The organism is Maricaulis sp. ABE4_448 (assembly GCF_056160825.1).
Window position 1 is genome coordinate 1 of sequence record NZ_JBSWXX010000001.1, and the last position, 55340, is coordinate 55340.

58 protein-coding genes (1 of these 58 running past the window's edge) are annotated in these 55340 nt (G+C 65.0%); 20 read left to right on the forward strand and 38 right to left on the reverse strand.

Annotated features, from left to right (window positions below; all coding sequences use genetic code 11):
* The first annotated feature begins 536 nt into the window (after positions 1–536).
* Together ACXAJV_RS00005 and ACXAJV_RS00010 are read left to right on the forward strand one after the other, a co-directional pair.
* Positions 537–1151 (forward strand): hypothetical protein, encoded by a 615-nt coding sequence (locus ACXAJV_RS00005; protein ID WP_475080476.1) that lies wholly within the window; start codon positions 537–539, stop codon positions 1149–1151.
* A complete protein-coding gene (locus ACXAJV_RS00010) occupies positions 1152–1463 on the forward strand; it encodes a winged helix-turn-helix domain-containing protein (protein ID WP_475080478.1) in 312 nt (103 codons plus the stop codon).
* 6 nt (positions 1464–1469) lie between these two features.
* Here the strand turns inward: ACXAJV_RS00010 and ACXAJV_RS00015 are convergent, their stop codons facing one another.
* The 5 genes from ACXAJV_RS00015 to ACXAJV_RS00035 all read right to left on the reverse strand — a co-directional run bounded on the left by ACXAJV_RS00015 (position 1470) and on the right by ACXAJV_RS00035 (position 8859).
* On the reverse strand, positions 1470–2015 hold the full coding sequence (locus tag ACXAJV_RS00015; protein WP_475080480.1) for a GNAT family N-acetyltransferase: 546 nt from the start codon (positions 2013–2015) through the stop codon (positions 1470–1472).
* A gap of 212 nt (positions 2016–2227) precedes the next feature.
* Positions 2228–3631 carry a dihydrolipoyl dehydrogenase gene (gene lpdA / locus ACXAJV_RS00020; RefSeq protein ID WP_475080482.1) on the reverse strand — a complete coding sequence of 468 codons (1404 nt, stop codon included), beginning with the start codon at positions 3629–3631 and terminating at the stop codon, positions 2228–2230.
* A gap of 124 nt (positions 3632–3755) precedes the next feature.
* Positions 3756–4190: a hypothetical protein gene (locus ACXAJV_RS00025; protein ID WP_475080484.1), complete on the reverse strand. Its 435-nt coding sequence runs from the start codon at positions 4188–4190 to the stop codon at positions 3756–3758.
* A gap of 83 nt (positions 4191–4273) precedes the next feature.
* Positions 4274–5839: a 2-oxoglutarate dehydrogenase complex dihydrolipoyllysine-residue succinyltransferase gene (odhB, locus tag ACXAJV_RS00030; protein ID WP_475080486.1), complete on the reverse strand. Its 1566-nt coding sequence runs from the start codon at positions 5837–5839 to the stop codon at positions 4274–4276.
* A 38-nt stretch (positions 5840–5877) separates the two neighbouring features.
* The gene (locus ACXAJV_RS00035; RefSeq protein WP_475080488.1) at positions 5878–8859 is read right to left on the reverse strand and encodes a 2-oxoglutarate dehydrogenase E1 component; all 2982 of its coding nucleotides are present in this window, start codon (positions 8857–8859) and stop codon (positions 5878–5880) included.
* 271 nt (positions 8860–9130) lie between these two features.
* Here ACXAJV_RS00035 and ACXAJV_RS00040 point away from each other — a divergent pair, with 271 nt between their 5' ends.
* Both ACXAJV_RS00040 and ACXAJV_RS00045 read left to right on the forward strand, forming a co-directional pair.
* Positions 9131–9316: a hypothetical protein gene (locus tag ACXAJV_RS00040; RefSeq protein WP_475080491.1), complete on the forward strand. Its 186-nt coding sequence runs from the start codon at positions 9131–9133 to the stop codon at positions 9314–9316.
* Positions 9306–9623, forward strand: coding sequence for a type II toxin-antitoxin system RelE/ParE family toxin (locus ACXAJV_RS00045; protein WP_475080493.1), 318 nt, complete (start codon positions 9306–9308; stop codon positions 9621–9623). Before ACXAJV_RS00040 ends, ACXAJV_RS00045 begins: the two co-directional genes overlap by 11 nt.
* Positions 9624–9713: 90 nt before the next feature.
* On the opposite strand, the gene sucD is transcribed toward ACXAJV_RS00045, so the two are convergent.
* The 9 genes from sucD to ACXAJV_RS00090 form a co-directional block, all read right to left on the reverse strand.
* Positions 9714–10622, reverse strand: a complete 909-nt coding sequence (gene sucD / locus ACXAJV_RS00050) for a succinate--CoA ligase subunit alpha (RefSeq protein ID WP_475080495.1) — start codon at positions 10620–10622, stop codon at positions 9714–9716.
* Positions 10622–11821, reverse strand: coding sequence for an ADP-forming succinate--CoA ligase subunit beta (gene sucC, locus ACXAJV_RS00055; protein WP_475080497.1), 1200 nt, complete (start codon positions 11819–11821; stop codon positions 10622–10624). Before sucC ends, sucD begins: the two co-directional genes overlap by 1 nt.
* A 105-nt stretch (positions 11822–11926) precedes the next feature.
* Positions 11927–13228, reverse strand: a complete 1302-nt coding sequence (locus ACXAJV_RS00060) for a hypothetical protein (protein ID WP_475080500.1) — start codon at positions 13226–13228, stop codon at positions 11927–11929.
* Between the two features lie 85 nt (positions 13229–13313).
* Entirely contained in the window at positions 13314–14738 is a 1425-nt protein-coding gene (locus ACXAJV_RS00065) for a hypothetical protein (RefSeq protein WP_475080502.1), read from the reverse strand.
* Positions 14739–14998: 260 nt separating this feature from the next.
* Entirely contained in the window at positions 14999–15427 is a 429-nt protein-coding gene (locus ACXAJV_RS00070) for a TQO small subunit DoxD (protein ID WP_475080504.1), read from the reverse strand.
* A 90-nt stretch (positions 15428–15517) separates the two neighbouring features.
* A complete protein-coding gene (locus ACXAJV_RS00075) occupies positions 15518–16381 on the reverse strand; it encodes a hypothetical protein (RefSeq protein ID WP_475080506.1) in 864 nt (287 codons plus the stop codon).
* 57 nt (positions 16382–16438) lie between these two features.
* A complete protein-coding gene (locus tag ACXAJV_RS00080; protein ID WP_475080508.1) occupies positions 16439–16846 on the reverse strand; it encodes a DUF2306 domain-containing protein in 408 nt (135 codons plus the stop codon).
* A 6-nt stretch (positions 16847–16852) separates the two neighbouring features.
* Complete coding sequence (locus tag ACXAJV_RS00085; RefSeq protein WP_475080510.1) at positions 16853–18367, reverse strand: carotenoid oxygenase family protein; 1515 nt, start codon at positions 18365–18367, stop codon at positions 16853–16855.
* Between the two features lie 10 nt (positions 18368–18377).
* Positions 18378–18800 (reverse strand): DUF2141 domain-containing protein, encoded by a 423-nt coding sequence (locus ACXAJV_RS00090; protein ID WP_475080512.1) that lies wholly within the window; start codon positions 18798–18800, stop codon positions 18378–18380.
* Positions 18801–18948: 148 nt separating this feature from the next.
* Here ACXAJV_RS00090 and ACXAJV_RS00095 point away from each other — a divergent pair, with 148 nt between their 5' ends.
* The gene (locus tag ACXAJV_RS00095; protein WP_475080514.1) at positions 18949–19698 is read left to right on the forward strand and encodes a LytTR family DNA-binding domain-containing protein; all 750 of its coding nucleotides are present in this window, start codon (positions 18949–18951) and stop codon (positions 19696–19698) included.
* A gap of 5 nt (positions 19699–19703) precedes the next feature.
* Here ACXAJV_RS00095 and ACXAJV_RS00100 read toward each other — a convergent pair whose 3' ends face one another.
* Complete coding sequence (locus tag ACXAJV_RS00100) at positions 19704–20543, reverse strand: universal stress protein (protein WP_475080517.1); 840 nt, start codon at positions 20541–20543, stop codon at positions 19704–19706.
* Between the two features lie 19 nt (positions 20544–20562).
* A complete protein-coding gene (locus ACXAJV_RS00105; protein ID WP_475080519.1) occupies positions 20563–21102 on the reverse strand; it encodes a GNAT family N-acetyltransferase in 540 nt (179 codons plus the stop codon).
* Positions 21103–21302: 200 nt separating this feature from the next.
* On the opposite strand from ACXAJV_RS00105, the gene ACXAJV_RS00110 reads away from it, so the two are divergent.
* Positions 21303–21818, forward strand: coding sequence for a TspO/MBR family protein (locus ACXAJV_RS00110; protein WP_475080522.1), 516 nt, complete (start codon positions 21303–21305; stop codon positions 21816–21818).
* 77 nt (positions 21819–21895) lie between these two features.
* On the opposite strand, the gene mdh is transcribed toward ACXAJV_RS00110, so the two are convergent.
* The 8 genes from mdh to ACXAJV_RS00150 all read right to left on the reverse strand — a co-directional run bounded on the left by mdh (position 21896) and on the right by ACXAJV_RS00150 (position 28639).
* Positions 21896–22858, reverse strand: coding sequence for a malate dehydrogenase (mdh, locus tag ACXAJV_RS00115; RefSeq protein WP_475080524.1), 963 nt, complete (start codon positions 22856–22858; stop codon positions 21896–21898).
* A gap of 103 nt (positions 22859–22961) precedes the next feature.
* Complete coding sequence (locus ACXAJV_RS00120; protein ID WP_475080526.1) at positions 22962–23183, reverse strand: helix-turn-helix transcriptional regulator; 222 nt, start codon at positions 23181–23183, stop codon at positions 22962–22964.
* Positions 23180–23629 carry a hypothetical protein gene (locus ACXAJV_RS00125; protein ID WP_475080529.1) on the reverse strand — a complete coding sequence of 150 codons (450 nt, stop codon included), beginning with the start codon at positions 23627–23629 and terminating at the stop codon, positions 23180–23182. The genes ACXAJV_RS00120 and ACXAJV_RS00125 overlap by 4 nt, the downstream gene beginning before the upstream one ends.
* Positions 23626–24996 (reverse strand): alpha/beta fold hydrolase, encoded by a 1371-nt coding sequence (locus tag ACXAJV_RS00130; RefSeq protein ID WP_475080531.1) that lies wholly within the window; start codon positions 24994–24996, stop codon positions 23626–23628. Before ACXAJV_RS00130 ends, ACXAJV_RS00125 begins: the two co-directional genes overlap by 4 nt.
* A gap of 99 nt (positions 24997–25095) precedes the next feature.
* Positions 25096–25773: an O-methyltransferase gene (locus ACXAJV_RS00135; protein WP_475080533.1), complete on the reverse strand. Its 678-nt coding sequence runs from the start codon at positions 25771–25773 to the stop codon at positions 25096–25098.
* 24 nt (positions 25774–25797) lie between these two features.
* The gene (gene zapE, locus ACXAJV_RS00140; RefSeq protein ID WP_475080536.1) at positions 25798–26934 is read right to left on the reverse strand and encodes a cell division protein ZapE; all 1137 of its coding nucleotides are present in this window, start codon (positions 26932–26934) and stop codon (positions 25798–25800) included.
* A 137-nt stretch (positions 26935–27071) separates the two neighbouring features.
* Positions 27072–27500, reverse strand: coding sequence for an acyl-CoA thioesterase (locus tag ACXAJV_RS00145; protein ID WP_475080538.1), 429 nt, complete (start codon positions 27498–27500; stop codon positions 27072–27074).
* The gene (locus tag ACXAJV_RS00150; RefSeq protein WP_475080540.1) at positions 27497–28639 is read right to left on the reverse strand and encodes an iron-containing alcohol dehydrogenase; all 1143 of its coding nucleotides are present in this window, start codon (positions 28637–28639) and stop codon (positions 27497–27499) included. Before ACXAJV_RS00150 ends, ACXAJV_RS00145 begins: the two co-directional genes overlap by 4 nt.
* A 259-nt stretch (positions 28640–28898) precedes the next feature.
* Here ACXAJV_RS00150 and ACXAJV_RS00155 point away from each other — a divergent pair, with 259 nt between their 5' ends.
* Entirely contained in the window at positions 28899–29285 is a 387-nt protein-coding gene (locus ACXAJV_RS00155) for a hypothetical protein (protein WP_475080543.1), read from the forward strand.
* 19 nt (positions 29286–29304) lie between these two features.
* On the opposite strand, the gene ACXAJV_RS00160 is transcribed toward ACXAJV_RS00155, so the two are convergent.
* Positions 29305–30804 (reverse strand): CoA-acylating methylmalonate-semialdehyde dehydrogenase, encoded by a 1500-nt coding sequence (locus ACXAJV_RS00160; protein ID WP_475080546.1) that lies wholly within the window; start codon positions 30802–30804, stop codon positions 29305–29307.
* Positions 30805–31004: 200 nt separating this feature from the next.
* On the opposite strand from ACXAJV_RS00160, the gene ACXAJV_RS00165 reads away from it, so the two are divergent.
* Positions 31005–34436 carry an autotransporter family protein gene (locus ACXAJV_RS00165; protein WP_475080549.1) on the forward strand — a complete coding sequence of 1144 codons (3432 nt, stop codon included), beginning with the start codon at positions 31005–31007 and terminating at the stop codon, positions 34434–34436.
* 135 nt (positions 34437–34571) lie between these two features.
* Entirely contained in the window at positions 34572–35303 is a 732-nt protein-coding gene (locus ACXAJV_RS00170) for a hypothetical protein (protein ID WP_475080552.1), read from the forward strand.
* Positions 35304–35420: 117 nt separating this feature from the next.
* Here ACXAJV_RS00170 and ACXAJV_RS00175 read toward each other — a convergent pair whose 3' ends face one another.
* Together ACXAJV_RS00175 and ACXAJV_RS00180 are read right to left on the reverse strand one after the other, a co-directional pair.
* The gene (locus ACXAJV_RS00175; protein WP_475080555.1) at positions 35421–35768 is read right to left on the reverse strand and encodes an ArsR/SmtB family transcription factor; all 348 of its coding nucleotides are present in this window, start codon (positions 35766–35768) and stop codon (positions 35421–35423) included.
* 110 nt (positions 35769–35878) lie between these two features.
* Complete coding sequence (locus tag ACXAJV_RS00180; RefSeq protein WP_475080558.1) at positions 35879–36532, reverse strand: hypothetical protein; 654 nt, start codon at positions 36530–36532, stop codon at positions 35879–35881.
* A 145-nt stretch (positions 36533–36677) separates the two neighbouring features.
* Between ACXAJV_RS00180 and ACXAJV_RS00185 the strand changes: the two genes are divergently transcribed.
* On the forward strand, positions 36678–37526 hold the full coding sequence (locus tag ACXAJV_RS00185; protein WP_475080561.1) for a 1-acyl-sn-glycerol-3-phosphate acyltransferase: 849 nt from the start codon (positions 36678–36680) through the stop codon (positions 37524–37526).
* A 312-nt stretch (positions 37527–37838) separates the two neighbouring features.
* Here the strand turns inward: ACXAJV_RS00185 and ACXAJV_RS00190 are convergent, their stop codons facing one another.
* Genes ACXAJV_RS00190 through sdhC form a run of 4 tightly spaced genes read right to left on the reverse strand, consistent with a single transcriptional unit; the run spans position 37839 to position 41206 of the window.
* Positions 37839–38618, reverse strand: coding sequence for a succinate dehydrogenase iron-sulfur subunit (locus ACXAJV_RS00190; protein ID WP_475080564.1), 780 nt, complete (start codon positions 38616–38618; stop codon positions 37839–37841).
* Positions 38619–38630: 12 nt separating this feature from the next.
* Positions 38631–40418: a succinate dehydrogenase flavoprotein subunit gene (sdhA, locus tag ACXAJV_RS00195; protein WP_475080566.1), complete on the reverse strand. Its 1788-nt coding sequence runs from the start codon at positions 40416–40418 to the stop codon at positions 38631–38633.
* 15 nt (positions 40419–40433) lie between these two features.
* Positions 40434–40811 carry a succinate dehydrogenase, hydrophobic membrane anchor protein gene (sdhD, locus tag ACXAJV_RS00200; protein ID WP_475080568.1) on the reverse strand — a complete coding sequence of 126 codons (378 nt, stop codon included), beginning with the start codon at positions 40809–40811 and terminating at the stop codon, positions 40434–40436.
* A 2-nt stretch (positions 40812–40813) separates the two neighbouring features.
* Complete coding sequence (sdhC, locus tag ACXAJV_RS00205) at positions 40814–41206, reverse strand: succinate dehydrogenase, cytochrome b556 subunit (RefSeq protein ID WP_475080570.1); 393 nt, start codon at positions 41204–41206, stop codon at positions 40814–40816.
* A 288-nt stretch (positions 41207–41494) separates the two neighbouring features.
* Here sdhC and ACXAJV_RS00210 point away from each other — a divergent pair, with 288 nt between their 5' ends.
* From ACXAJV_RS00210 to ACXAJV_RS00250, 9 genes are all read left to right on the forward strand, one after another.
* Positions 41495–42364: an SDR family oxidoreductase gene (locus ACXAJV_RS00210; RefSeq protein ID WP_475080572.1), complete on the forward strand. Its 870-nt coding sequence runs from the start codon at positions 41495–41497 to the stop codon at positions 42362–42364.
* A gap of 88 nt (positions 42365–42452) precedes the next feature.
* Entirely contained in the window at positions 42453–44312 is a 1860-nt protein-coding gene (locus ACXAJV_RS00215; protein WP_475080575.1) for a DUF885 domain-containing protein, read from the forward strand.
* Between the two features lie 188 nt (positions 44313–44500).
* Positions 44501–45127, forward strand: coding sequence for a hypothetical protein (locus ACXAJV_RS00220; protein ID WP_475080578.1), 627 nt, complete (start codon positions 44501–44503; stop codon positions 45125–45127).
* Positions 45128–45232: 105 nt separating this feature from the next.
* Positions 45233–46567 (forward strand): tRNA (N(6)-L-threonylcarbamoyladenosine(37)-C(2))-methylthiotransferase MtaB, encoded by a 1335-nt coding sequence (gene mtaB / locus ACXAJV_RS00225; RefSeq protein ID WP_475083259.1) that lies wholly within the window; start codon positions 45233–45235, stop codon positions 46565–46567.
* Positions 46564–47493, forward strand: coding sequence for a signal recognition particle-docking protein FtsY (gene ftsY / locus ACXAJV_RS00230; RefSeq protein ID WP_475080580.1), 930 nt, complete (start codon positions 46564–46566; stop codon positions 47491–47493). The genes mtaB and ftsY overlap by 4 nt, the downstream gene beginning before the upstream one ends.
* Positions 47494–47496: 3 nt before the next feature.
* Positions 47497–48345 (forward strand): EamA family transporter, encoded by an 849-nt coding sequence (locus ACXAJV_RS00235; RefSeq protein WP_475080582.1) that lies wholly within the window; start codon positions 47497–47499, stop codon positions 48343–48345.
* 23 nt (positions 48346–48368) lie between these two features.
* The gene (locus ACXAJV_RS00240) at positions 48369–49016 is read left to right on the forward strand and encodes an inner membrane-spanning protein YciB (RefSeq protein ID WP_475080584.1); all 648 of its coding nucleotides are present in this window, start codon (positions 48369–48371) and stop codon (positions 49014–49016) included.
* Between the two features lie 83 nt (positions 49017–49099).
* Positions 49100–49705 (forward strand): MarR family winged helix-turn-helix transcriptional regulator, encoded by a 606-nt coding sequence (locus ACXAJV_RS00245; protein ID WP_475080587.1) that lies wholly within the window; start codon positions 49100–49102, stop codon positions 49703–49705.
* Positions 49706–49811: 106 nt separating this feature from the next.
* Positions 49812–50213 carry an MAPEG family protein gene (locus ACXAJV_RS00250; protein ID WP_475080589.1) on the forward strand — a complete coding sequence of 134 codons (402 nt, stop codon included), beginning with the start codon at positions 49812–49814 and terminating at the stop codon, positions 50211–50213.
* A 3-nt stretch (positions 50214–50216) separates the two neighbouring features.
* On the opposite strand, the gene ACXAJV_RS00255 is transcribed toward ACXAJV_RS00250, so the two are convergent.
* The 7 genes from ACXAJV_RS00255 to ccmA all read right to left on the reverse strand — a co-directional run bounded on the left by ACXAJV_RS00255 (position 50217) and on the right by ccmA (position 54469).
* Complete coding sequence (locus ACXAJV_RS00255) at positions 50217–50726, reverse strand: redoxin family protein (protein WP_475080592.1); 510 nt, start codon at positions 50724–50726, stop codon at positions 50217–50219.
* A complete protein-coding gene (ccmD, locus tag ACXAJV_RS00260) occupies positions 50723–50878 on the reverse strand; it encodes a heme exporter protein CcmD (protein WP_475080593.1) in 156 nt (51 codons plus the stop codon). The genes ACXAJV_RS00255 and ccmD overlap by 4 nt, the downstream gene beginning before the upstream one ends.
* Positions 50875–51633, reverse strand: a complete 759-nt coding sequence (gene ccmC, locus ACXAJV_RS00265; RefSeq protein WP_475080596.1) for a heme ABC transporter permease CcmC — start codon at positions 51631–51633, stop codon at positions 50875–50877. Before ccmC ends, ccmD begins: the two co-directional genes overlap by 4 nt.
* Positions 51634–51756: 123 nt before the next feature.
* Positions 51757–52314: a superoxide dismutase family protein gene (locus ACXAJV_RS00270; protein WP_475080599.1), complete on the reverse strand. Its 558-nt coding sequence runs from the start codon at positions 52312–52314 to the stop codon at positions 51757–51759.
* Complete coding sequence (locus tag ACXAJV_RS00275; protein WP_475080602.1) at positions 52314–53027, reverse strand: hypothetical protein; 714 nt, start codon at positions 53025–53027, stop codon at positions 52314–52316. Before ACXAJV_RS00275 ends, ACXAJV_RS00270 begins: the two co-directional genes overlap by 1 nt.
* A 123-nt stretch (positions 53028–53150) precedes the next feature.
* Positions 53151–53819, reverse strand: coding sequence for a heme exporter protein CcmB (locus ACXAJV_RS00280; protein WP_475080604.1), 669 nt, complete (start codon positions 53817–53819; stop codon positions 53151–53153).
* On the reverse strand, positions 53816–54469 hold the full coding sequence (gene ccmA, locus ACXAJV_RS00285) for a heme ABC exporter ATP-binding protein CcmA (RefSeq protein WP_475080607.1): 654 nt from the start codon (positions 54467–54469) through the stop codon (positions 53816–53818). Before ccmA ends, ACXAJV_RS00280 begins: the two co-directional genes overlap by 4 nt.
* Before the next feature lie 167 nt (positions 54470–54636).
* Here ccmA and acnA point away from each other — a divergent pair, with 167 nt between their 5' ends.
* Positions 54637–55340 carry the beginning of an aconitate hydratase AcnA gene (gene acnA, locus ACXAJV_RS00290; protein ID WP_475080609.1) on the forward strand. The gene runs 1972 nt beyond the window's last position, so only the first 704 of its 2676 coding nucleotides appear in the window; its start codon is at positions 54637–54639; the stop codon falls past the right edge of the window.

Genomic DNA, 55340 nt, shown 5'->3' on the forward strand with positions numbered 1-55340 from the left:
CCGGGTAAATCTCCGCGTGCGGGATGCCTCGGGCATCACCACCAAACCTTCAAATCGGACACGATGTCCGCCGTGCATCCCGCACCCCTCTCATCGCTCCAGGGCGCAAGCCCGTGGAGGATTTCGTGCTGACAGGCCTTTCCTCCCCATTCCATAGGGAGGTGGATCGCCGCCAGGCGGCGAGACGGAGGGGCGCCGCGTCAGCGGCGATGTGTCAGCGACAAGCTCCACCGCTTCCCGGCGCTCGCGCGCCGGCCCCTTCGACCCCTCCTTCGCCAAGGCGATGGAGGGCCCACTTCCCCACCAAGTGGGGAAGAAAGCGGCGTTTCAGGCTCGGGCTCAACCGGGCCCCGGCATGAGGCCGGGGGAAGTGGAGCGGGCCGGGGAAGAAGGGAATCCGGGACTGCCCCGCGGAAACGCCGGGCAGATGCTGGACCTCAGTCTCCCCGTTCGCGCCCTGCCAGCTTGCCCCTTCACCCCCCTTGCACTTCTCCGGAAACCCTGTACTTTGTTTTTTAAAGTTCTTGGAGGATGCCATGTCGAACGATGCCGATCTTGCCTATCTGCGCTCTGTGGCCGAGGCCGGCCAGCAGGCACCGTCCCTCGCCGGACGCTTCTTTATCTGGTGGGGCGGGCTCGCCGCGCCGGCGCTTCTGGCGCACTGGTTCATCATCACCGGCCAGGCCGGGATCGCGCCGGGCCTGGTGGGCTTCGTCTGGATGGCTTACGGGCTGATCGGCATGACGGGCACGATTTTTCTCGGCCGCAGCCTGCGCAACAAGCCCGGTACGGGCGCGGTGAACAATCGCGGCGAGAGCGCCGTGTGGAACGGGGTGATGTGGCTGGTCGCGGCCTATGCCATCGGCGCCGTTATCGCACTGGTCCTGGGACGGGGCGACATGATCCTGTTCGACACGATCCCGCTGGTTGCCTTCGGCGGCTATGGCGTCTCCTTCTGGGTTTCCGCCAGCCTGGGCGGACCGCGCTGGATGCGGCCGATGTCGATCATCGCCTGGCTGGCCTGCGGCGGCGGGATGAGCCTGGCCGGTACGCCGGAACTCTACCTGTTCAGCGCCGCCGCGGTGGCAATCCTGGCCGTCGTGCCCGGCGTAATCCTGCTGCGCGGGGAACCGGCCGGCGAGGCGGCATAGATGGGCGCCGACTTCGACGCCTCCCGGATCGACGAGACGATCCATGGCCGCCTGCGCCTGGGCATCATGGCGCTGCTTTCGGCGGCCAGCAGCGCCACTTTCGCCGAGATCAAGCAGAAGACCGGTGCCAGTGACGGCAATCTCTCGGTCCATCTGAGAAAGCTGGAAGATGCGGGCTATGTGTCGGTCGAGAAAAGCTTTGTCGACCGCAAACCCCAGACCCGCGCGGCTTTGACAGAGGCAGGCCGGCAAGCCTGGCTGGCCTATCTTGACCAGCTGCGGACACTCCTCGGCGACGCGCCTGGAAACTGAGACGGATCAGGCCGCCAGACGGCTGCGCTCATGGGTCCAGGCGATCACATCGCCCTCATGGCCCGCCTGCACGAAGCCGGCCTTTTCCAGCACCCGGTGGGCGGCGTCGCGGTCATCCGGCGTGCGGGCCACAACCTGTTTCACCGTGTCGTGGGAATAGGCCCATTGCAGGAGCGTGTTGACCGCCTCGGTCGCCAGGCCCTGTTCGCGCCAGGAGGTCAGCATGGAATAGCCGATCTCCACCACACCATCGGCGTCCGGCGCACCCATGAAGCCGCCGCTGCCGAGCAGGCGGTGCATGACGGGCGAGATGAAAACCCAGGCCCGCCAGCCGGTTTGCTCGGGGTGAGCATCCAGCGTCTCGCACAACCGGTGCATAGCTGTTTCATCGGTCAATTCCGGTGGCCAGGAGGGTTCAGGCTCCACCCCGAGCGCATCGAAAAACGCCGGCCGGTCATTGAGTTGCAGGGCGGCCAGGCGCCGGTCCAGCGCGACCAGCCGCAGGCGCGGCGAAGCGATTTCGATCTGTGTCGTCATCAGCGCTTGGTCCATGTCCCGGCCTTCGCGTCCGGCCAACCGCAGCTGCCGCCCGGAACGTCCATCCTGATTGTGCCCGAAACGGGCCCGCTTGTCCGCCGGAAATCCGGCCGCTGCCCGTATCACAGCTGTATCGTAGCCCGCCGCCTGCGGCGCAGGCGAATCATGCAGATTCTAGGCGGGCTTCACGTCGCCTTTGCGACAGTATCCGGGGCTTTGCGACGGAGTCAGGCCTGCATGGTCCAGCCTTCCACACCCATCGCCGCCTGGCGAACCGCCTCGGTCAGGGTGGGGTGGGGATGGCATGTGCGGGCGATGTCCTCGGACGCCGCCTGGAATTCCATGGCCAGGCAGATCTCGGCAATCATCTCGCCGACATTGGCCCCGATCATGTGGGCCCCCAGGATTTCGTCGGTCTCGGCATCGGCCAGGATCTTCACAAAGCCTTCGGTCTGGTGATTGGTGCGCGCCCGGGAATTGGCCTGGAAGGGGAATTTGCCCTTCTTGTACTTGCGGCCTTCCGCCTTGAGCTCCTCCTCGGTCTTGCCAACCGCGGCGATTTCCGGCGCAGTGTAAACGACGCCCGGGATCACGCCATAATTCACGTGACCGGCCTTTCCGGCGATGCGTTCCGCGCAGGCCGTGCCTTCATCCTCGGCCTTGTGGGCCAGCATCGGACCGCTGGTGCAGTCGCCGATCACCCACACATTTTCCGCAGAGGTGCGGAAGTGGTCATTGGCGATCACACCGCGCTTGTCGGTCTCGATGCCGACATTTTCCAGCCCCAGACCTTCGGTGTAGGGGCGGCGGCCGATGCAGACCAGAACCGTATCGGCTTCCAGCGTCTTGCCCTCGCCGCCCTCGGCCGGCTCGATCGTCACTTTCAGCGTGTCTGCATCCGAGGCGTCGACGCCAGTGACCTTGGTGGAAAGATGGAATTCCATGCCCTGCTTGGCGAAGGTGCGCTGGGCGTTCTTGGCCAGCTCGCCATCCATGCCGGGCAGGATGCGGTCGAGATATTCGACCACCGTCACCTCCGCGCCCAGGCGGCGCCAGACCGAGCCCAGCTCCAGGCCGATCACGCCGGCACCGATCAGCACCAGCTTGCCGGGGACTTTCTCCAGCGACAGCGCACCGGTGGACGACACGACCCGTTTCTCGTCGATGTCGACACCCGGCAGCGGCGTCACTTCCGAGCCGGTCGCGATCACGATGTGCTTGGTGTCGAGGGTCTGCTTGCCGTCATCGCTCTCCACCTCGACCTTGCCCGCACCGGCGATGCGGCCCTTGCCGACGAGATAGTCGACCTTGTTCTTTTTCATCAGGAACTCGATGCCCTTGGTCAGGCCATCGACAGCCTCGTCCTTCTGCTTGAGCATTTGCGGAAGATCGAGCTCCAGACCGCCGGTCTTGATGCCCAGGCCGGCAAATTCCCTGTCCGCCGTCTCATAGAGTTCGGATGCGTGCAGCAGGGCTTTCGAGGGTATGCAGCCGACATTCAGGCAGGTGCCGCCGAGGCGCCCGCGCTTTTCCACGATGGCTACTTTGAGGCCCAGCTGGCCGGCACGGATGGCACAATTATAGCCACCGGGGCCGCCCCCGATGATCACGACGTCGTAGGGTTCGGACATGGTCGCCTCGCAAAAGCTGGAATGATCGGTCAGACTTTCAGCCTATATGCCCATGATCGTGCGCAAAAGTAAGGCCCGATCTGTCCCGATTGGCAGCTTCGCGCGCAAGGCAGGCATGCATGGATCAGCCGGGGTCGCGCGTGAAGGCGGATCCGGCGAGAACCAGAATGGCGATGATGGTCAGGTCGAAGGCGTTGAGCCCCCATTCCACCAGATTGGCGCTGCCGGAATAGGCATGGTCCATTCCGGGCTGCTGGAACCAGTAGAGCGACAGCAGGAAGTCGACGGTGAAAGCCGCCGCATACAGCGGCAGGGCCAGCCAGGACCGCAGCAGCAGCAGCACAGCCGCCAGTACATAGCCGCCGACAAACCCGCCCCATACCAGGAAATACCAGAGCGGAAAGCTGCGCAGCATCGCCCCGACATGCTCGTCGATGTGGAACGGCGCATCCCCACTTAGACGGTAGGCCATCGTGCCGCTGAAAAGCAGCACCGCATAACTGACCCGAAGAACGACCAGCCCCTTGAAGACGGCCGAGAACGCAGTGGCTGCACGCATGAAAACCCCCGCCGGAAGGCTTAACCCAATCCGGCGGGAGCTCGCGGAATAAAGAAATTTCGGACTGTCAGAACCTAGCAGAGCTAGAGGTCGAACAGCATGCGCTGCGGATCTTCCAGGTTTTCCTTCACGCGGACGAGGAAGGTCACGGCTTCCTTGCCGTCGACAATGCGGTGGTCATAGCTCAGCGCCAGATACATCATCGGCTTGATCACGACCTGTCCGTTCTCGGCGACCGGGCGCTCCTGGATCTTGTGCATGCCCAGAATGCCCGATTGCGGCGCATTGAGGATCGGCATCGACATGAGCGAGCCGTACACCCCGCCATTGGAGAGGGTGAAGGTGGCGCCCTGCATCTCCTCGATCGACAGCTTGCCGTCGCGGGCGCGCTTGCCGAGGCGGATGATTTCCTTCTCGATCTCGGCCAGCGACATCTGGTCGGCATCGCGCACGACCGGAACCACCAGGCCGCGATCGGTACCGACCGCCACGCCCATGTCGTAATAATTCTTGTAGATGATGTCGGTGCCGTCGATCTCGGCATTGACCGCCGGGATTTCCTTCAGCGCCGAAACGCAGGCCTTGATGAAGAAGCTCATGAAGCCGAGCTTGACGTCGTGCTTGGCGACAAAGGCTTCCTGGTGCGTCTTGCGGGCCGCCATGATGGCCGACATGTCGGCCTCGTTATAGGTCGTCAGGATCGCCGCATTATTCTGGGCGTCCTTGAGGCGTTTCGCGATGGTCTGGCGCAGGCGCGTCATGCGGACGCGTTCCTCGCGCGGCCCGGTTTCGCGCGGCGCGGAGGGGGCCGCCGGAGCGGACGGGGCCGGAGCGGATGAGGCGGGAGCCGGGGCGGTGGTCGAGGCCTTGCTGGCGGCTTCTGCGGCCTTCAGCGCATCGCCCTTGGTGATGCGGCCATCCTTGCCGGAGCCTTCGATGGAATCGGCGTCCAGCTTGTTCTCCTCGATCACGCGCGAGGCCGACGGCATGGCCTTCTTGTCACCGCCCGAAGCGGTTTCAGCCTTGCTGTCGTCCTGGCTGTCCGAAGAGGCCGATGCCGAGCCGCCGGCACCTTCGGCGATCTTCGCGACGGCATCGCCCGGAGACACGGTGTCTCCCTCGCCGACCAGGAGTTCGGCGACCTTGCCGGCCACCGGAGACGGCACCTCGACGGCGACCTTGTCGGTCTCGATCTCGACCAGCGCCTGGTCGATCTCGACCGTATCGCCAACCTTCACCAGCCAGGAGCCGATCGTGCCCTCGGTGACGCTTTCGCCCATTTGCGGCACGGTCGCCTCGACCGTCTCGCCGCCCTTGCCGCCCTCGGCCGGCTTGTCGTCAGACTTCGCCTTGGCGGCTTTCTTGCCATCATCGGCCTTGGCCGGCTTGTCTTCAGACTTGCTGGAGCCCTTGCCGCCAGCATCGAGCACGCCCAGCTTGGCGCCGATCTCGACCGTGTCGCCTTCCTGGGCGGCGATTTCACCCATCACGCCGTCTTCTTCGGCGCGGACCTCGACGGCGACCTTGTCGGTTTCCAGCTCGACCAGGACATCGTCCTTGGAGACGGCATCGCCGGTCTTCACCTGCCAGCTGCCCACCGTGGCTTCGGTGACACTCTCGCCGAGCTGCGGAACGGTGATATCGGTCATGTCGGTTCTTCCTCTGTCAAAGAGAATGATCGCGCGCCCTAGGAGAGGGCTTCGTCGACCAGGGCTTCCTGTTGCTGCTTGTGCTTGGCGGCAATGCCGGTCGCCGTCGAGGCGGTCGGAACACGGCCGACATAGCGCGGCCGCTCTGCCTTGCCCTCGATCTTGCCGAGGACGTATTCGATATTGGGCTCGACGAATGTCCAGTAGCCCATATTACGCGGCTCTTCCTGGCACCAGACGACTTCAGCGTTCGGGAAACGTGCCAGCTCGGCCATCGCCGCCTTGTACGGGAAGGGGTAAAGCTGCTCCACCCGCATCAGATAGATGTCGTCGATGCCGCGATCCTCACGGGTTTCCATAAGGTCGTAATAGACCTTGCCCGTGCACATCACGACGCGGCGGATCTTCTCGTCGGCCTGCAGCTTGATCGAGGTCTGGCGGAATTCGCCTTCCGGCCGCTTCTCGTCGGCATCGTCCCACAGAACGCGGTGGAAAGAGGAGCCCGGCCCCATCGCGGCGAGCGTCGAGACGCAGCGCTTGTGACGCAGGAGGCTTTTCGGCGTCATGATCACCAGCGGCGAGCGAAAATTGCGGTGGATCTGCCGGCGCAGGATGTGGAAATAATTGGCCGGCGTCGAGCAGTTGGCGACCTGCATATTGTCTTCCGCGCACAGCTGCAGGAAACGCTCGGGCCGCGCCGAAGAGTGCTCGGGGCCCTGGCCCTCATAGCCGTGCGGCAGCAGCATCACCAGGCCGGACATGCGCAGCCATTTGCGCTCGCCGGACGAAATGAACTGGTCGATGATCACCTGGGCGCCGTTTACGAAATCGCCGAACTGGGCTTCCCACATCACCAGCGTGTTCGGGGCCGAGAGCGAATAGCCGTATTCGAAGCCCAGCACCGCTTCTTCCGACAGCATGCTGTCGATGACTTCATACTTCTTCTGATCGGAAGCCAGGTTGTTGAGCGGCGTATAGCGCTCGGCCGTCTCCTGGTCGATCATATGGGAATGGCGCTGCGAGAAGGTGCCGCGGCCGCAATCCTGGCCAGACAGGCGCACCGGAAAGCCTTCGGTCAGAAGCGTGCCGAAGGCGAGGTGCTCGGCCGTCGCCCAGTCGATGCCCTCACCCTGCTCGATCGCCTCGCGCCGGCCATTGATGACCCGCTTCAGCGTGCGGTGGATGTTGATATCGTTCGGGATACGGGTCATCGCCTCGCCGACCGCCTTCAGGCGCTCGATCGTGGCCGAGGTCTCGCCACGGCGCTCGTCATCCTCGGGCAGGCCCAGGCCCGACCAGCGGCCGTCCAGCCAGTCTGCCTTCTTCGGCTCGAATTCCTTGCCGGCGTTGAATTCGTTTTCCAGGAAGGTGTCGAACTCGTTCTCGATCGCCTCGGCCTCGGCCGCGGTGAGAACGCCCTCTTCCATCAGCCGGTCCTGGTACTTCTTCCGCACCGGCGGCATGTCCTTGATGATGCGGTACATGATCGGCTGGGTGAAAGTCGGATCGTCGCCCTCATTATGGCCGTAGCGGCGGTAGCAGATCATGTCGATCACCACGTCCTTGCCGAACAGCTGGCGGTATTCCGTCGCGATCTTGGTGGCGTGGGTGACGGCTTCCGGATCGTCGCCATTCACGTGGAAGATCGGCGCCTGGACCATCAACGCCACGTCGGACGGGTAAGGGCTCGACCGGCTGTCCTTCGGGTCGGTCGTGAAACCGATCTGGTTGTTGACGATGAAGTGGATCGCGCCGCCCGTGCGGTGGCCACGCAGGCCGGAGAGGCCGAAGCACTCGGCCACCATGCCCTGGCCGGCAAAGGCCGCATCACCATGCAGCAGCAGCGGCAGAACCGAGGAACGCGGCGTTCCCGCCGCCTTGCGGCAGTTTTCTTCCTGCTTGGCCCGCGCCTTGCCCAGCACGACCGGATCGACCGCCTCGAGGTGAGACGGGTTGGCGGTGAGCGACAGGTGCACCTTGTTGCCGTCAAACTCGCGGTCCGAGGAGGCGCCGAGATGGTATTTCACGTCGCCGGAGCCGAACTCCTCCTCGCCCTGGGTGTTGCCACCCTGGAATTCGTGGAAGATCTGGTGATAGGGCTTGCCCATGACGGCAGCCAGGATGTTCAGCCGGCCGCGGTGCGGCATGCCGATGATGATATCCTCGACACCCATCGCGCCGCCGCGCTTGATGATCTGCTCCAGCGCCGGAACCATCGCCTCGCCACCATCGGCACCGAAACGCTTGGTGCCCGGATAGCGCTTGTGCAGGAATTGCTCGAAACGCTCGGTCTCGATCAGCTTGGACAGGATCGCCACCTTGCCCTCGGGCGTGAAGGTGATGTCCTTGTCCGGCCCTTCGAAACGGGCCTGCAGCCAGGCTTTCTCTTCCGGGTCGGAGATGTGCATGAACTCGACGCCGATCGGGCCGCAATAGGTGCGCTTGAGGATGTCCAGCATCTGGCGCGGTGTCGCGGTCTCGAGACCGAGATAACCGTCGATGAAGACGTCCTCGTCCAGCGCCGCCCCGGTAAAGCCGTAGGTCGCCGGGTCCAGCTCGGCCTGGTAGCCGAAATCGGTCAACCCCAGAGGGTCGAGGTCCGCTGCCAGATGGCCGCGCATGCGATAGGCGCGGATCATCATGATCGCACGGATGGAATTCTGGGTCGCACGGCGCACTTCCGCGGGATCGGCGCCCGGGCTGGCCGTAGCAACATGCTCGGCGACGCGATCAACCATCGCCGCCTCGTCGGTACCGATATCGCCCAGCGCCGAGACCATGTCGCCATTGGCCGCCTTCGGCCAGCCGGGCCGCTTCCATGCCGGACCACGCGCCGCATGGCTCACATCGGCCGGGGCATCGCCCATGGCATCAAAGAAGGCTTTCCAGCTCGGCGGCACCGAGCTTGGATCCTTGGCATAGGCGGCGGCCATCTGTTCGAGATAGACGGCGTTGGCACCCTGCAGGAAGGAGGTGTCCAGGAAGGACTGGTTTTCGGGGGATCGGCTTTGGTCAGACATTGGGGGATGGGCCTGAGTCAGGAGTGTGTCTGTATGCGTCGCTACACAGGGACGGTTAAGCAATCATCTAGAACGGATGTCCAACGAACAGTACCGTTTTCCCCCGGTCTGCTGACAAGTTGGTGACAGAGACGGGCGTGGCCTGCATGACCCGCACCCCTATCCGGGGCGAGAAAGGAATCGCGATGCCGGACTTTGCACGGGGGGATTATTGCCCCCGCGCGAAACGGGGCGTAGCCTTACAGCCGCTGCAGGACACAAGGATTGCCACGTGGGAAACGCCAAGGAAGAGGCCAAGCGGCTGATCGATCGCCTTCCCGATCAGGCGACGCTCTCGGACATCATGTACGAGCTCTACGTCCGGCAGAAGATCGGCGCGGGCCTGAAGGCAGCCGAGCGCGGCCGCACCTATTCACACGACGAGGTCAGACAGCGGCTCTCGAAGCGTGCGGATTGACTGGTCGGAACCCGCCTTTGACGATCTGTTGGCCTTGCGCGACTACATCGCGCGAGATGCGCCTCACTATGCCGAACAATTTATCGACAGGTTGATGACTGCAGCCAGCCGGCTAACGGAATTTCCGGATATCGGGCGCGCCGTCCCGGAGGCCGATGGCAATTCCTCGCTTCGCGAGATCATCTTCCACAGCTACCGGCTGATCTATCAGGTCGACCGGGCCAAGGACCGCATTCTGATCGTGACCCTCGTTCACGGAAGCCGGGACATTGCGGGCCAGGAGCCGAAGCGTTGGGACATAGCCTAGGCATCCCGCCAAAACATACTGCCCCGGCACAAAAAACCGCGCCCCGGATCCCGGAGCGCGGCTTTTCATTTGTGTCGTTGCCGAGAGAGCCTAGCCCTTCAGCAGTTCCGCCAGCGTGGTGCCGAGACGAGCCGGGCTGGGCGAGACCTTGATGCCGGCCGCTTCCATGGCCGCGATCTTGTCTTCCGCACCGCCCTTGCCGCCGGAGACGATGGCGCCGGCATGGCCCATCGTGCGGCCCGGAGGCGCCGTACGGCCGGCGATGAAGCCGACGGTCGGCTTCTTGCGGCCCTTCTTGGCTTCGTCGGCCAGGAATTGCGCAGCGTCTTCCTCTGCAGAACCACCGATCTCGCCGATCATGATGATCGACTGGGTCTCGTCGTCGGCGAGGAACTTCTCCAGCACGTCGATGAATTCGGTACCCTTCACCGGGTCGCCGCCAATGCCCACGGCCGTGGTCTGGCCGAGGCCGACCTGGGAGGTCTGGAACACGGCTTCATAGGTCAGCGTGCCCGAACGCGAGACGACGCCCACCGAGCCCTTCTTGAAGATCTGGCCCGGCATGATGCCGATCTTGCACTCTTCCGGCGTCAGGATGCCCGGACAATTCGGGCCCAGCAGCATCGACTTGGACTTGTCCAGCTTGGCCTTGACCTTGACCATATCCATCACCGGAATGCCTTCGGTGATGCAGACGATGAACGGGATTTCCGCATCGATTGCCTCGATGATCGCGGCACCGGCACCGGCCGGCGGCACATAGATCACGGACGCATCAGCCCCGGTACGCTCCTTGGCCTCGGCCACGGATGCGAAGATCGGCAGCTCGGCCGCGCTTTCCAGGCCGGAAGACCAGGTCTCGCCGCCCTTCTTCGGGTGCACGCCGGCAACCATCTGGGTGCCGTAATATTCCAGCGCCTGTTCGGTGTGGAAGGTGCCCGTCTTGCCCGTCAGGCCCTGGACGATGACCTTGGTATTCTTATCGACGATGATCGACATTATTCGGCCTCCTTCACGGCGGCGACAATCTTCTGGGCGGCATCATCGAGATCGTCGGCTGCGATAACGTTCAGCCCGCTCTCATTGATGATCTGCTTGCCCTTTTCGACATTCGTGCCTTCCAGGCGCACGACCAGCGGCACCTGAAGGCCCACGTCCTTGACGGCCGCAACCACGCCTTCCGCGATCACGTCGCAGCGCATGATGCCACCAAAGATGTTGACCAGGATGCCCTTCACATTCTTGTCGGCGGTGATGATCTTGAAGGCCGCGGTGACCTTCTCCTTGGACGCGCCGCCGCCGACATCGAGGAAGTTCGCCGGCTCGGCGCCGTAGAGCTTGATGATGTCCATCGTCGCCATGGCCAGGCCCGCGCCGTTGACCATGCAGCCGATATTGCCGTCCAGCGCCACATAGGCGAGATCGTATTTGGAAGCCTCGATTTCCTTGGCGTCCTCTTCGGTGGTGTCGCGCAGCTCCATGATGTCGTCATGGCGGAACAGCGCATTGCCGTCGAAGGAGACCTTGGCGTCGAGCACGCGCAGGTGATGGTTTTCCATCACGATCAGCGGATTGATCTCCAGCAGGCTCATATCCTTCTCGGTGAAGGCCTTGTAGAGCGTCGGAGCCAGCTCCATCATGTCGTCGCGGGCAACGTCATGCAGGTCCAGCGCCTCGGCGATCTTCACCGCATCGCCCTGGGTGACGCCATATTCCGGATCGATGTCGATCGTGTGGATTTTTTCCGGCGTGTCGTGCGCGACCTGTTCGATATCCATGCCGCCTTCGGTGGACACCACGAAAGCAACCTTGCCGGTCTCGCGGTTCACCAGCAGCGAGCAGTACAGCTCGCGAGAGATGTCGGCACCGTCCTCGATATAGAGGCGGTTGACCTGCTTGCCCTCGGGGCCCGTCTGGTGCGTCACCAGCGTGCTGCCGAGCATTTCCTTGGCGTGGGCGATCACCTCGTCCTTGGAAAAGGCCAGGCGCACACCGCCTTTGGCGTCGGGACCAAGTTCCTTGAACTTGCCCTTGCCGCGACCGCCGGCATGGATCTGCGACTTCACCACCCAGAGCGGTCCGGGCAGCTTGTCGGCCGCAGCGGCGGCCTCGTCGGCGGAGAAGATGGCAACGCCCTCGGCAACCGGTGCACCGAAGGTCTTCAGGACGGCTTTCGCCTGATGTTCATGAATATTCATAGATGGGGCCTCGCGGGAGGATAAAAGCGAAGAAATGGCCAGACAGGAACCGCCTTATAACACTGGCCCGGCCAAGCGCAACGCATTCGCCTGCGCCGCGCCGGACTAGGCCGGACGGCGGTCCGCGCCGTCGGTGTTTTCGACGATCCGGGTCAGCGGCAAAGCCATGGGCGAGCGGGGCAATTCCGTATCCGGAGCGATCGCGGCGCCGGAGAAATACCGCACACCGGCGGCAATCGCGACCTGCAGAAAGCCACTATTCCCGACCTCGGCCAGCGCCGTTTCCGCCTTCATGACCTGGGCCGAAGCGGTCCAGTCGGTCAGCGCCGCCACCTGCGCGTCATCGGGCCCGCCCTCATTGATGCGCGACGGCGTATCCGCGTCGAACATACCGACCCCGCACCCCTCGAAACGCTGCAGATCGATATCGCCGAAGGGCAGTTTGACCATCAGTTCGGCGGCCAGCGGTTTCAGCGAGCGGAAGGTTTCCTGGGTACGGCCGATCGGCGCGCCGGACGGCACCCCCTCGATCCGCAGCCTGAAAAAACGGCGCATCGGTTCGGGAACCGATTGCAGCACGCCGATATAATCCAGACGCCGCGACACCGTCACCAGCGTCGCATGATGCACCGGGATCACCACGGCGCAGGGACCGCCGGCCGCGCGGGCCTTCTGGAAACCGCGCTGGGCGGCGCGGGCAACGGCCATGTCCAGCATGTGGTGCAATTCCGGCTCGTCGCGGCCCATCAGCGTGTCGCGCCCGTGTACGGCGAAGCCGTTCACCACCCGGCGGGCGATACAGACATTGTGGATCAGCGCCCCGCGCCTGGCATCCCAGACCGGCCGGAAGACGATACTGTCCCAGGGCAGGCTGCCGGCAGCAGAGGCCGCAGGCCGGACGACACTGCCGGTGGATTTTTTAGGGCCCGTCTCCACAGCCTGCCAGCGCGGCGCTGTCTCTCGCGCTGCCTCGGTCTGTTCGCCCGGCGCCGGCTCGGCAGCCGCACGGGTTTCTTCCTGCGCCTGGGCGACAATTTCCAGCAGTTCGGCCGTCGTCACGCTGCGCGCATCGGCGACCAGTTCCATCATCTCCAGCCGCCGGTCGCCCAGAAAAAAGCGCTCCAGTTCGGCGGCGATACCGCCGACCTTGGCTTCGGCCGCGTCCGGATCGAGGGCCGCGAACACGATCATGAAACCGCCGCGGCAGCGGATCATCACATCGGCCGGATCGATACGCTTCTCGATAAAGTGGGCGGCGACCTCGTAGATCTTGTCGCGCAGGCGGGGCCAGTCCTCGCCCGCCTCCTCGCGCACCCGGTCCAGATTGAGGAACTGGAATTGCCCCATATCCACGGAGGCCCGCCCCGCGAGCACGGTTTTCAGCTTGTTCTTGAGTTCCGGCGACATGGCGGCGCTTCCCCGGGGACCAGATCCCGTGCCGGAAGGCTAGCCCGCAAGGTCTTTCCAATCGGTAAGCCGGACATGACCTGCGTCAGGCCGCGTCGCTGGCCCTGTCGCGCAGATCGTCGAGCAGGCAGGGCTGCAGCGGCACCGGCAAGGCCGAGGCCTCACCGACCGCATCGCCAATGAACACCTGGAAGCCGGCATTCAGGCCGGCATCGAGCTGTTCGAACGTCGCCACATTGGTCAGGCAGCCGCCAGCGCCGGAGCGCTGGATCGACATCGCCTCGGCCGTCAGCTGCTTGAGCACGCCTTCCTTGATATGACCCGTCGCATCGGGCGCCGGCAGCTCAGTGGAGAACAGGGTTATGCCGCAATTCTCGAACCGGCTGAGCTGGATGGTCCCGACGGGGATCTTGGCGAGGATGTTCGAGCCGAAGCAGCGCATGGCGCGGAACAATTCCTCCATCTGCCCCTGGGGCGCACCGTCGGGAATATTGTCCACCCGCAGGTGGAAATACTTGCGCACCTTCTGGGGCATGCATTGCAGGATGGAGAAGTAGCGCACCCGGTCGGCCGGGCTGATGATCGTGTCGTAATTGACCGGGATCGCGATGGCGCACTTCACGCCCTCGGCATAGCGGCGCATGAAACCGCGCTGGGCAGCGATTGCGACCGAGTGGTCGAGTAGCCGGTGCAGGTCCGGAGATGCATTGCCCAGCAGAGTGTCGCGCCCGAACAGCATGCGGCCGTGATACCTGCGGCGCGCCAGACAGAAATTCGCCGTAATGAAACCAAATCGCACATCCCAGGACGGCATGAAGACGATATCATCCCAGGTCTTGTCGAGATCTGAGAAGAGATCAGCGGTCGAATGAGACCATCGCTCAGCAGCGACATCTAGGTCAGCGGGATCGGCTCCGGGCAGGGCCAGAACGGAATCTTCCGCAGCATCGCTGTCGAGCCCGGCCAGATCGCCGCGCCATCGCCCGGTCGATGACGTCACTGCGGTCCCGGCAGATTTGTCGTGTTTGAGCGCCTGCCAGTGGCCGACACTCTTGGACGTCTTGGCATCTTTGCTGACCGGCTTGCGGCGAGCGCCGACGGCCGACTTGTCACCCTCGGCCGCACCCGACGCAACCATGTCTGCCAGCTCGGCCATCGAGACTGTCCGGCTTTTCGACGAAATTTCCAGGCGCTGCAGGATGCGGTCGCCCAGGAAGAAGCAGTTCAGCTCCTGCGAAATCGCTTCCGTGTGAGCAACCGCATCGGCACCGGTATAGTCGGCAAAGATGAGAATGAAGCCGCCCTTGCAGCGCACTATTACATCGTTCGGGCCCAGGCGCTTCTCAATGAAATGCGTCGCGGCACCATAGATCTTGTCGCGCAGGCTGTCCCATTGTTCGGCGGCTTCAGCGCGAACCATATCGAGATTGATCCACTGGAAATGACCGATATCGACCGAAGCACGCCCGGCGAGCGCATTCTTCAGGCGTTTCATCGTTTCGACATCCATGGCGGCGACCTGTCCTGCGGTTCTCCCAAGGCTCGAAAGAGCGGTACGGAAACATCCCGATGCTAGCCAGGATGCTTCACGAAACACCGAAAGACTTCCGGGGCCTTTGATTCAAATGCAAAACAAGCCCTAGCGAGGGCTGGGTTAGCCGGTACTTACCGCACGCCGCGCACGCATAAGTTATGAGCCCGCGCCGCTTCAGCAGAAGCGGGACGCGGTCTGCTGTTGGAAAACGCGGCCCCGTTTCCGGCGTCCCGGCTCTAGCGTGTCGTCGCCACGATAGCCCCGTCCACCGACAGGGCGCCACCGCCCCGGGCAAAGAGGTAAAACGCGGCCGCGGCGAACACGATTGTCGCGGGCCAGGCATCCGGGGCAATCCAGGCCGCATAGACACCGGCAGCGGCCAGCAGAACCAGTCCCACCAGGCGTGTCAGGAAGCCGACCAGCAGCAGGCCGGCGCAGATCTGCGCGCCCCAGACGGCGATCTGGGCGAGGTGTGCGGGGGAGATCATCGGGACCGACCAGATTTCGGCGGCATGGATCAGGGCCGGATCGACCCCTGGCCAGGCGGCGGCATGCGCCCGCCCCCAGAGCCACAGACCCGGCATCAGGGCCAACCGCAGGAGACCGCCGACCAACCAGTCGGGCATGAAGCGTTCCGCATTGGCGGCTGCGCCGGCGCTATCCATCTTTCCCCCCGGAAATCCTGTCAGAGGGACCATGCCCAAGCAGGGCGCGCCCCGCAAGCGACTACGCCCGAGGCGCGAATACCGGCCCGATCAGCGGCCGATATAGGCGGTATAGCGTGCCGTACGCTCTCCGAAACCGTGCAGGCGATACCCGACCGGTGCCTCGCCACCGGCGCACTGGTCCGAGGTCATGCGCGCAATGCCGTCATCAGGAAGCGGCAGGCAGAACTGCCCCTCCTGGCGTTCATGAAAGACACCGATTTCAGCGACCATCAGCGTGTCGGTTTGCGGAAAGCCGCGATAGACATCCGCGCATCCTTCCGCCGGCAGGGTGTGCAGGCCGTCCAGTGCGAAATTCCCGTCCGGCATCGCCTCCAGAACCGCAATCTCGATATCGCGGCTGACAAGATTGCATACTTCCAGCGTCCTGACCGGCCGCGCCAGACCCTGTGCACCCACCGGCGCGCCGGGACACAGGGCCGCATCGTCAACGGCCAGCCCGTCACAGGCGATCCGCCATTGCACGCGCCCGACATTGCGGCCACCGGGGCCGCGCTGGCCGGTTATCTCGATCGGGGTCGAGCGGAAGGCGCGCGGCACGCGTCCGGCCCTACAGGGCTCTGCCGTCGCGAGCGATGTAGATGACGATGCAGGAACGCACCACACGGCATCGCCTTCGCCGTGCGGCCAGAACCACTCGCCCGACATGACATGCAGATCCACGCTGTCGCCCATCACACCGTTGAGACCGCCGTCCAGGCATTCGCCCGGATCGATCAGAAACCAGGTCTGCAGCGTCCGGTCCGGCGAAGGTCCGGTCCGGTAGGCCGCGGCCGTGGCCACGCGAAAACCGGTCTCGTTGCACACCTCGACCATCACGGTGCGCTGGGCGAGGGCGGGCGTGGACACAGCGCTCAGGACGAGTACGACAAGACAGGACAGGACGCGTTTCATGGAAGGCTCCGCTGACTGCACGCGAAGGTGGCAAGCCTGCCGCGCCACGTCAATCACTCACCCGGCCGGACCGGCCAGAAACATGTCATGCATCAACCGGCCGGGCAGAAACGTGAACAGGCCGGGAATGATCAGCGCACCGAAATAAAGGCTCATCACGATGGTCCTGTGCCGGCGCCATTGGCGCGTCTGGATCGAGCGCGCCAGCCCGACCAGGCCGAACAGGGTGAGCGGGATAAAGAGGTGAATGGGCGAGAACCCGCCCTCATTGACCTTGTGAATGAAAAGAGCCGATAGCGCGGTGACCGCCATCAACCCGGCCCAGACCATTCCCAGCGTCCGGTGCGGTAGCGTGCCCTTGGGGCCGGCCAGCTGCACCGCCCCGAGCACAAGCGCACCGGTGGCGCAAATCGCATGCAGCTGGATCACCGCCGGTGCGGCGGCAAAGGCTCCGATATCCATCATCGCCTCCTAGAGCGAACGCCAGCAGCCGTGGAAGCCGTACGGATTGGCATAGGGCAGACGCCAGCTGCCCACCGGCCCGTCATCGACACGCCGGGCATCGAAGACATGCAGCTCGCTCGCCCGGGCCCGCTTGTTCAGCGCGGTATGGACCAGCCAGCCCTCACCTTCCTGTGCCCGATCGCTCGCCGGAATGAAGAGCGGCTCCTCGACGACGATGTCACTGCCGAAATCGAAGCGGCGGGTCTCGCCGGACGCCAGGTCGCGGCGCACCAGTTGCGAGGCCCCCTGCAGCTGATTGTCCGACCAGCCGACATGCCAGGTGAAACGGCGCTCAAGACCGGTAAAACGCGGATCGATCTGCGGGAACTCGGCAAAGCTGTCGGCGAATTCGGCCTGCTCGAACCGGCCGCCGGGCCGCAGCGTCACCAACCGCATCCGGCTGGTGCTGTCGGTTTCCGGGCGAACATGGCCGCGCATGGCATCGCGGGCACCCTCGGTGGCAAAGCGGGCATTATCGGACAGGGCCGCGTCGACACGGATCGTGCCATCGGCCTCTTCCCAGGCACCACCGATGTGGAACAGGAAGCCCGGCGGCAGATCCCATACGCGGCGCTGCGACCAATTGGCCTTGTCGATGGCCACAACGCGCATCGCCCGGCTGTCATCCCAGACGAAACTGTCCAGATAGGGCAGCCGCGCCCGGTCCCATATCAGATTGCCCACCAGGAAGACCAGCGAACGGTCGGTGACGGCGAAGTCGTGGATCATGCCGCCCGGCACATCGCCGACCATGTCGGCGCGGCGCAATTGCCCGTCGGCACCGATATGCCAGAGCACCAGCGCGTCCTGCATCGGCGCCTGGCCGAAATTCCAGACCGTCCCGTCCGGATCGACCTTCGGATGGGCCGAGAATGGCAGCCCCGACAGGCCCTCGCCCCAGATTTTGGCACCGCGGGATTCCAACGTGTCCGGATCCAGCTCCCAGGCCGAACCGCCTTCCCACAACGCCATCAGCGCCCCGTCGATCATCATTACCGACGTGTTCGCCGCATTCATGTCGTCCGGACCGCGCATGCCCTGGCTGTTCGGCGGTACCGACCCGAAAGTCGGCATCAGGAAGCGGCCGGCATCCTCTTCGGCCAGCCATTTGCGTGTTTCCACGAAGCGGGCCTGGTGGGTCACCGGTTCGCCCGGTGTCAGCCGCCAGGCATGGACCATGCCGTCACCGTCGAACCAGTGGCGATAGCGCCAGTCATTGCGGGTGAAGCGCGCCGGGCCGTTGCGGTGCAACACGCCGGACAGGCCGGAGGGAAGCCGGCCCTGCAGACGCTCGGCGACCGCTTCACGGCCTTCGGACGGAGCGTCGGCCATGCCCAGCGTCCACGGGTCGCGGGCCCGGCTCGCCTCGAAGGCGGCCAGCACCGGGTCCGTCGACAGGAGACCGAAAGCCGGCCCCGGCAGGCCTGCTGCGCCACCCGCGGCGGCCAGCATGGACAGCATTTCCCTGCGGCTTGTCTGCATTGTGGCCTCCCTAGCGCAGATCCAGAGCGTGAGCGTTGCTGCCCGGCTCGATGGTGAAGACGGCATCATCCCAGCTGGCCGGACCGAACCGGCCGCGGGCATTGTTGGAGAAGCCGAAGGGTTCGGTCGGGATGCCCATCAGATTGGTATCCAGGTCACCGTCACCGTCTACATCGTGGTAGAGCTTGATGCCGTAGGTTCCGGCCGGCACATCGTCAAAAGTGAAGGTCACACTGTCGCCCTCGACCGGAACGAACCGGCCTGCGGCCGACCGGCCGGCGTCCCAGTCCTCACCGGAGGCATAGAGCCCGACAACAAGCTGACCGCCGGCCTGCTGGATGCCGGTTACGGAAACCGTCAGTTCGGCCTCGCCATCCTGGGCTGCCAGAAATGCCGTCGCGGCGGCCAATGCGAGCATCGAGATCGTGATCATGTCTGTCTCCCTGTTGGTCCGGCTCCATGCCGGTGTCGCAAACAGGGATGGCGCGCCGCCCGACGCCGCGAAACACGGAGTGCGCAAACAGGCTGCCGGGCTGCGCGAATTGCGCTAGGTGTTCATTCGCGCTTCGTGAATGACCGGCATGATTTCAACCGAACAGATCCGCAAGACCCTGCCGACCATCGGCGCCATCCTCGCCGTCGGTACGCTGATGTCGATCCTGGGCCCGTATGACAGCCACAATCTCGGCGTCCCGGGGGTCTGGCTTTACTGGACCGGCCTGATGGCGGTTGGCTGGATCAGCGGACGGGTTTTCACCGCCTGGCTTGAACGGGTTTACCCAGATCTGAAACCGCTTCTGCTGAGTCTGGTTCTCGCCACGCTCGTCGCCATCCCGGTCAGCGCCGCCGTCATCATCCTGCAGGCAGTTATGGGCCCGGCCTTCCGCGTCATCCAGCTTCCGGTGGTCTATTTCATGGTCTGGGTGGTCTCGGTGGCCGTCACCCTGGTCTCGGTCCATCTGGACCGCGCGCGCGAAGGCCAGGGCGAAAGTGCGGACACGGGCACCGCCACACCCGGGCCGGCCCTCACCGAGAAACTGCCGCCGCATCTGCGCCGGTCGCGCCTTCTGGCGCTTCAGGCCGAGGATCATTATCTGCGTGTGCACACAGAGGCGGGCGACGGTCTGATCCTGATGCGGCTGGGCGATGCCATTGCCGCCGTCGACACACTGGACGGCGCCCGTACACACCGCTCCTGGTGGGTGGCTCGGGACGCGGTCGAACGCGTCAGCCGCGGCGACGGCCGGGCGACACTGACACTGGCCAATGGCGTCGATGCCCCGGTCAGCCGCACCTATTCCCCGAAACTGCGCGAGGCCGGCTGGTACTGATCCGCTCAGTGCACCAGGAGAATGGCAAAGCCCGTGCCCTTCAGAAGCGCCGTCGTTTCATCGCGCCCCAGCGCATACTGCCAGCCCGGCGCCCCGAAACCGCCCATGACCAGGAAATCGATACTTGCGGCGCTGGCGGCCTCGATCAGCGTGCGCGCCGTCGAGCGATGATCCAGCGCCAGCGTTTCGGTTGAAGCGGTGACACCGTGCCGGTCGAGATAATTGGCCAGACGCGACAGCTGGGCTGCGTCCTCGTGATCGGTGCCGGCATGAACCGCCTTCACCGAAGCGGCGATTTCGAGCAGGGGCAACGAGCCCGTCACCGCGCGCGACGCTTCCAGCGATCCGTCCCAGGCGATCATCGCCTTGTCCAGCGGCGCGTCCGGCGCCCGGCCGGCAGGCAGCAACAACAGCGGACGGCCGCTCTCACAGGCCGCAATCTTGATCGCGCTCAGTTGATGGCGCGCGCTGTCGCCCTCCGGCAGCGCCATGACCACAAGATCGCTGAGCCGGCCTTCCTGTGCCAACGCGGCTTCAGGCAGGCCGACAAACTCGGCAAGACGCCCCGACCTGTTGGCCGGCGCATCGTCGGCAACCCGCTCGAACGCTTCATGCGCCCGAACGCTGGCTTCCGCCGCCGCATCGTCGAGCGCCTCCAGCACGGTCTCCATGCCGTAGGTGGAGAAGGTATCACCGAGGAAGTCGCCGCCGGACGCCGCATTGCGCCGCACGAACAGCGCATCCAGCCGCGCATCATGGCGGATAGCCAGAGCCAGCGCCTGACGCAGCAGCGGCTCATCCTGCTCGCTGCCTTCGATCACGGTGAGAATGCGCTTGATTTCCATGTCTTGCTCCGTCGTCAGGTCATGCGCGGGGACGCGCCCGCCAGTCGTCCGCGTCCTGGCCCCAGAGGTCGACTTCCATGCCCGGAAAGCCGGCCACCTCGACCCGCCGACCCAGATTGCGCGACCCCAGCCGTTCGGCCACGCGCTGGCTGGGCGTGTTGTCGCTGTCGATCAGGTGCACAACATCGCGCCAGCCCAGCGCGTCGAACACGAAGTCCATGCAGGCGGCACCGGCTTCGGACGCATAGCCACGCCCCCAGCTGTGCCGGTTCAGCGACCAGCCGATCTCCGGCTGCGGCCAGCCATGCGGATACCAGGGACCGACCCGGCCGAGCCAGGTTCCGGTCTCCTTCTCGATCACGCTGAAGAAGCCATAGCCGCGCAATTCCCAGTGCCCGACAATGCCGCACAGGGATCGCCAGACCTGCGCCGGATCCTGCACACCGCCGATAAAGCGGGTCACGGTCGCATCCCCCATCAGCTCGCACAGGGGTTCGAAATCCGACAGATCGGGCTGTCGCAGAATGAGACGGTCGGTTTCGAGAACGGTCTGCGTCATGGGCAAAATCGACGGGTTCGGGGCAATCCGGTCAACCGGAAATCCTTCAGATGAATACACGCATTCTTTATGACAGCCCAGAGCGCCACAATGTCACGGGGCGGGGCTAGGGTGCCACGTGAACGGGGCCGGAATGTCCAGGGAACTGGCGTGCCGTTTGCAGGTTATGTCCGGTGAGTAGTTTGTTCGAGTTTGGGGCTATGGACGGTAAGCGCAGTCCGGGCATTGTGACACTGCTGGTCTACCTGATTGCCGTGTCCAGCCTGGCCGGCGGCTTGTCGGGCTGGATCCATGCGACCGGCGCCTTCACCTGGCTGACCGGCCTGAACGCCCCGCACTGGACCCCCAGCTATACGCTTCTCAACCTGATCGGCCTCTTCATCCCCGCTTTTGTGGTCATCGCGCTATGGATCAATCAGCGGGCCGGCGCCGGGCTGTTGCACTGGCTCGCGAGCGGCCTGATTACCCTCTTCCTGATCGGCCTTCCGGCCCAGATCTGGCTGTTCTTCTCGACACGTGACGTTTCGCTGGGCTTTGTCGCGGCCTTGGGCATGTGGGTGTTCACCGTGTTTGCGGTCTGGGCAGCCGGACGCAGCTCCCGGCCCGCCGGCGTACTGATGTGGATACCCTTTGCCTGGCAGAACCTTCTTCTCATTCTCGGCTTCGAGCTGATGCGGTTGAACACCGGCGGGCCGCTGACCGCAGGCGCTCTGTAACCCTGAAGCGCAAAGCATGAAAAAGCCGCCGGCCAAACGACCGGCGGCTCTGTCATGTCAGTCTGTCGCGGACGCGATCAGCCCAGCGACGGCTCCAAGCCCTTGCAGGCCTCGACGAGACCCTTCACGGCGTCGACGGAGTTGTCGAACATCGCCTGCTCATCTTCATTGAGCGAAATCTCGACGATCTTCTCGACACCGCCGGCGCCGATCACGACCGGCACGCCAACATAGAGATCGTTCTGGCCGAACTGGCCGGTCAGGTGTGCGGCGCAGGGCAGGATGCGCTTCTTGTCGCGCAGATAGGAGACCGCCATGTCGATGGCGCTTTCCGCCGGCGCGTAGAAGGCCGAGCCCGTGCCCAGCAGCGCGACGATCTCGCCGCCGCCCTTTCGGGTGCGGTCGACGATGGCGTCCATCTTCTCCTGCGTCGACCAGCCCATCTCGATCATGTCCGGAACCGGGATGCCGGCGATCGTGGAATAGCGCAGCAGCGGCACCATCGTGTCGCCATGGCCGCCCATCACGAAGGCGGTGACGTCTTCGACGGACACGGCGAATTCGTCGGCCAGGAAGTGGCGGAAGCGGGCCGAGTCCAGAACGCCGGCCATGCCGACGACCTTGTTGTGCGGCAGGCCGGAGAATTCGCGCAGTGCCCAGACCATCGCGTCGAGCGGGTTGGTGATGCAGATCACGAAAGCATCCGGCGCGTGTTTGGCGATGCCCTCGCCGACCGCCTTCATGACTTTCAGATTGATGCCCAGAAGGTCATCGCGGCTCATGCCCGGCTTGCGCGGCACGCCGGCGGTAACGATGCAGACATCGGCGCCCGCGATCGCGGCATAATCGTCCGAACCGGCCAGCTTGCTGTCCTTGCCAAAGACGGGGCTCGCCTCGGCAATATCCAGCGCCTTGCCCTTGGCAACGCCTTCAGCAATGTCGAACAGGACGACATCGCCCAGTTCCTCGCGCGCAGCGATATGGGCGAGCGTGCCGCCGATCATGCCGGATCCGATCAGCGCAATCTTGTTTCGGGCCATGGGGAGAGCTCCTCTTTCGGGATGTTCCAGTGCTGGCCAGCGGTCTAGCGCTGCACGGCGCCTTGGGCAAGGCGGCGAAAACGTCACACCTGTCCGGCGGGCCTCATTCTTCGAGCGCGAATATCTCCTCGACCGTCACCTGCAGCGCGGCTGCGAGTTTCAGGGCGAGGATGGTGGAGGGCACGAAGACCCGGTTCTCCACCGTGTTGATCGTCTTGCGCGTCACCCCCACACGCTCGGCCAGTTGCGCCTGGGTGAGATTGTGCCGGGCGCGCAATTCGCGAAGACGGTTGGCGAGTTGCGGCCCGTTGGCCGGCGGCGTCATTCGGCGCCCCCCTCATCCCGGTCGAGCCAGAGAAAGGCCAGAAGCGGCGTCAGCACGCCGATCAGGATGAGGGTGCGCAGATAGATGGCGGGATCGATATCGAAAAACCCCTCCAGACCCAGCATCGCCGCCAGACTGCCCGCCAAGCACCAATAACCGATCAGGAAGGCACGGTCCTGACGGTGGCGCGCCAGCTCGTCATCCAGTTCCGCTTCGGCGCCGGCCTGGCGGACGCTGCGGTAGTACAGCATCAGTCCAGCCGTGGCCGCGACCCAGGCCAGGAAGCCAAGCACGGTGAGGATGACGGCCCCGGTCATTGCCGGTCCTGCCGGCACCAGATCGGTGAGCAGCCAGCCACCCTGCCAGACCAGGAAACCGCCGGCCGAGGCAATGATGATGATATCGCGCCGGCGCAGGAGCCGCTCGATGTCCGCATCCCGGCTCATTGGTCCGCGCCTTCAGCCACCAGGCGGCGGGCGGTTTCGCCGATCGTCTCCAGTGCCGCGGGGGCCACGGCATGGGGCGCCGTCTGGTATTCCTCCAGCCGGCCGGTCCGGCTGGCCTGGAAGAGGTGGTTCACGCCCGGCACGATGGCGATTTGCGCTCGGGGGTTGTCGGCCAGCGCGGCAGCCGCCACGGCCGATTGGGTCTCCGCGAGCACTTGCAGGTCGCGTTCGGCATACAGGGCCGCGACCGGTCCCTGATAGGCGTCTATCAGCGCCGGCGTGTCGATCTCCAGCAGGGCCGGGAACCAGGGCCGGCCCCAGGTCTGCGTGTTCGCCCGCACCATCGCCGCGGCCTGCCCCCGCGCCCGCATCGCCGCCTCGATGGCGGCCGGCAACGCGTCCACCGGCACGGTGCGTGCCAGCTCGATGATTTCCTCCTGCACGGCGCGTGTCTCGGCCACCGCCATATCGTCACCGCCGGCGGCCCGCACAATCGCCTCGCCCTGTTCGAACAGGACCTGCTCCAGGCCGCTGGTCATGCCGGCGAGGGTGAGGATGAAGTCCGGATCGCCGTCCGCGGCCGCCAGGAAGGCGGTCACGGCGCCCTCGGAATGACCGAGAAAGCCGACACGGTCCGCATCGATCCCGGGGCGTGCCCGCAGCGCCGCCAGCGCCGCCAGCGCATCGGCCGCATAGTCATGGGAGGTGGCGGCGGCGAAATCGCCCTGCGATCCGCCGACACCGCGATCGTCCAGCCGCAGGCTGGCAATGCCCTGGGCCGCCAGCGCGCTGGCGAGCGCCGCGAAAACCGGCCGGCCGGCAATGGTCTCGTCGCGGTCCTGGGGGCCGGTGCCCGTCAACATGATGAAAGCGGGAAACGGCCCGTCTCCGTCGGGCAGACGCAGCGAGCCGGCCAGGCGCAGACCATCCGACATCACCGTCATCTCCGTGTCCGTGCCGATCATCGCAGCCGGTTCGAAGGCCGGACCGAAGGCCGCGCCCCCGCGCTCTAGCACCAGAGGATGGGAGCCGCCCTGGGTAAAGACGCCCTCGAGGCGGTCCGCCCCGGCAAACCGGCCCTCATAGCGCGCACCGATGGACGGGAAGTCCGCCACCAGGCGAGGGGCCTGTAAGCTGATAGCGGCCGCAGGGATTTCCATACCGCCCTGGTCGACGCTGACGAGATGCCCGGTCAGTTCTTCACCGGTGTTTTCAACGTGAAGCTCGAGCCGCAATTGTGCGGCCCCCAGATCGAGCGTTCCGCGCCAGACACCGGCGGGGTCCGCAGGCGTCTCGCCGGCTGCCGGAGCGGTCGCGCCCAGCATGACGGCCAGCGTGGCGACGAGTTTTCCGAGATGTTTCGGCATGGCAGACTCCCGAGCGGTCAAGGCAGGTGTAACCTGCAGGTGATAAGACACCTACACGTTACACCGTGTACCGTCAAGGTTACATTTTACCGTCTGCCGTCAGCGCCTCATCGCCATGAGAAGACCGTCCCCCAGCGCCGTGAAGGCGTGATGGACCCGCGCATCGTCGCGCACTTTTCCCGCAAGCGCCTTCAGCGCGGCGGTATCCTCGTCCGACGCCACCTTCTGCGGATCGGCGACGGACCCGTTCCACAGCATGTTGTCGAAGAGGATCAGCCCGCCCGGCCGCAGCAGATCGAGCGACGCTTCGTAATAGGCGTCGTATCCGGTCTTGTCGGCATCGATGAAAACAAGATCCGCGCGCCCGGCGATCTCGCCTTTCAGAGCCTCCAGCGTCTCGCGCGCCTCGCCGATACGCAATTCGATGAGCGCTTCGACACCGGCTTCGCTGAAGTATTCCCGGGCCTGGTCGGTATACTCCGCCGACTTGTCGCAGCCGTAGAGCCGCGCTTGTGCACCGTGCATGTCACGCATCGCCAGCGCCGTGGCGAGTGCCGAATAGCCGGTGAAGACACCGACCTCCACGGCAATCCGGGCGCCGGTGAGCCGGGCGCACATCTGCATGAAGGCACCCTGTTCCGGCGAGATCTGCATGCGCGCGACATCGCCCATCGCCTCGGTTTCGCGGCGGCATCGCGCCAGGGCGGGGTGCTCGGGCGGATTGGCGGCCTGGACATAGGCGGCCAGGGTCTCATCAAGACCGATGGAACTCGACATGACTGTCCTCCTCAATGGTTCAGATCACGATGCGGCCGGCTCCTCACGCTCCGCAGCGAGATAGTCGTGGGTGCGCATTTCCATCAGGCGTGAGGCCGTACGCTCGAACTCGAACGCCCCGTCACCGTCGGGATAAAGATCGTCGGGCTCGGCATCGGCGCTCATCACCAGCTTGGTCCGCGCCTCGTAGAGCGCGTCGATCAGCGTCACGAAGCGCTTGGCCTCATTACGCTTGTCCGGAGAGAGTTTCGGAACGCGGTCGAGCAGCACAGTGTGAAACCGGCCTGCAATGGCAAGATAGTCGCCTGCGCCGAGCGGACGCGCGCACAATTCGGTGAAGGTGAAGCGGGCCACGCCGGCCACCTCGCGCTCGACCACCAGTTCGCGTCCCTGCACGTCCAGCGTACAGCGTTGCGGCGCCGCCCCGGAGGTCAGCCGTTCCCAGGCCAGATCCATGGCGTGATCGGCATCGGCGCCCAGCGGGCAGTAATAGACCGGCGCGGCCTCGAGCTGGCGCAGACGATGATCGACACCGCCATCCAGCTCCATCACATCGAGCCGGTCCTTCAACAGGTCGATGAAGGGCAGGAAGAGCTGGCGGTTGATACCGTCGCGATAGAGATCGTCGGGATGCCGGTTCGAGGTCGCCACGATCACCACGCCTTCGGCGAACAGGTGTTCGAACAACCGGCCAAGGATCATGGCATCGGCGATATCGGTGACGTGGAACTCGTCAAAGGCGAGAAGACGCGCCTCGCTCGCCAGGCTGCGCGCCACCGGCGGGATCGGATCGTCACCCGCGCCTTTCACATATTCCGGCTGACGGCGCCGGTCGGCTTTTGACAGGCTGCGCCAGCGATTGATGCGGGCATGAGCGCCCTGCATGAATTCGTGGAAGTGGGCCCGGCGCCGGGACGCCACCGGCGCGGTCTCGATGAAGAGATCCATCAGCATGGACTTGCCGCGGCCGACACCGCCCCAGAGATAGAGCCCTTTGGGGGCCGGCTTGGTCTTGCCGAACAGGGTTTTCGCCCCCGGCTTCCAGCCCTCGAGCCGGCCCGAGAGCGCACTCAGCGCCGCGGCTGCCCGTTCCTGGTCTGGGTCGGGGTTGAGGCTGCCCGCGTCCACGCGCTGGCGCCAGAGATCAAGCGGCGTCGTCATGGGCAAAGGCTTGGGTGCTGCGACCGCGAAGGTCAATGGGCAAGGCTCAGCCCGCCGGCCAGAGTTGCACCAGCGCCAGCACACCCAGCACCAGTGTCGCCCCAATCGCTGCCCACAGCCAGGCCGGCCGCTCAACCTCACGCATGAATCGTCTCCAGGGCCTGGCGCATCTTGTCGGGCAGGCTGACCGGGCGGCGGGTGTCGCGATCGACATAGACGTGGACGAAATGCCCCTGGGCCGCCGGCTCGTCCTCACCCTCCCGGAACAGGCCGATCTGGTAGGTCACCGAGGAATTGCCGATCCGCGCCACGCGCACACCCGCTTCCACCGTCTCCGGATAGGCCAGCGCCGCGAAATAGTTGCAGCCGGTCTCGACGACGAGGCCGATAACGCTGCCACCATGGATATCCAGGCCGGCTTCCTCGATCAGGAAACAGTTCACCGCTGTGTCGAAGAAGCCGTAATAGGCCGCATTATTGACGTGGCCGTAGATGTCATTGTCGGCCCAACGCGTCGGGATCGGCCGGGCGCGCGGATAGGCCTTGCGGGCGCGTTTCTCGGTCACAGCACGGCCTCATAGCAGGCACGGGCGGCATCGAGCGTCATCTCGCGCGGATTATTGACCAGCAGGCGCTGTACCTTCATCGCGTCCTCGGCCAGGCGCGGCAGATCATGGTGACTGACGCCGACCTGGCTCAGCCTTGTCTCGATCTTCACGGCGTCCGCGATGCGCTCCATCTCCTCCACAAGGGCCGCCGCGCCGGGGTTTTTCAGGCCGATATGCGCCGACATCTCGGCATAGAGCGGATCGGCGATATCGGCATTGTAGCGCAGCACCGGCGGCAACATCAGCGAGTTGGAGAGCCCATGCGGCACGTGGAATATCCCGCCCAGCGGATAGGCCAGCGCATGCACGGCGCCCACAGGCGCATTGGCAAAGGCCTGCCCGGCCAGCAGGGCACCCAGCAGCATGTCCTCGCGCGCCTGAGTGTCCTGGCCGTCCGCGCAGGCGCGCTCGATTGCGCCATGCAGCTTTTTCAGGCCCGCCAGGGCCAGGGCGTCGGAAATCGGATTCTTCTCGATCTTCGAGGTATAGGCCTCGATACAGTGGACCATGGCGTCGATACCGGTCGCGGCCGTCACGGCCCGCGGCAGGCCATAGGTCAGCGCGGCATCCAGCACGGCGAGATCGGCATAGAGCGCGGGATCATTGACACCCATCTTCGACGTCTCGCCCACCGTCACCACCGAGATCGGCGTGACTTCGGAGCCCGTGCCTGCGGTGGTCGGGATCAGGATCAGCGGCAGACGGCTGCCGCGCACTTTGTTGACGCCGTACATGTCGGCCAAGGGCTGGTCCGTGCCCAGCAGCAACGCGACCAGCTTGGCGGTATCCATGGACGACCCGCCGCCGAAACCGATCACCAGTTCCGCACCGAATTCGCGCGCCGCATTAACCGTGGCGAGAACCCGGTCTTCCGGCGGGTCGGCGACGACGCTGTCGTCTATCGCGACCGTGAGGTCTGCCTCTTCCAACCCGGCAACCGCCGCATCAAGCAGTCCAAGACTGCGCACGCCCTTGTCGGTAACCAGGAAAATCCGCTTTCGCGCACCGATCAGCGGTGCCGCGATACCGGCCAGACGGCCGGCCGAGCCCGGGCCCGAATGAATGTGCGGAACGGTGCGGAAATCGAAGGATGCCATGACTGGCAACTCCCTGTTACAGTTAACGGTATGCCGCGAAGGATCACATGGTCGAACCTCAGCACGCGCTTGGCAATACCGGATGGAAGCATTCGCGCGCAAGGTCCTGTTTTCGCGAACTCTTGATGATCACTTCGAAGAAGCGGTGTGGGCCTTTCCGCTCCAGCCGGCGCGGCTAATTTTGAAATACTGGAGAGGCGTGAACACGGTTCGTAGCCTCCAGACTTGAGAAAAATAACAAGTGTACGGGTGTAGTAGTATGACGATCAGGGTGAACCTGATTGAGAACGGGCGTTTTGCAGAAATCCTGTCAGACGGGTTTGTAACGCGGCGCGAGGCCGGCTGGGCAACGGAACGGGTGCGTGAAATGGTCGAGGCTGGCGAAGTCGCCGCCATCCTCGCCGACAGCAGCGATACCGAACGCCAGGTCTCTCCCCTTCTCTCCGGCGAATTGATCGAGAGCTTCCTGCTCGCAATCGGCACGAGCGTGCCTGTCGCCTACGTTTGTCCGACGCGCTGGACAGAGACCTATTTCGCGCGTGTGCGCGACCATGTCGGCGAGCTTCCGGACGCCGCCGGCTATTTCACAGGACGTGCAGAAGCGCTGGACTGGCTACGGGCACAAAGCAGCGCGGACGCCTGTTAAGGCGCCCGCGCAAGCCGGATCAGTTCATCGTCGGGATAACGAAAGCCTGGTCACCGATATCGCCGGTGGGCCAGCGCTGGGTCACCGTCTTGATCTTGGTGAAGAAGCGGATGCCATCCGTGCCGTACTGGTTGGTGTCGGTAAAGGCCGAGCGCTTCCAGCCGCCGAAGGAGTGATAGGCCACCGGCACCGGGATCGGCACATTGATGCCGACCATGCCGACCTGGACCTTCTTGGCAAACTCGCGCGCGGCCAGACCGTTGCGGGTGAAGATCGCCACGCCATTGCCGTACTGGTGCTCCGACGGCAGGTGCGCCGCCTCGTCCAGGCTGTCAGCACGCACGACCTGCAGCACCGGCCCGAAAATCTCTTCCTGGTAGGACGTCATGGACGGCTTCACATGGTCGAACAGGCTCGGCCCGATGAAAAAGCCGTTTTCGTGGCCCTGCAGCTCGAACCCGCGGCCATCGAGCAACAGCTCGGCGCCTTCGTCGACACCTGTCTGGATCCATTTCTCGATCGAGGCGCGGTGGGCCGAGGAGACGACCGGACCGTAATGCGCGTCCGCATCCGTCGACACGCCGACACGAAGCTTGGCGGCCTCTTCCCTGATGCGCGCGACAAACGCGTCGGCGGTATCCTTGCCAACCGGCACGGCAACCGGCAGCGCCATGCAGCGTTCGCCGGCCGAACCAAAAGCAGCACCGAGGAAGTCGTTGACGACCTGGTCCATGTCGGCGTCCGGCATAATGATGCCGTGGTTCTTGGCACCGCCCATCGCCTGGAAGCGCTTGCCCTGCTCGGCACAGGTGCGGGCGATGTAGTGGGCGATGTTCGACGAGCCGACGAAGGACACCGCCTTGATGTCGTCATTGTGCAGCAGCGCGTCGACCGCGCTCTTGTCGCCATGAACGACCTGCAGCACACCCTCGGGCAGGCCGGCCTCGATCATCAGCTCGGCCAGGCGCACCGGCACGGACGGGTCTTTCTCGGACGGTTTCAGGATCATGGCATTGCCGGTGGCCAGCGCCATGCCCATGAACCACATCGGGATCATGGCCGGGAAGTTGAACGGCGAAATGCCGGCGACCACGCCGAGCGGCTGGCGCATGGAATAGACGTCGATCCCCGTACCCGCGCTTTCGGTGTATTCGCCCTTCATCAGGTGCGGCACACCGCAGGCGAACTCGATCACTTCCAGGCCGCGGATCAGGTCGCCCTTGGCATCCGCGATCACCTTGCCATGCTCGGAAGAAAGGAGAAGGGCCAGCTCATCCATCTCCGCTTCGACCAGCGACTTGTAGGTCATCAGCACGCGGGCACGGCGCTGCGGATTCATCGCGGCCCACTCGATCTGGGCGGCCTTGGCGGTCTCGACAGCCTTGGCGACCTCGCCGGGTGTGGCAAACTGGACGCGTGCCTGCACCTCGCCCGTGTTCGGATTGAACACGTCGCCATACTGGCCGGACGACCCCTTGAAGGTCTTGCCGTCGATGAAGTGGTGAATTTCACGCGTCATGATCTCGCTCCCGATGGATGGATGCCGGGCGGTCTGCCGCCGTCCGTTCTGGCGCTGACTTAGTATGCGCAGGCGGACGTGTCGAGGCAGGCACGTGCCGATGGTGGCGTGAGAACAGGTTGGTTGCGTTTTGCGCCCGGGTTTCTAATCTGGTCCGCAATGCGCAAACCACGCGCAATCAATCTGAGGGGATAGACATAATGACAAATTCGAGCACCCGGTCCTGGCGGTCGCTGATGACTTCCACCGCCTCGGCCGTCGCACTCGCCGCTGCCTGTGCGGCCACTGCCATCGCTCCGGCCAGCGCGATTCCCTATCGCGACGATGTCGGCGACGAAGGGGCCCAGGACTTTGCGATCGGTTGGGACGGGGTGGTCCAGATCTATCTGTGGGATCAGACCTCGGGCTCGATCATTTTCAATTGCACAGGCTCTCTGGTCAACGCCCGGACCGTTCTGTCAGCCGCCCACTGCTTCAACGACTTCAGCTCCGAAGTTTACGGCTTCGGTGGCAGTTTCGTGCCGATCGTCGCCTACGGGCCCGACACGTTCGACGCCCTGCTCAACTGGATCGGAACCGACAACCAGTTCATCGACGATCTCAATGGCATGACGTTTGCCGTCGACACGATCGTGCATCCGGACGGCGCGGTTGACGGGCTCGGTTTCCCGGCATCGGACGTCGCAATGCTGGCCCTGCTGGATCCGCTCTACACCCTGCCGACCTATGGCATGCTGTTCAGCCCGATCCCGAACGAGGTTCTGGAAGACGGCGTTCTGGTCAACCAGATCGGCTATGGCACCTTCCACCCGGGCTCCACAGACGCGGGCGGCATCAATGGCAAGCGCCGTGCCGGGGAAAACATGCTCGGCCTGCTCGCCTCGCAGAGCGACTTCTTCCAGGCGCTCGCCCAGAATGAAGGCGCCGGCGATCCCTCCGCCGCGGGCAATCAACTCCTCTACTGGACCGATTTCGACCTGCCCGGACGGACAGGCGAGTGTACGCGCGGCCCGGACCCGGTTTTCGGCTTTGACGGCAGCATTACCTGCTCAGACTGGGACGGGTTCTCCGGCGTGCTCATGGACGACGACACCGTGATCCTGCCCGGCCCGAGCATCGACTATTTCCCGGGTGACGCACTCGACAATGAAGCGGCAACTGCCGGGGGCGATTCCGGCGGCCCGCTGATGGCGATGAACATCTATGGCAACCCGCTGATCCTCGGTGTGCTGTCGGGCGGCTTCCTGCCCGGCTTCTTCAGCGCTGCGGGCCAGACCTATGGCGATGTGAGCTACTACAACCCGCTGTTCTCGGTGCACGACTTCATTTCCCAGAACAATCCCTACAAGTATGTCTCTGCCGTCGAGGGCAATGGTGTGTGGAGCGATGCTTCACGCTGGGTCCAGACGCTCGATCCGAACTATTTCATCTATCGCGATGGCGAGATCGTGAACGGCCTTCCGGGCACGCCGGAAGAGGGCGTCGACGGCACCCGGCCGATCTGGGGCACTGTCTTCGACACGGATGTCACCACGCATGATGGCGGCGATGACGCAGCCAGCGGGACTTCCGGCGCCCAATCGCTGATCGCTGACATGACCGCCAGCGGGCATGTCGCGGACGCTTCGGGGCAACTGGGCCGCCGGACAGCTGGCGCGGTGGTTGCGAATGGCGACAGCGCGCCGCTCGGAGCACCGACCGGCCCGGGCTCGACCGGTTTCGTGCCTGACAATTTCTACGGCCTCATCGGGACCGAGTTCGAGAACCCGGCCCAGTTCTTCGAGGTCACTCTGGATGCGGCGGGCACGACGACACTCGACATGAATGTCGAGATCGACAAGCTGACCATTCGCGGCAGCGGTGCGTCGCTGGACATCGCCGACGGCTACCGGATGTTCTCGCTGATTAACACCGAGGTCTTCGCCGGCGGACTGAATGTCGACGGCGATCTCCTGTCACGCGAACTCGTCCTGTGGGGCGGGCAGCTGACCGGGTCCGGCCTCATCACCCTGTTCGAGCCGAATTTGCTGCAGGGCAATCTCACCTTCCAGAGCGGGACGGTGTTCAATATCGCCGGGACGGTCAATCCGGGCGCAGTCGGCGACACCGGAACGCTCAGCATTGACGGTGACTATGTGCAGTCCTCGGCCGGCCTGCTCGTAATCGAGTACGACGCCAACAATACCGACCTGCTGCGCGTTAACGGCAATGCCTCGCTGGCCGGCGGCCTCGGCTTTGCACCTTTGGGCGGAGCCTTGCCCCGCTACGGCGATGGCGGCACCTTCCTGTCGGTGGCCGGCACCACGATCGGCGCATTCCAGGCCATCGACCTGCCGGGTGTCCTGCGTCCCGTTGTGACCTATTCCAACGGCCAGGCCAGCTTTACGCTGCAGGCGGATGACTACTTCACCCAGACCAATTTCACCAACCACTTCCAGGCCAATCTGGCCGGCGCACTCGATGGTGCCCGCGACACCGACTACGATGCGCTGGCTGATCTTTACGGCCCGCTCGATCTTCTCAGCGGCAGCGCGCTGAGCAGCTCATTCGACTCGCTGGCACCCTATGAGGCGGTCATGTTCGACCGCACCGCCCGCACGCATGTCGGCGCGCTGAATTCGGCGCTGATGGGTCAGCTGGGCGGCCATTTCGGCGGCACGGCCGGCGAGCTGAACACAGCGCTCAACGCAGCAGAACGGCAAGTCAACGGATTTGCCGACACACAGTCGCTCGGCGGCGCCAAGTCGCTCTTCCGGCGTGTTCTGGGCGCCGGTGAAGGCGGCTCGGAACGGGAAAACGGCGTCCGTTTCTTCGGTGATATCGGCTTGCTGCACGGCACCGCCGAGCTGATCTACGGCACCGGCGAAACCGACCTCAATGGCCATTTCACCTTGCTCGGTATGGAAGCCACACTCGGCTCCGGCTGGTCAGCCGGCCTTGCCGTGGGCCTGGCAAACAGTGAGTCGGACGCGCCGGATACGCTCGGACGGGTCCGGGCGGATTCCGAGACGGCACAAATCTCCGCCTTCGCCAGCTATCGCGGCGACCGGATCTCTGTCACGGGCTTCCTGAACACCGCCGAGATCGAGAACGAAGCCATCCGTACCGTCAGTCTTGGTGGGCTGGGTACCGGTTCGACAGCGCGGCACGACGCGACCAGCACCGGTGGCGGCATCACCTTCGAGTATGACCTGTCCGGCGCGGATGCCGACACGCGGTTCATCCCGACCGCCAGCCTGGAGTACGCGTCCTTCGATTTCGACGCCTTCACCACCCAGGCTGGAGCCGCCAGCCTCAATGTCGCGGCACGCGATGCCGACAGCCTCATTGCCCGGCTGGGCACGGCAGTCGTTCTGAGCGCTTCCAACTGGCGGCCGATCGCCTATCTCGGCGTGGCCCAGGAACTGGGCGATGGCAGCGAGTACTACAGCGCAGCTTTCACAGCGGCGCCCTCAGTCAACTTCGGAACCGCCGGTGATATCTCGCTCGACACGTTCTGGATTGAGGCGAGCTTCGGTGTCGAGCACGAGTTCAACAATGGTTCGACACTCTCGATCGCCTATCAAACGGAGCTGAATCGCGACTATCTGGATGTTCAGGGAGCGACGCTCTCCTACTCCATGCCGTTCTGATCCACTCCCGATCGTCAGAAGAGCCCCGGCCCCGCAAGGGCCGGGGCTTTTTTGTGCGGCACGTCCGGGCTGTGCGACGGATTTTTTCGTCGGCTGCGTTGGAGATCAAATCCCCCGTTTCCGGAGAACGCGCTCTTGCCGCCATTTACACGACTTGCCCCGCTCGCCCTGATCGTTCTCGCCGCTTGTGCGTCGGGCGACCGCCCGCAGCGCGGCGGCCCCGGAAATGGCGGGCCGGGCGGGGATGCCAGGGGCGGCCACGCCGATGGCTTCACACAGGCCGCAAGTCTGGTCGACGAAGGCCGCTACGCCGAAGCACTGCCTGCCCTGCGTTGTGTTGCGACACGCGGCGAGGGGTTCGAGATCGCACAATATCTCGCAGGCTACAGCGCCCTGCGTCTGTCGCGTTCGGACGAGACACCGGACGTGCTGCGCGCTGATTATCGCGTGGAAGGCTTCGAGCGCATGACCGCAGCGGCACAGGCTGGATGGCCCGCAGCGCAAGCCGGTCTCGCGGAAGCGCATTTCGAATCCGGGACAGATGAAGCCATTGCCGAAGCGGCGTATTGGGCGGCTGTCTATCGCAGCAATGCACGCGAACGCATGTACGGCCTGGACCGTCTGGACGATGCCGTCGAAGCCCGCATCGCCGACCGGCTGGGTGAGGCCGGGATCGAGGCGGCGGAAGCGCGCGCCACAAGCTTTTCACTCACGCCTCTGCCAGCCGGTGAAGCCGGGCCGGAATGCGCCCCCTATCTCCGGGCTTCCGGCGAGGGCATCCGACCAGGTGAGGGCGGCCGGCGCGGCAATGGCGGAGGCCGGGGCCGGGGCGGAGGCCAACGCCCTGGTGGAGGGCGCAGCGGCTAGTTCAATCGGGACCGGACCGGCTCCAGGCGGGCCGGCACCCGTTTTTGCGGTCGCGCTTTCGCGAAGGCAGACTGGGAAAACTGTTGGCAGCCCCGGGAGCGCAAAGCCCTACCCGCGTCAGGACGCTTCCATCAGCGCGGCCGCTGCAGCGGCCTCATCATCGGTGCCGGTCAGTTCGGGGCGCGCGTGACAGCACTCGTCGACAAAATAGCGCACCAGACGGCGTGTGCCTTCCGGGTTCAGCGAGTAGAGCATGAAACGGGAGCGGCGCTCGGCCTTGATCAGACCGGCACGTTCGAGCGTTTGCAGATGTCCGGTCATGGTCGAGGGCGGAATGTCGAAACCATGCGCCAGCTCGCCCGCTGACGCGCGCTGCGGAGCCTGATCGCACAGGGTGCGGAACAGGGCGAGGCGGACGGGATGGGACAGGGCGGCAAAGCCGGAAACAGCATCACGAGCAGTCATGAAGACCGGGTTAGACCGCGTCCGTGACCGCTCCATTCAGGTTCGGTGAAAGTTTTGCGACAACGCATATCAACGTCCGGGCGAATTTTGCGAACCCGGACGGGAAGGTGTCAGCGCGCCTGCTGCGAGGCGGGCCGGCGGAAGCGGTCGAACAGACCGGCCAGCGGGAAACGGCTGACGCCGCGCGCCCGGCGCCCCGGCCGGCCGGCAGCCGACAAGGTCTGCATCGTGCGGGCCGTGTCGACCGGCATGGCCTTGCGGAAGACCGATGCATCACCGCACCGGCGTTCCTGCAGCACCCAGGCCTCGTCCATCGCCAGCGCATCGGCCAGCCGCGCACCGGCGCCCCGTTCCGCCCCGACCAGGATCAGCACACCCCCTTGGCGCATGGATGAGGACACATGACGCCAGTTGGCCGCCATCGCCGGAAAGCCGATCTCCGCACCGAAGATCGCCACATCGATCGGGCGATTATCGCCACTCGTCCGGGCTGCCAGCCCGCCGCGCAGGGCGTCAGCGGAAATACCCCGGCGGTCGCAGACCGTTTGCAGGGACTCGATGGCAGAAACCGGCGCCACGATCTCGTGACGCGCTCCGCGCTGCAGGCAGACCGCACCCAGATCGCTTGCGCCGATCTGGATCGTCCGGTCGCCCGGCTTGACCACCATTGCCAGATAATCGGCCGTAACATCGTCCTGTATGCGGGCGCGGCGTGCACCCAGCTTGCGCATCTGGCCGGCCGGCAGGATCAGGGTTGCGGTCATGGCGTGTCCCGTTCGTGAACAAGGGGTTAATCCCTGACACGACGGTCGCAAGCCCCGGGCCAATTCGTAAACGGCACGTTAACCCTCTGGGATGTGAACGGCATTTTCCATTGCACCGGATCGCGTTCGGCGCTTTCGTGAAGTCATGGACTCCAGCCCCGACTCCCCTCTGCCCGAAGATGCCCGCCATGTCGTCGATGCGCTGATCGAAGAGCGGGCACCGCGCCTCATCGGCACACCGCTCTGGCCGGTCATCAAGTCGATCGGCTACCCGCTCCTGGGTTACCGGCGCGCCGTACACATGGCCGATGCCATCGCGGACCTGCCCGGCACGGACTGCCTCGACTGGGCCTCGGACTATCTCGACCTGGCCGTACACACTGACGGGCTGGACCATGTGCCCGCCGAAGGCGCCTGCGTCGTCGTGGCCAATCATCCCGGCGGGATTGCCGACGGGATCGCCCTGTGGGACGCACTGAAAGCCCGCCGCCCCGACATGCTCTACTTCGCCAATCGCGACGCCCTGCGGGTCTGTCCCGGTCTGGAAGATCGCATCATTCCGGTGGAGTGGCGTGACACCCAGCGCTCGCGCATGCAGAGCCGTGATGTGCTGCGCCGGGCGATGGAGGCCTTCAAGGAGGGCCGCTGCATCGTGATCTTCCCCTCCGGCCGCATGTCGGAATGGAGCTGGGCGAAGTGGCGTCTGATGGAAAAGCCCTGGCATCCCACGGCGATCAGCCTGGCCCGCAAGTTCAACGCCCCCGTGGTGCCGCTGGCCGTACGCCAGCGCATGCCGGTCCTCTACTACGCCCTGTCGCAGGTGAATGAGGAGCTCAAGGACATGACCGTCTTCCAGGGCCTGATCGACAAGCGGCGATCGAAGTACCGCCTGCAATTCGGCCGGCCCATCACCGTCGGCAAGGATGACGGTACCGATGCCCAGGTGACCCGGATGTTCCGGGGCATCTGCGAACAGATGGCGTGGGGCTCATAGGGGACACATGAAAAAGACCCGGACCACCTGGCTAGTGCGTTTCCGGGTCTTCATCATGATCTAGGAAAGAGGGCGGGCCGAAAGGCTCGTCCTCACTGCGGTATTATAGTCCGACCATCGCGAGAATGCCAGAGCACCCGCCTATTCGCCCGATAACCGGTTGATCGCCACGTCATTCGACCCTTGCCAGACAACCTTGGCCTTGCGCCCGGGGGGCGTACTGCCAGCGGCCAGCTACAGGTCTGACGGAATACAAGAAACCCCGCCGGCGGGACCGGCGGGGTTGAATGTTCGCGGCGATGTTCGAAACGGTCAGCCTTCCCGTTCCACCATCATCTTCTTGATCTCGCCGATCGCCTTGGCCGGGTTGAGACCCTTGGGGCAGACCTGGGCGCAATTCATGATCGTGTGGCAGCGATAGAGCTTGAACGGGTCGTTGAGATCGTCCAGGCGCTCGCCCTTGGCTTCGTCGCGGCTGTCGGCCAGCCAGCGATAGGCCTGCAGCAGGGCGGCCGGGCCGTAATACTTGTCGCCATTCCACCAGTAGGACGGGCAGGCCGTGGAGCACGAGGCGCACATGATGCACTCATAAAGCCCGTCCAGCTGTTCGCGGTCTTCCGGGCTCTGCTGCCATTCCTTTTCCGGTGCCGGTGTATCGGTCTTCAGATAGGGCTTGATGGCCGCGTGCTGGGCATAGAAATCGGTGAGGTCGGGCACCAGATCGCGCACCACCGGCTGGTGGGGCAGCGGCGAGATGGTGATCGTGCCGTTATACTCGTCGATGCCCGAGGTGCAGGCGATGGTGTTGCGCCCGCCGATATTCATCGAGCAGGAGCCGCACACGCCCTCGCGGCAGGACCGGCGGAAGGCCAGCGTCGAGTCGACATTGTTCTTGATCCAGATCAGGGCGTCGAGAACCATCGGCCCGCAATCATCCATGTCCACCTTATAGGTGTCCCAGGTCGGATTGCCGCCCGCTTCCGGGTCATAGCGGTAGATGCGGAAGCTGCGCGTATTCCTGGCGCCATCCGGTGCCGCGTGGGTCTTGCCCTTCTTGGGCTGGGAACCGCGGGGAAGTGTCAGCTGAACCATCGAGTTATCCCCTTAATAGACGCGCGCTTTGGGTTCGATATACGCGATGTCGTTGGACATCGTGTAGGTGTGCACCGGGCGGTAGTCGATCTTCACATTGCCCGTGTCGTCGCACCAGGCGAGCGTGTGCTTCATCCAGGTCTCGTCATTGCGGTCCGGGAAGTCCTCGCGGGCATGGGCGCCGCGGCTTTCCTCGCGATTGGCCGCACCGTTCACCGTCACCGCGGCCTGGCTGACCAGATTGTCCAGCTCCAGGGTCTCCATCAGATCCGTGTTCCAGATCATGGTGCGGTCGGTGACCGAGATGTCCGGCAGGCCGGTATAGACCTGCTTGATCGCCTCGACGCCCTCATTGAGGACTTCGCCGGTCCGGAAAACGGCGCAGTTGTTCTGCATCGCGCGCTGCATCTCGAGACGCAGCTTGGCGGTCGGCGTGCCGCCCTTGGCATTGCGGTACTTGTCGAGACGATCCAGCGAGATCTGGCCGTCCGTGGCCGTCAGCTCCTTCTGGGTCGCGCCCGCCGTCACCGTCTCACCGACGCGCAGGCCGGCCGCGCGGCCGAACACCACGAGGTCGATCAGCGAGTTGGAGCCCAGGCGGTTGGCGCCGTGCACCGACACGCAGGCCGCTTCGCCGACAGCCATCAGGCCCGGCACGACCGCATCGGGATCGTCGCCCACCTTGGTGAGCACCTCGCCGTGATAATTGGTCGGGATGCCGCCCATATTGTAGTGCACGGTCGGCAGGACCGGGATCGGCTCCTTGGTCACGTCGACACCGGCGAAGATGCGCGCGCTTTCGGAAATGCCCGGCAGACGCTCGTGCAGGATGTCCGGATCGAGGTGATCCAGGTGCAGGTGGATGTGATCCTTGCCGGCACCGACACCGCGGCCTTCGCGGATTTCCATCGTCATCGAGCGCGAGACGACATCACGGGAGGCCAGGTCTTTCGCGGAGGGCGCATAGCGCTCCATGAAGCGCTCGCCTTCCGAATTCGTCAGATAGCCGCCTTCGCCGCGGGCGCCCTCGGTGATCAGGCAGCCGGCGCCGTAAATGCCGGTCGGGTGGAATTGCACGAATTCCATGTCCTGCAGCGGCAGGCCGGCGCGCAACACCATGGCATTGCCGTCGCCCGTGCACGTGTGTGCGGACGTGGCCGAGAAATAGGCGCGGCCATAGCCGCCCGTTGCCAGGATCACGGTCTGGGCGCGGAAACGGTGCAGCGTGCCATCATCCAGCTTCCAGGCGGTGATGCCGCGGCAGGCGCCCTCATCGTCCATGATCAGGTCGAGGGCGAAATACTCGATGAAGAATTCGGTCTCGTTGCGCACGGACTGGCCGTACAGCGTGTGCAGGATGGCGTGACCGGTGCGGTCGGCGGCGGCGCAGGTGCGCTGCACCGGGCCTTCGCCGTAATTGCGGGTCATGCCGCCGAAGGCGCGCTGATAGATCTTGCCGTCCTCGGTGCGCGAGAAGGGCACGCCCCAGTGTTCCAGCTCGTACACGGCTTCCGGCGCGTTGCGGCACAGATATTCGATCGAGTCCTGGTCGCCCAGCCAGTCCGACCCTTTGACGGTGTCGTACATGTGCCAGCGCCAGTCATCCTCGCCCATATTGCCCAGCGAGGCGGAGATGCCGCCCTGCGCCGCGACGGTGTGCGAGCGGGTCGGGAAGACCTTGGTGATGCAGGCAGTCTTCAGACCGGCCTGCGAGGCGCCCAGGGCAGCGCGGAGGCCCGAGCCGCCGGCGCCGACGACCACGACGTCATAGGTGTGATCGATCCAGTTGTATTCGGCCATCGTGTTTCGTGTCCGTTACAGAGCGAGCTTGAGAAGGGCGAAGGCCGTGATCAGCCACAGCCCGGCCGCGATGAAAGTGTTGCCCAGCACCAGCAGCGTCTTGGTGAAGGGCTTGTGGATATAGTCCTCGATCACTTCCAGCATACCGGTACGCATGTGGGCGAGCCCGGCGGTCAGGGTCAGCAGGGTGACAAGAGCGCCGGCCGGCGAGGCCAGGAAGGCGCGCGTGGCCAGCGGGTCCGGCGCGCCGGACATGGCCAGCATCCACACGAAGACCGGCGCCAGGAAGAACAGCGCGATCGCGGTGATCCGGTGGGAAATCCAGTGGCTGGCGCCGTGCCCGGATGCGCCGAGACCGCGGACCTTCGAGGCGGGCGTACGATAATCGCTCATGCTCACGCTCCCAGGTTCAGCCAGAGAAGGGCCGTCGGAATGACGGCGGCAATGATGATCAGGTAGGAGCGCAGATTGGAACCGGCCGGGTCGTAGCCCTTGCCGAAATCCCAGACCAGGTGGCGCAGCCCGTTCAGCCAGTGATAGCTGATGCAATAGGTCAGGATGATCAGCCCGAAGCGCGTCACCCAGGCCATCCAACCCTCGAACAGGAAGGCCACCGCATCCTCGGCCCCGAAAGCCAGCAGGATGATCCAGACGGAAATGGCGACGGCGCCGATATAATTGGCGATCCCGGTTGCGCGGTGGAGGATGGACGACGCCATCGTCGCGTGCCAGCGCCAGACCTGCAGGTGCGGCGACATGGGACGCGGATCAGACCAGTCGGAAGCCATGAGGCAGCCTTTCGATAACTATCCGGATAAGCCGCGTCCGACGCCCCCGTCGAAGCGGTATGTCAGTAATTGTGCAGCACAATAGGCCGCAAAGTGTCAGGGTCAACGCGTGCAACGCTTACCGCTGACAACATCCAGACATTCTGGCGGGTTGTTCGGAATCGTTCTCATGGAAACACCATTCCGAACAACCCGTATGGCGCCGGCCGGCGCATCCCGGCCATTGACGATGGAGTATGGAATTCTGCGCTTTCCGGTTTAGTTTGATGAACAATGAGGGAGACATTCATGCCGACATCACAACGCACCGCCGTCGTCACCGGCGCATCGACCGGGATTGGTCATGCCTGCGCGGCCCGGCTCGCCGCCGAAGGCTGGCGGGTCTTTGCCGGCGTGCGCAAGACCGCCGATGCCGAACGGCTGACTGCCGAGCTGGGCGATGCCGTTGTGCCGCTGATCATGGATGTCACCGACACCGCCACCGTAGAGGCTGCCGCGCAGACCGTCCGCACGGCACTCGCCGGACGCACGCTGGACGGGCTGGTCAATAATGCCGGTATCGCGGTGGCCGGCCCGATGCTCAACGTGCCGCTGGAGGAGTTCCAGCACCAGATGGACGTCAACGTCACGGGTATTGTCCGCGTGACCCAAGCCTTCGGCCCCTTGCTTGGCGTGGATGAAAGCCTGGAAGGTGGACCGGGCAGGATCGTCATGATGTCGTCGATGGCAGGTGAGATGGGTGCGCCTTTCCTCGGGCCTTATTCGGCCTCCAAGCACGCGCTTGAAGGCCTTTCGAAATCCCTGCGCCGCGAGCTCATGCTCTACGGCATCGAGCTTGTAGTCCTGGGGCCGGGTGCGGTCGCAACGCCGATCTGGGCCAAGGCCGAGGAAATCGACGCCGAGCCCTATCGCGAGACACGCTTTTATGAGGCCCTGCTCCGCATTCGCGGCTGGATGGCCAAGAACGGGCCGGAGGGTTTCCCGCCGGAAAAGATCGCCGACCGTGTCTTCCGGTCGCTGACCCAGGACAAGCCGCGCTTTCGCTATGCCATCGTGCCCCAGCGGCTGACCAACTGGTCGCTACCCAAACTCCTGCCCGACCGGCTGGTAAACAACATGGTCGCCAAACGCGTCGGCCTGCAGCGCAAATACCGCTAGCGCGCGCTTTGCTTGCTCCGGGGGAGGGCGCGCGTCATGCTGCGCACGGCGCCCGCATTCGGCCGGGCTCCGGCAGGGGAGAGAGTTCATGACACATCCGGTCGTTCGAGCGGCGCTGGCCGGCGCCTCCATTTTGGTGATTGCCGCCTGCAATGATGCAGGCTCCCTGACGCCGGAGGCGAATGCCGCCGCAGCCGCCCGGCAGGACACCGCCACACCGGAAACGGCGCCCGCCGCCGATCCGGCCGCCAGTGAAGCCTTTGCCGCCCTTGTCGAGGATTATGAAGCCTTCCAGCGTGAAAACAGCCTGAGCCGCCGGGCCCGCGACGGCGATCTGGACGCAATGAGCCGGTGGCCGGACGTGTCCGCGGAACGCCAGGCCGAGGAAACCGCGCAGGAAGCGGCCTTTCTGGAACGGCTGGAAGCGATCGACCGTGCCGGCCTTGGCCGCAATGACCGTGTTTCCTACGACGTGCTGGACTATTCGCTGCGTTTCAGCGTCGAGCTGGCGCCCTTCAACACCGCCCGCACACCCTTCCTGAACGATAGCGGCTTCTTCACCGCGCCGACCTATGCCGCCGCATCGGCGCGGCCGCGCACGGTCGAGCAGGGCGAGGCGTGGATCGCCCGCCTGCACAACCTGCCGGACTATTTCCAAGCCAATATCGACTGGATGAATCAGGGTCTGGAAGACGGCTTCACCCAGCCGCGCCTGATCGCCGAGCTGGCCGCCTCGCAGATCGAGGCGCTGACCGATGCCGACACGCTGTCGGGCATCCTGATCGCTCCGATCGATGCGCTGCCGGCCGGCATGGATGATGGCGAACGTGACCGTCTGCGCAGCGAAGCCGAAACCGCCATCGCCGAGGCCGCCCTGCCGGCCTATGAAACCCTGCTCGCCTATTTCCGCGACACCTATATACCGCAGACCCGCGAAAGCCTGGGCATTTCCGAAGTGCCGCAGGGCCGCGAATTCTACCAGACCCTGGTGCGCTATCACACGACGCTGGATACCTCGCCGGAAGAGGTTCATCAGCGCGGCCTGGCCGAAGTCGCCCGCATCCGCGAAGAGATGGACGCCGTCATTGCCGAGAGCGGTTTCGAAGGCACGTTCGCGGAATTCCTGCACTTCCTGCGCACCGACCCGCAATTCTACGCCGAGACGCCGGAAGAGCTGCTGATGCACGCCGCCTGGATCGCCAAGCGGGCCGATGACGAGATGCCGCGCTTCTTCGGCCACCTGCCACGCCTGCCCTATGGCGTGCGTCCGGTACCGGACACGATGGCACCGACCTATACGACCGGCCGCTACTGGGGCGGCGATATCGAGAATGGCGTCGCCGGCGGCTATATGGTCAACACCTATGACCTCTCCCAGCGCCCGCTCTACACCCTGCCGGCGCTGACCGTGCACGAGGCCGTGCCGGGCCATCACCACCAGATCTCGATTGCCGCGGAACTGGAGGACGTGCCGGACTTCCGCCGAAACACCTATATCACCGCCTTCGGCGAGGGCTGGGGCCTGTATACCGAGAATCTGGCCATCGATATGGGCCTCTACACCACGCCCTACGAGGATTTCGGCCGGCTGACCTATGAGATGTGGCGCGCCTGCCGCCTCGTGGTCGATACCGGCATCCACTATATGGGCTGGACCCGCGAACAGGCCGAGGCCTGCTTCCTGGAGAACTCCGCCCTCGCCCCGCACAATATCCGCACCGAAGTGCAGCGCTATATCTCCTGGCCCGGCCAGGCCCTGGCCTACAAGTCCGGCGAACTGCTGATGCGCGATCTGCGCCGCCAGGCCGAGGAACGCCTGGGCGCCGATTTCGACATCCGCGAATTCCACGACACCCTCCTGCGCGACGGCGCCATGCCGCTCTCCGCACTGGAAGAGAAAATGCTCGCCTGGATCGAGGACGAAGCCGCCGCGCTGAACGAGGAGTAGGTGCGCTTTGTCATCCCGGATGGATGCCCGGCGCAGGCCGGGCGCAAGTCCGGGACCCATAATCCCGGTGCCGATCCATATCGCGCGAACATTGAGCCTGCTTTCGAGCAATATCGGCGCGTATGGGTCCCGGCTCTCCAGCCCGCCTGCGCGGGCTATCCGGCCGGGATGACATCTGAGAGGCCTCAATGACCAATCTCGCCTTTGCCCTCACAGACTTTCTCGTCGTCATCGGCGTCATCGCCGGCCTCTGGCGCCTGTGGCCGCAGCGGCGGCATGGCGAGGTGCGGATGATCCGGATGGGGCTGGTGCTGATGACGCTGGCCGCCCTTGTCGGCACAGTGCGCTTTGCCTCGGGCGAGGTCGACGGCCCGCTGGCAGCAGCGCACAGCATCGCCAGCAGCTATGCGGCCGCCGCCGGGCTTCTGCTGATCGCGACCGGTCTCGCCCTCACCGCTTTCCGCGTCCGGCTTCCCGCGGGCGTGACGCGCTATATCCGCATGGGCATTCCCGTCTTCATCGCCTTCCTGCTGGCCTTCCCCGGCTCGGATAGCCTCCTCGGCGCCCTGCCCGCCCTCGCCCTTCTGATCGGTCTGGCCGGCGCGGGCGCGCTGCTGACACGGCGCGACTGGCCGGCGGGCCTGGTCTGGCTGGCCGCCTTCGGCCTTCTGGCCTTTGCCTCCCTGGTGATCGGCGGCAGCCGCGAGGCCACTACGCTGGGCCTGGCCAACTGGCACATCTATCACACCCTCCTGGGCGTCTGGGCGGTGCTGACGGGCGAGGGGGCGCGGCGGCTGTTTTCAGGACGAGGCTGAGGGGCCCGCCGGGCCCGGCCGGCTGAATTCGCATACCCGTCCCGCGCTCATAATTGACCGCACCGCTTGACGGCGCGGCAGCACGTGGCCACTTATCCGCCCTCCATGAGCGCCCATGACGACAACCCCGCCACCTCCGGGGCCGATACGCCGCCGACGCGGGATCCGGTCACCGATGAAGGCCTCGACATTCTCACCTTCGGCTGCCGGCTGAATGCGTGGGAAAGCGAGGTCATGCGCAAGCATGCGCGCGAACAGGGGCTGACCAATACCATCCTGGTCAATACCTGCGCCGTGACCAATGAGGCCGTGCGCCAGGCGCGCCAGCACATCCGCCGGGCCCGGCGCGAAAATCCCGATGCCAAGATCATCGTCACCGGCTGTGCGGCCCAGGTCGATCCGGACATGTTCGGCCGGATGCCGGAAGTCGATCGCGTCGTGGGCAATGACGACAAGCTGAAAGCGGAAACCTTCGCCCCGGCCACCCTGCTCGGCGGCACCGAAAAAGTGCGCGTCAACGACATCATGAGCGTCACCGAGACTGCCGGCCATCTCGTGGAGGGCATGGAAGGCCGCGCCCGCGCCTATGTCCAGGTCCAGAATGGCTGCGACCATCGCTGCACTTTCTGCATCATCCCCTATGGCCGCGGCAATTCGCGCTCCGTACCGCTGGGCGAAGTGGTCGACCAGATCAAAACGCTGGTCGATGCGGGCCATTCCGAAGTCGTGCTGACCGGGGTTGATCTCACCTCCTGGGGCGAGGACTTGCCCGGTACCCCGCCGCTCGGACGCCTGGTCCAGGCGATCCTGAAACATGTGCCCGACCTGCCGCGCCTGCGCCTGTCCTCGATCGACGCGATCGAGATCGACGATGCCCTGTTCGAGGCCGTGACCGGCGAAGCGCGCGTTGCGCCCTATCTGCATCTGTCACTACAGGCCGGCGACGACATGATCCTAAAGCGCATGAAGCGGCGCCATCTGCGCGGCGAGGCAATTGCGCTGTGCGAACGGCTCAAGGCCGCCCGTCCGGAGATCGCCTTCGGCGCTGACATGATCGCCGGTTTCCCGACCGAGACCGAGGCGATGTTCGAGAACTCGATCCGTCTGGTCGACCAATGCCAGCTGGCCTATCTGCACGTCTTCCCGTTCTCGCCGCGCCCCGGCACGCCGGCCGCGCGCATGCCGCAGCTCGAACGCGCCATCATCAAGGACCGGGCCAACCGGCTGCGCGCCAAGGCCGACGAGGCGCTCCAGCGCCATCTCGACAGCATGATCGGACATGTCAGTGCTGCCCTCGTGGAGAAGCCGGGCTTTGCCCGCGCCGGCAATTTCGCCGGCATCCGCATCCCCGAGGCGGACGTGCCGCGGGCCGGTGCCCTTGTCGATATCGACGTGACCGGGCATGACGGGCGCGAACTGCAGGGGGTCATCGCCGGATGAGCGAGAAGAAACCGGGCTTCTTTTCCCGGCTGGCGCGGGGGCTGAAACGCTCCTCCACCCAGCTGGGCGACAGCGTCACCGCCATTTTCACCAAGCGCAAGCTCGACGCCGCCGCGCTGGAAGAGCTGGAAGACGCCCTGATCGCGGCCGATCTCGGTGCCGTCGCCGCGGCCCGGGTCACCGAACGCCTCGCGCGCGACCGGTTCGACAAGGAAGTGTCCGACGAAGACGTCCGGACAGCGCTCGCAGATGTGGTCAGCGAGACCCTTATGCCACTCCAATGTGAGCTCAATGTCACCGGTATGTCACCGCAAGTGGTGGTCTTTGTCGGCGTCAACGGGTCGGGAAAAACCACCACGCTCGGCAAGATTGCCGTTAAGCTGAAGCGCGAGGGCCGCAACCCGCTCCTCGCCGCCGGCGACACGTTCCGCGCCGCCGCGATCGAGCAGGTCTCGGTCTGGGGCGAGCGTGCCGGAGCCCCGGTGGTCAAGCGCGAGATCGGCGCCGACGCGGCCGGTCTCGCCTTCGACGCGCTGGAAACCGCCGAGCATGACGGGCATGATGTGGTGCTGATCGACACGGCCGGCCGGCTTCAGAACAAGGCCGAGCTGATGGACGAGCTGCGCAAGGTCATCCGCGTCATCAAGAAGAAAATGCCGGACGCCCCGCACCATGTCGTGCTGGTGCTGGATGGCACGGTCGGCTCCAACGCCGTTTCACAGGCCGAAGCCTTTCTCGAAGCCGCCAATGTCACCGGCGTGGTGATGACCAAGCTGGACGGCACAGCCAAGGGCGGCGCCCTGGTGCAAGTAGCCGAGAAGTTCCAGCTGCCCATCCATTATATCGGTATCGGCGAAGGCGAAGAGGATCTGCAGCCCTTCTCCGCCCGCGACTTCTCCCGCGCCCTTGCGGGGTTGGAGGACTAGCAGTTGGACGGGGTCACGCTCGCCGCGACGCTGGCCATGCTGGGCTCGGCCGCCGCGCATTCGGGCATGACGCTCCTGACCAAACAGGCCGAAGACAAGCTGGTCTTCCGCGGCCTGACCCTCGCCTTTGTCGGTCTCGCCTTTCTGCCCTGGCTTCTCACCCAGCCCCTGCCACCCTGGGAGGTCTGGCGCTTCCTGCTGGCCGGTACTGCGGTGATCTGGGCCTACAACATGCTGATGATCGCCGCCTTCAGCCATGGCGAGATGAATCTCGCCTATCCGGTGATGCGCGGCAGCGCGCCTGCCCTTGCTGCCCTGGCCGCCTTTATCTTCCTGGAAGAAACCGTCTCCGCCGGACAGCTCGCAGGCCTGGCCATTGCCTGTGCCGCACTGATCGGTTTTGCCTGGCCCGAACGCGATGGCAAGCCGAAGGCGAAAGTCCTCTTTCTGGCCCTGGCAGCAGCCTCCATGACCGCCGCCTACACCGTGATCGATGCTTCCGGCGTGCGCGAGAGCGGCCGCATCCTCGTTTATCTGGGCTGGTTCTTCGTTCTGTCCATCGTCACCATCCTGCCAACGGCGATCCTGCGACGGGGCCACGCCTTCTGGCCGGCTGCCAAACGCGAAGCCCGTCCGGCGCTTTATTCAACCGGATTCAACGCCTCGACCTACGGGCTCGCCCTCTATGCCTACGCCTCGGCACCCGTTGCACCGATGGCCGCCCTGCGGGAATTGTCCATCGTGTTCGGCGCGGTTCTGGCCGCCCTCGTGCTGAAGGAACCCTTCGGCCTGCGGCGGACAATGCTTGCAATCTGCCTCGCCGCGGGGCTCGTATTGTTGCAGGTTATGTAATCGACCGAGCAGGAGATCCGATCTTGGCCCAGACCCAGAAGACCAGCGAGCAGAGCTCGCGCCTGCTCATCGATGCCGGCCCGATCGGCGTGTGGATCATTGTCTACAATCTTGCCCGCTTCGTTGCAGGAGACAGCGCGATCTACTGGGGCACCGGCGCCTACATGGTCGCTGCGACCGCCGCCGTCATCCTGTCGATCCGGGTGGAAAAGCGCGTCCCGCCCATGCTGGTCTTCACAACGGCGCTTGTCCTCGGTTTCGGCGCAATGGGGATCTGGTTGCAGGACCCGATCTTCATCTACATCAAGCCGACCATCATCAACCTCTTCCTGTCCTACATGATCCTCGTCGGGCTGTTCTTCGGCCAGAATGTCTGGAAGATCTTCTTCCAGCACATTTTCGAACTGCCCGAGCGCGCCTGGACCATTCTTGCAATCCGCTGGGCGGTCTGGTTCCAGTTCCTCGCAGGGCTGAACGAAGTGATGTGGCGGCACATCACCAACAGCGTCGTGCCGGAAAGCGCTCGCTGGTTTGACGGGCTGGCCCTGTCGGAGGCCTTCTGGGCCAATGCCAAGCTGGGCGTCATCGCTCTGACACTGGCCTTCGGTGCGGCGCAACTGCCCCTGATCTTCAAGCACCAGCCCAAAAGCGACGACACCGCCAGCGCTTAAGCCGAAATTCCGTGCTCGGATGAACGTCATTTTCGCGTTATAAATCCGCATTAGGATGAAATCGGGATCGGGCGGAGCAGGTCATGTCGCAGGACAAGCCGGACACGAAAAAATTCGACCTGGCCGAGTCGCCGGGACACCTTCTCCACCGCGCACAACAGTTTGCCGCAGAGCGCTTCATGAAGGCGATGGCCGGCGCCAAGCTGACCCAGCGCCAGTTCGCCGTGCTGCATGCGACCGGCGGCAATGAGGGCCTGACCCAGACCGAGCTGGTCAAGGTCACCGGTATCGATCGATCAACCCTCGCCGAGCTGGTCGCCCGCATGGTGCGCAACGGCCTGCTGGAGCGCGAGAAACTGCCCGACGATGCCCGCGCCAACGCGGTCCGTCTGACCGATGCCGGCCGCGCTCTTCTTGAAGCCGCAACGCTCGGTGCGATGGAGGCCGACAAGGCAATCCTTTCAGCCCTGCCCAAGAACAAGCGGGCCAGCTTCCTGGAAACCCTGCGCCGCATTGCCCTGACCCTGGAGAAGGGTGAGGAAGAAGCCAAGAAGGCTCGCGAGAAGGCCAAGGAAAAGAAGAAGAAAGCCAAAAAGAAGGCGAAAGAAAAGGCCAAGGAGAAGGCGAAGAAGGCCGCCAAGAAGGCGAAGAAGGCCGAGAAATCGTCACAGGATCGGGTTTCCGCCTGATACACGGCATGCCCCGCTCACGGGAGTGTGATGACATCCCCGTTCCCAACACGGTCTGCGCTGCCCATCTAAACCCGGTCAACCACCGGGCAATAGGGGGCCTGCCATGTTCGAACAATTTGCCATTCTTACTGCAGGCGTCCTGACGCTTGCCGCAGTCATTGTCCAACACCTTCACACCGTCACGACGCGTGGACCGGGTTTCGCCCTGACGAACCGGACAGAGGCACTCGACAGAACGGGATTTTCGGGCCGCGCCACCCGGACGGTGCAGAACAGTGTCGAATCCGCGGTCATGTTCGTCCCGCCAGCGTTGATTGTGCTGCTGTCCGGTCAGTCTACAGGGCTGAGCGTGTTGGCCGCCCAAGCCTATATCGTCTCCAGAATTGTCTTCACGCTCGCCTACTGGGCGGGCATCGCGCGTTTGCGGTCGCCGGCCTGGGCGGTATCGATAGTGGCAATCCTGCTGATGAGCTGGACGGCACTCACCGCCGTGCTGGATCTGTAGCCGTCAGCGGCGCGCGCCCCGGTCAAGGGCCGGATAGATGCGATTGCGAAGGACATCGGCGGTGAGCGGTCCCGGCCAGCGGGTCAGGATCTCGCCATCTGCGGATATCACCAGCGTCTCCGGTGCGCCGGAAATCGCCAGCGCCTGCGCCGACGCGCCGTTCACATCCTGCATGATGCCGGCATAGGGATTACCCAGCTCGGCCAGGAAAGCGTTTGCGTCGTCGGGATGATCGCGCCAGTTGATGCCGTAGATCGCATAGCCTTCCGACCGGAGCGCCATCAGCACCGGATGTTCGATGCGGCAGGGCGCACACCATGATCCCCAGAGATTGAGCAAATAGGCGCCCTCGATCCGGGCAGGGTCGAACGCCGTCTGCCCGGCGAGCGGAGCCAGAGCAAGCTCAGGCAGAGGCTCGCGCGGTGCATGATGGTCCTGATACACCCGCCAGCCGAGCATCCCGGCCAGCGTCAGAACCGCCAGCAACGCAGCAAGGCGGACGGCCCTCATCATGCCTCGTCATTCTCCAGACGGCGCAGACGCTCGGTCGCGGCGCGGCGTTCCAGAAGTGCCAGAACGACCAGAGCCGCAAGCGCCAGGGCAGACAGTCCCCAGGCCGGCCAGACGAAAGCCGCATAGCCGCCCATCGCGAAGAATTCGCTCATGCGCCACTCTCCTGCGTCGATTGCGCCGCGCGGGCGGCCTGCAGCTTGCGGCGCTCGATCTGCCGCGTCCGCTGGATCACGGCGCGCGAGCGCAGCCGGTAAAAGACCAGCCAGGCCGCCAGCACGGTATAGCCCAGCGCCATCAAGGCGAGCGGCCAGAGCTGGCTGGAATGGATGGTGGGGCCGTCGAAACGGATCACCGAAGCCGGCTGGTGCAGGGAGGACCACCAGTCGACCGAGAATTTCACGATCACCAGATTGACCACACCGGCCATCGCCAGCACCGCGCCGGCCTGCGCAGCCTGCTGCGCATCCTCCAGCGCGGCGCGCAGGGCCATATAGCCCAGATAGACCAGTAGCAGGACCAGCACGGAGGTCATCCGCGCATCCCATTCCCACCAGGTTCCCCACATCGGCTTGCCCCACAGCGAGCCGGTGACCAGAGCCAGAACGGTAAAGACGGCGCCGACAGGCGCGATCACCTCGGCGGCCGCGTCAGCCAGGGCGTGACGCCAGACAAAGAAGACGAAGCTGGCCCCGGCCAGCGCCGCATAGAGCGCCATCGCCATGTAGGCGGCGGGCACGTGAACATACATGATCCGCACCGTATCGCCCTGCTGGTAGTCCGGCGGCGAGCCGAAGAAAGAGAGGTAGATACCGATGCCCAGGAGCAACACGGCCGCCACGCCCAGCACCGGGATCACCCGGCGGGCCAGACCGTCAAAGCGCTGGGGGTTGGAGAAGTAAGACAGCATGCCCGCTGATTACTTTGGGATGCTCCGGGCGGCAAGTGCGACCGACCGGCGCGCTTTGCAGCACGCCGGCCGACTCTCGAGCGGGCAAGGGAGGGCCCGCAGTCCCTTCCGCGTCCGGCCGCCTCAGAGGGCCTCGTGCCTTGGCACCAGAACACCGCAGGCCACCCGGGGGCCCGCATTCCCGCCGGGCTGGCTTTCGCCGTCATCGCCGCGCGCATGAATGATGATCGCCGTGCCGTTGGCGTCGGCCAGCCCGGTCGGGCCATCATCCAGCGTCAGCCCGGGCATGAAGGCCTCGGCCCTCGCCCGGCCGTCCGCCCCGGCATGCAGGGACGGCATGTCGCCGTCATGCTGCCCGTGGGCGTGGAACATGCCGTGCGCATGCCCCCGGCGATCGAAATGCCCTCCAGCGGCCGCGAATCCGCCGGATGGATCGCAATCGCCGGTCTCGTGCAGGTGCACACCATGCTTACCGGGTGACAGGCCAGCGATATCGAAGCGGAACAACACGCCGCGCGGGGTTTGCAACGCAATCACCTCGCCCTGGCGACGTCCCTGGGCATCGACAACGGTCGCTACTGCGCGCAGAGCGCTGTCAGCCGGTGCTGCGGTCTCCGCGTGGCCCGCTCCGCTCCCGCCCAAGAGCAGGCACACCGGTGCTAAAAACGCGACCCGCCGCATTACTCGCTCACGATCCGGCCCGGCAGGGAGAGATCGCCCGACGCCACGTCGTGCACGCCGGTGACGCAGAGCAGCGGGGTTTCGCCTTCGGGGTGGACTTGCAGGCTCGCCGTCACCCCGTCGAAAGCGACATCCTCACCATCGGCCAAGGGCACGGTGATGCGGGCGACCCGGCCGTCGATCACGGGGCTCATGCCGGGACTGTCCAGGGCGATGGGCAGGCCGGGCGCCGTAGCGGGCAGCATGTCCTGACCCGGCGAGACATCGCGCACCTTGAGACCGGCGGCACAGGCCTCGTCTTCGGCCAGGACCACCCAGTGCGAGTGCCAGTCGGCACCATCATTGGCAGGATCGCCGTCATTATTCTCGTCGAAGAGCGGCGTGTCGTCGAAGTCCGGGTGGGCGGTGATCGTCAGCGCCAGAATGCCCGATTCCGGGTCGAAACCGACGGTGGCCGGGTCGAGAGCGGTCGGCCACACATAGGCCTCCACGCCGGCACCCGGCAATTGCCCGGTCGGGTCCGGCTTAACGCTTCCGGCGATACCGGCGACTTCCATGACGAAGGTCGCCAGGCGCCCGTCCGTGGTGGCGGAGGCGGAGGTGATGTCGAAGGCCGGATCGGCCTCGGCATTTTCGCCGGACGAGACCGGATGGGCGAGGACGGCGGGGGCGACAAGGATGGCACTGGCCAGGGCGGCCGCTAAACGGGTCATGAGAGTCTCCTTTTAATATCGAGTCGATACTTTTATCCGGATAACTCATTTCCCTTTGAAGCGCAATACTGTGTTTAGTCGATACCTTTATGGTCTGGCCGAGGTGTTCGGCGACCAGTCATGTCAGCCCAGCCGGCTCTTCACCGCGGCCGCGATCCCGAACGGGGCAAGTGCGATTGTCCCGAGCGATACGGCGAGGGTGAGGACGAGATTTGCCAGGGCACGTTCATCGCCCTCAAAGCCGGCGCGACCCGCGCCGGCCGCAAAAATCAGGACCGGCACCATCATCGGTGCTGCGATCAGCGCGATCAGAAGACCTGAGCGGCGCACGCCAGCGGCCAACGCACCCGCAAATCCTGCCAGGAGCACCAATGCAGGTATCGCCGCCGCAAGCGCAGCCGCCAGCATGATGCTGGGCTGAAGCGGTACGCCATACATCAGCCCGGCCAGGAGGGCGATCACCGGCAGCGGCCACAGCGTCGCGATGCCCTGCCCCAGCGTCTTCGCCAGGCAAAGCAGGGACAGCCCCATCGGCGACAGGGCATAGAGATCGAGCGTGCCGTCGGAAAAATCATCACCATAAAGGCGCTCGGCCGATTGCAGCACCGAGAGGAGCGCCGCGAAGCCCATCAGGCCCGGCCCGGCTGCGGCGAGGAGTTCCGGCGACGGTCCGATCGCGAGTGGCGCGAGGGTGATGGCGGCAAGGAAGAAGGCGGCCGGTCCGGCCGGCCCGCCACCGCCCGACCAGGCGAGCCGCGCCTCGCGCGCGAAAACCGCTCCGAGCCGGCTCACCGGTACATCCCCAGATCCAGCATGGCGGCCCCGGGCCAGTCCAGCGTCTGGTGCGTCGCCGCGATCACCCCGCCGCCGCGGCTTCGGTGCCAGGTAACCAGTTCCGCGAGACGGTCACGGCCGGCACCATCGAGCGGACCGGCGGGTTCGTCGAGCAGCCAGAGCGGCCGGTTGGCCAGGGCCACGCGCACCAGGCCGGCACGCCGTTGCTGCCCCCGCGACAGCAGACCGGCCGCCCGGTCGATCAATGCCTCGATCCCCATCACACGCATCAGCGGGAGGATTGCCGTGCGCGGCGTGCCATGCATGTCGGCCCAGAAGCGAAGCGCGTGCCGCAGGGTCTCGTTCGGCTTGAGCCCGTCCGCATGGCCGAGCCAGCCGAGTGTGTCTGCGGCGGCGAGGCCGGCAGGCTGGCCGCCGATTTTGACCACACCGGCATCCGGACGGACAAGTCCAGCCAGGGCGCGCAGCAGCGTTGTCTTGCCGGTACCATTCGATCCGACCAGCAGGAGCACGCCGGACGGCGCGAGCGCCAGGTCCAGCCCCTCGACCAGTCTTATCCCGCCACGCGACAGGGAAAGCCCTGACGCTTCAAGTGTCTGCGCAGACAGCGCCGCAAGGGCTGGGAATTCGGCAAGGGCGGTCGTCATGGCCAGCATGTCGCCCGAGCAGGGATGGTTCGTCAACGCACGGAACGCCGCATTGCAGCAAAGCCCCACACCGGTTAAAACCCCGCCAAAACATACGGCCACTTCGAAATGGCCGACCTCCCACCGGGCATTTCCCGCCCCTTCGACGCCTTACGAGGATGACGCATATGGCCTCTCTCGACAGTTTTTCCTGCAAGCGCACCCTCACCGCCGCCGGTGAGACCTATACCTATTACGACCTCAAGGTCGCCGAAGCGAACGGCCTGACCGGGGTTTCCCGCCTGCCGGCCTCGCTGAAGGTGCTGCTGGAAAACCTGCTGCGCTTCGAAGACGGCAAGACCGTCACCAAGGCCGATATCGAGGCGATGGCCACCTGGCTGACCACGCGCACCTCGGAACACGAGATCGCCTATCGCCCGGCTCGCGTCGTGATGCAGGACTTCACCGGCGTGCCCGCCGTGGTCGACCTTGCCGCGATGCGCGATGCCGCCGGCAAGCTGGGCGCCGACCCCAAGCGCATCAATCCGCAGGTTCCCGTCGACCTCGTCATCGACCACTCGGTGATGGTCGATTTCTTCGGCGGCGAGCACTCTTTCGAAAAGAATGTGGAGCGCGAATACCAGCGCAATGGCGAACGCTACAAATTCCTCAAATGGGGCGCCAAGGCATTCGACAATTTCCGCGTCGTCCCGCCGGGTACCGGCATCATCCACCAGGTGAACCTGGAAAACCTCGCCCAGGCCGTCTGGACCAAGGACGAAAACGGCGAGACCGTTGCCTATCCGGATACCTGCGTGGGTACGGACAGCCACACCACCATGATCAACGGCCTCGCCGTGCTGGGCTGGGGTGTCGGCGGTATCGAGGCTGA

Excerpts from the sequence above, each read along its gene's own strand:
- ACXAJV_RS00005 (WP_475080476.1), top strand. The coding sequence starts at position 537 with ATGTCGAACGATGCCGATCTTGCCTATCTGCGCTCTGTGGCCGAGGCC.
- ACXAJV_RS00010 (WP_475080478.1), top strand. The coding sequence starts at position 1,152 with ATGGGCGCCGACTTCGACGCCTCCCGGATCGACGAGACGATCCATGGC.
- ACXAJV_RS00015 (WP_475080480.1), bottom strand. The coding sequence starts at position 2,015 with ATGGACCAAGCGCTGATGACGACACAGATCGAAATCGCTTCGCCGCGC.
- lpdA (WP_475080482.1), bottom strand. The coding sequence starts at position 3,631 with ATGTCCGAACCCTACGACGTCGTGATCATCGGGGGCGGCCCCGGTGGC.
- ACXAJV_RS00025 (WP_475080484.1), bottom strand. The coding sequence starts at position 4,190 with ATGCGTGCAGCCACTGCGTTCTCGGCCGTCTTCAAGGGGCTGGTCGTT.
- odhB (WP_475080486.1), bottom strand. The coding sequence starts at position 5,839 with ATGACCGATATCACCGTTCCGCAGCTCGGCGAGAGTGTCACCGAAGCC.
- ACXAJV_RS00035 (WP_475080488.1), bottom strand. The coding sequence starts at position 8,859 with ATGTCTGACCAAAGCCGATCCCCCGAAAACCAGTCCTTCCTGGACACC.
- sucD (WP_475080495.1), bottom strand. The coding sequence starts at position 10,622 with ATGTCGATCATCGTCGATAAGAATACCAAGGTCATCGTCCAGGGCCTG.
- sucC (WP_475080497.1), bottom strand. The coding sequence starts at position 11,821 with ATGAATATTCATGAACATCAGGCGAAAGCCGTCCTGAAGACCTTCGGT.
- ACXAJV_RS00060 (WP_475080500.1), bottom strand. The coding sequence starts at position 13,228 with ATGTCGCCGGAACTCAAGAACAAGCTGAAAACCGTGCTCGCGGGGCGG.
- ACXAJV_RS00065 (WP_475080502.1), bottom strand. The coding sequence starts at position 14,738 with ATGGATGTCGAAACGATGAAACGCCTGAAGAATGCGCTCGCCGGGCGT.
- ACXAJV_RS00070 (WP_475080504.1), bottom strand. The coding sequence starts at position 15,427 with ATGGATAGCGCCGGCGCAGCCGCCAATGCGGAACGCTTCATGCCCGAC.
- ACXAJV_RS00075 (WP_475080506.1), bottom strand. The coding sequence starts at position 16,381 with ATGAAACGCGTCCTGTCCTGTCTTGTCGTACTCGTCCTGAGCGCTGTG.
- ACXAJV_RS00080 (WP_475080508.1), bottom strand. The coding sequence starts at position 16,846 with ATGATGGATATCGGAGCCTTTGCCGCCGCACCGGCGGTGATCCAGCTG.
- ACXAJV_RS00085 (WP_475080510.1), bottom strand. The coding sequence starts at position 18,367 with ATGCAGACAAGCCGCAGGGAAATGCTGTCCATGCTGGCCGCCGCGGGT.
- ACXAJV_RS00090 (WP_475080512.1), bottom strand. The coding sequence starts at position 18,800 with ATGATCACGATCTCGATGCTCGCATTGGCCGCCGCGACGGCATTTCTG.
- ACXAJV_RS00095 (WP_475080514.1), top strand. The coding sequence starts at position 18,949 with ATGATTTCAACCGAACAGATCCGCAAGACCCTGCCGACCATCGGCGCC.
- ACXAJV_RS00100 (WP_475080517.1), bottom strand. The coding sequence starts at position 20,543 with ATGGAAATCAAGCGCATTCTCACCGTGATCGAAGGCAGCGAGCAGGAT.
- ACXAJV_RS00105 (WP_475080519.1), bottom strand. The coding sequence starts at position 21,102 with ATGACGCAGACCGTTCTCGAAACCGACCGTCTCATTCTGCGACAGCCC.
- ACXAJV_RS00110 (WP_475080522.1), top strand. The coding sequence starts at position 21,303 with ATGGACGGTAAGCGCAGTCCGGGCATTGTGACACTGCTGGTCTACCTG.
- mdh (WP_475080524.1), bottom strand. The coding sequence starts at position 22,858 with ATGGCCCGAAACAAGATTGCGCTGATCGGATCCGGCATGATCGGCGGC.
- ACXAJV_RS00120 (WP_475080526.1), bottom strand. The coding sequence starts at position 23,183 with ATGACGCCGCCGGCCAACGGGCCGCAACTCGCCAACCGTCTTCGCGAA.
- ACXAJV_RS00125 (WP_475080529.1), bottom strand. The coding sequence starts at position 23,629 with ATGAGCCGGGATGCGGACATCGAGCGGCTCCTGCGCCGGCGCGATATC.
- ACXAJV_RS00130 (WP_475080531.1), bottom strand. The coding sequence starts at position 24,996 with ATGCCGAAACATCTCGGAAAACTCGTCGCCACGCTGGCCGTCATGCTG.
- ACXAJV_RS00135 (WP_475080533.1), bottom strand. The coding sequence starts at position 25,773 with ATGTCGAGTTCCATCGGTCTTGATGAGACCCTGGCCGCCTATGTCCAG.
- zapE (WP_475080536.1), bottom strand. The coding sequence starts at position 26,934 with ATGACGACGCCGCTTGATCTCTGGCGCCAGCGCGTGGACGCGGGCAGC.
- ACXAJV_RS00150 (WP_475080540.1), bottom strand. The coding sequence starts at position 28,639 with ATGGCATCCTTCGATTTCCGCACCGTTCCGCACATTCATTCGGGCCCG.
- ACXAJV_RS00155 (WP_475080543.1), top strand. The coding sequence starts at position 28,899 with ATGACGATCAGGGTGAACCTGATTGAGAACGGGCGTTTTGCAGAAATC.
- ACXAJV_RS00160 (WP_475080546.1), bottom strand. The coding sequence starts at position 30,804 with ATGACGCGTGAAATTCACCACTTCATCGACGGCAAGACCTTCAAGGGG.
- ACXAJV_RS00165 (WP_475080549.1), top strand. The coding sequence starts at position 31,005 with ATGACAAATTCGAGCACCCGGTCCTGGCGGTCGCTGATGACTTCCACC.
- ACXAJV_RS00175 (WP_475080555.1), bottom strand. The coding sequence starts at position 35,768 with ATGACTGCTCGTGATGCTGTTTCCGGCTTTGCCGCCCTGTCCCATCCC.
- ACXAJV_RS00180 (WP_475080558.1), bottom strand. The coding sequence starts at position 36,532 with ATGACCGCAACCCTGATCCTGCCGGCCGGCCAGATGCGCAAGCTGGGT.
- ACXAJV_RS00185 (WP_475080561.1), top strand. The coding sequence starts at position 36,678 with ATGGACTCCAGCCCCGACTCCCCTCTGCCCGAAGATGCCCGCCATGTC.
- ACXAJV_RS00190 (WP_475080564.1), bottom strand. The coding sequence starts at position 38,618 with ATGGTTCAGCTGACACTTCCCCGCGGTTCCCAGCCCAAGAAGGGCAAG.
- sdhA (WP_475080566.1), bottom strand. The coding sequence starts at position 40,418 with ATGGCCGAATACAACTGGATCGATCACACCTATGACGTCGTGGTCGTC.
- sdhD (WP_475080568.1), bottom strand. The coding sequence starts at position 40,811 with ATGAGCGATTATCGTACGCCCGCCTCGAAGGTCCGCGGTCTCGGCGCA.
- sdhC (WP_475080570.1), bottom strand. The coding sequence starts at position 41,206 with ATGGCTTCCGACTGGTCTGATCCGCGTCCCATGTCGCCGCACCTGCAG.
- ACXAJV_RS00210 (WP_475080572.1), top strand. The coding sequence starts at position 41,495 with ATGCCGACATCACAACGCACCGCCGTCGTCACCGGCGCATCGACCGGG.
- ACXAJV_RS00215 (WP_475080575.1), top strand. The coding sequence starts at position 42,453 with ATGACACATCCGGTCGTTCGAGCGGCGCTGGCCGGCGCCTCCATTTTG.
- ACXAJV_RS00220 (WP_475080578.1), top strand. The coding sequence starts at position 44,501 with ATGACCAATCTCGCCTTTGCCCTCACAGACTTTCTCGTCGTCATCGGC.
- mtaB (WP_475083259.1), top strand. The coding sequence starts at position 45,233 with ATGAGCGCCCATGACGACAACCCCGCCACCTCCGGGGCCGATACGCCG.
- ftsY (WP_475080580.1), top strand. The coding sequence starts at position 46,564 with ATGAGCGAGAAGAAACCGGGCTTCTTTTCCCGGCTGGCGCGGGGGCTG.
- ACXAJV_RS00245 (WP_475080587.1), top strand. The coding sequence starts at position 49,100 with ATGTCGCAGGACAAGCCGGACACGAAAAAATTCGACCTGGCCGAGTCG.
- ACXAJV_RS00250 (WP_475080589.1), top strand. The coding sequence starts at position 49,812 with ATGTTCGAACAATTTGCCATTCTTACTGCAGGCGTCCTGACGCTTGCC.
- ACXAJV_RS00255 (WP_475080592.1), bottom strand. The coding sequence starts at position 50,726 with ATGATGAGGGCCGTCCGCCTTGCTGCGTTGCTGGCGGTTCTGACGCTG.
- ccmD (WP_475080593.1), bottom strand. The coding sequence starts at position 50,878 with ATGAGCGAATTCTTCGCGATGGGCGGCTATGCGGCTTTCGTCTGGCCG.
- ccmC (WP_475080596.1), bottom strand. The coding sequence starts at position 51,633 with ATGCTGTCTTACTTCTCCAACCCCCAGCGCTTTGACGGTCTGGCCCGC.
- ACXAJV_RS00270 (WP_475080599.1), bottom strand. The coding sequence starts at position 52,314 with ATGCGGCGGGTCGCGTTTTTAGCACCGGTGTGCCTGCTCTTGGGCGGG.
- ACXAJV_RS00275 (WP_475080602.1), bottom strand. The coding sequence starts at position 53,027 with ATGACCCGTTTAGCGGCCGCCCTGGCCAGTGCCATCCTTGTCGCCCCC.
- ccmA (WP_475080607.1), bottom strand. The coding sequence starts at position 54,469 with ATGACGACCGCCCTTGCCGAATTCCCAGCCCTTGCGGCGCTGTCTGCG.